Source organism: Streptomyces sp. XY431 (assembly GCF_001279805.1).
GTDB classification, from domain to species: Bacteria; Actinomycetota; Actinomycetes; order Streptomycetales; family Streptomycetaceae; genus Kitasatospora; species Kitasatospora purpeofusca.
Genome location: NZ_LGDO01000001.1, coordinates 115344 through 172746 on the forward strand (window position 1 = coordinate 115344; position 57403 = coordinate 172746).

The 57403-nt window shown below is 73.1% G+C and carries 47 protein-coding genes, 3 tRNA genes and 1 pseudogene (2 of these 51 only partly in view); 21 read left to right on the forward strand and 30 right to left on the reverse strand.

Going from position 1 to position 57403, the window contains the following annotated elements; genetic code table 11:
* Both ADK60_RS00485 and ADK60_RS00490 read right to left on the reverse strand, forming a co-directional pair.
* On the reverse strand, window positions 1–367 hold the beginning of the coding sequence (locus ADK60_RS00485) for a BRO-N domain-containing protein (protein ID WP_053642262.1). It extends 470 nt beyond the left edge of the window; the window shows 367 of its 837 coding nt (coding positions 1–367); the start codon lies at window positions 365–367; its stop codon lies beyond the left edge, outside the window.
* Between the two features lie 150 nt (window positions 368–517).
* Window positions 518–1339, reverse strand: coding sequence for a maleylpyruvate isomerase family mycothiol-dependent enzyme (locus ADK60_RS00490; protein WP_045938861.1), 822 nt, complete (start codon window positions 1337–1339; stop codon window positions 518–520).
* A 175-nt stretch (window positions 1340–1514) separates the two neighbouring features.
* Here ADK60_RS00490 and ADK60_RS00495 point away from each other — a divergent pair, with 175 nt between their 5' ends.
* From ADK60_RS00495 to ADK60_RS00505, 3 genes are all read left to right on the forward strand, one after another.
* Entirely contained in the window at window positions 1515–2312 is a 798-nt protein-coding gene (locus ADK60_RS00495; RefSeq protein WP_030392477.1) for a carbon-nitrogen family hydrolase, read from the forward strand.
* Between the two features lie 199 nt (window positions 2313–2511).
* Window positions 2512–3618: a GntR family transcriptional regulator gene (locus ADK60_RS46045; protein ID WP_063782992.1), complete on the forward strand. Its 1107-nt coding sequence runs from the start codon at window positions 2512–2514 to the stop codon at window positions 3616–3618.
* A 120-nt stretch (window positions 3619–3738) separates the two neighbouring features.
* Window positions 3739–4386 (forward strand): putative DNA-mimic protein, encoded by a 648-nt coding sequence (locus tag ADK60_RS00505; RefSeq protein ID WP_030392479.1) that lies wholly within the window; start codon window positions 3739–3741, stop codon window positions 4384–4386.
* A gap of 65 nt (window positions 4387–4451) precedes the next feature.
* Here the strand turns inward: ADK60_RS00505 and ADK60_RS00510 are convergent, their stop codons facing one another.
* Complete coding sequence (locus tag ADK60_RS00510; protein ID WP_053642264.1) at window positions 4452–5237, reverse strand: SLATT domain-containing protein; 786 nt, start codon at window positions 5235–5237, stop codon at window positions 4452–4454.
* Between the two features lie 471 nt (window positions 5238–5708).
* Between ADK60_RS00510 and purD the strand changes: the two genes are divergently transcribed.
* From purD to ADK60_RS00530, 4 genes are all read left to right on the forward strand, one after another.
* Entirely contained in the window at window positions 5709–6956 is a 1248-nt protein-coding gene (purD, locus tag ADK60_RS00515) for a phosphoribosylamine--glycine ligase (protein ID WP_045938859.1), read from the forward strand.
* Between the two features lie 676 nt (window positions 6957–7632).
* Entirely contained in the window at window positions 7633–9210 is a 1578-nt protein-coding gene (locus ADK60_RS00520; RefSeq protein WP_053642266.1) for a M48 family metalloprotease, read from the forward strand.
* Between the two features lie 234 nt (window positions 9211–9444).
* Window positions 9445–10986: a N,N-dimethylformamidase beta subunit family domain-containing protein gene (locus ADK60_RS00525; protein ID WP_053642269.1), complete on the forward strand. Its 1542-nt coding sequence runs from the start codon at window positions 9445–9447 to the stop codon at window positions 10984–10986.
* Window positions 10987–11103: 117 nt separating this feature from the next.
* Complete coding sequence (locus ADK60_RS00530) at window positions 11104–12003, forward strand: phosphoribosylaminoimidazolesuccinocarboxamide synthase (RefSeq protein ID WP_053642270.1); 900 nt, start codon at window positions 11104–11106, stop codon at window positions 12001–12003.
* Window positions 12004–12031: 28 nt separating this feature from the next.
* Here ADK60_RS00530 and ADK60_RS00535 read toward each other — a convergent pair whose 3' ends face one another.
* From ADK60_RS00535 to ADK60_RS00565, 7 genes are all read right to left on the reverse strand, one after another.
* Entirely contained in the window at window positions 12032–12652 is a 621-nt protein-coding gene (locus ADK60_RS00535) for a response regulator transcription factor (protein WP_053642272.1), read from the reverse strand.
* 26 nt (window positions 12653–12678) lie between these two features.
* Window positions 12679–13905 carry a sensor histidine kinase gene (locus ADK60_RS00540; protein WP_053642274.1) on the reverse strand — a complete coding sequence of 409 codons (1227 nt, stop codon included), beginning with the start codon at window positions 13903–13905 and terminating at the stop codon, window positions 12679–12681.
* Between the two features lie 98 nt (window positions 13906–14003).
* Window positions 14004–14858, reverse strand: coding sequence for an ABC transporter permease (locus ADK60_RS00545; RefSeq protein ID WP_053642276.1), 855 nt, complete (start codon window positions 14856–14858; stop codon window positions 14004–14006).
* Window positions 14855–15859: an ABC transporter ATP-binding protein gene (locus ADK60_RS00550; RefSeq protein ID WP_053642278.1), complete on the reverse strand. Its 1005-nt coding sequence runs from the start codon at window positions 15857–15859 to the stop codon at window positions 14855–14857. Before ADK60_RS00550 ends, ADK60_RS00545 begins: the two co-directional genes overlap by 4 nt.
* 163 nt (window positions 15860–16022) lie before the next feature.
* Window positions 16023–16098, reverse strand: a tRNA-Gly gene (locus tag ADK60_RS00555).
* Window positions 16099–16132: 34 nt separating this feature from the next.
* A tRNA-Gly gene (locus tag ADK60_RS00560) sits at window positions 16133–16205 on the reverse strand.
* A 127-nt stretch (window positions 16206–16332) separates the two neighbouring features.
* Window positions 16333–16650 (reverse strand): histone-like nucleoid-structuring protein Lsr2, encoded by a 318-nt coding sequence (locus ADK60_RS00565; RefSeq protein WP_030304494.1) that lies wholly within the window; start codon window positions 16648–16650, stop codon window positions 16333–16335.
* Window positions 16651–17110: 460 nt separating this feature from the next.
* Here ADK60_RS00565 and purS point away from each other — a divergent pair, with 460 nt between their 5' ends.
* The 4 genes from purS (at window position 17111) to ADK60_RS00585 (ending at window position 21211) form a co-directional block, all read left to right on the forward strand.
* Window positions 17111–17371, forward strand: a complete 261-nt coding sequence (purS, locus tag ADK60_RS00570) for a phosphoribosylformylglycinamidine synthase subunit PurS (RefSeq protein ID WP_078879748.1) — start codon at window positions 17111–17113, stop codon at window positions 17369–17371.
* On the forward strand, window positions 17368–18045 hold the full coding sequence (gene purQ, locus ADK60_RS00575; RefSeq protein WP_045938851.1) for a phosphoribosylformylglycinamidine synthase subunit PurQ: 678 nt from the start codon (window positions 17368–17370) through the stop codon (window positions 18043–18045). Before purS ends, purQ begins: the two co-directional genes overlap by 4 nt.
* A complete protein-coding gene (gene purL / locus ADK60_RS00580) occupies window positions 18045–20300 on the forward strand; it encodes a phosphoribosylformylglycinamidine synthase subunit PurL (protein ID WP_053642280.1) in 2256 nt (751 codons plus the stop codon). The genes purQ and purL overlap by 1 nt, the downstream gene beginning before the upstream one ends.
* 68 nt (window positions 20301–20368) lie before the next feature.
* Window positions 20369–21211, forward strand: coding sequence for a sterol carrier family protein (locus ADK60_RS00585; protein ID WP_053642282.1), 843 nt, complete (start codon window positions 20369–20371; stop codon window positions 21209–21211).
* A 56-nt stretch (window positions 21212–21267) separates the two neighbouring features.
* Here ADK60_RS00585 and ADK60_RS00590 read toward each other — a convergent pair whose 3' ends face one another.
* From ADK60_RS00590 to fbaA, 3 genes are all read right to left on the reverse strand, one after another.
* A complete protein-coding gene (locus tag ADK60_RS00590) occupies window positions 21268–22119 on the reverse strand; it encodes a DUF3152 domain-containing protein (protein WP_053642284.1) in 852 nt (283 codons plus the stop codon).
* Between the two features lie 351 nt (window positions 22120–22470).
* Window positions 22471–22884 (reverse strand): DUF3151 domain-containing protein, encoded by a 414-nt coding sequence (locus ADK60_RS00595; RefSeq protein ID WP_030392493.1) that lies wholly within the window; start codon window positions 22882–22884, stop codon window positions 22471–22473.
* Window positions 22885–22940: 56 nt separating this feature from the next.
* Window positions 22941–23969 (reverse strand): class II fructose-bisphosphate aldolase, encoded by a 1029-nt coding sequence (gene fbaA / locus ADK60_RS00600; protein ID WP_286163107.1) that lies wholly within the window; start codon window positions 23967–23969, stop codon window positions 22941–22943.
* Between the two features lie 364 nt (window positions 23970–24333).
* On the opposite strand from fbaA, the gene ADK60_RS00605 reads away from it, so the two are divergent.
* Entirely contained in the window at window positions 24334–25053 is a 720-nt protein-coding gene (locus ADK60_RS00605; RefSeq protein WP_053642286.1) for a DedA family protein, read from the forward strand.
* A 92-nt stretch (window positions 25054–25145) separates the two neighbouring features.
* Here ADK60_RS00605 and pyrE read toward each other — a convergent pair whose 3' ends face one another.
* The 8 genes from pyrE to ADK60_RS00645 all read right to left on the reverse strand — a co-directional run bounded on the left by pyrE (window position 25146) and on the right by ADK60_RS00645 (window position 35586).
* On the reverse strand, window positions 25146–25682 hold the full coding sequence (pyrE, locus tag ADK60_RS00610) for an orotate phosphoribosyltransferase (RefSeq protein WP_053642288.1): 537 nt from the start codon (window positions 25680–25682) through the stop codon (window positions 25146–25148).
* Window positions 25683–25735: 53 nt separating this feature from the next.
* Window positions 25736–26869, reverse strand: coding sequence for an SRPBCC family protein (locus ADK60_RS00615; protein ID WP_159400246.1), 1134 nt, complete (start codon window positions 26867–26869; stop codon window positions 25736–25738).
* Between the two features lie 129 nt (window positions 26870–26998).
* Window positions 26999–28648, reverse strand: a complete 1650-nt coding sequence (locus tag ADK60_RS00620; protein WP_353651714.1) for a spermine/spermidine synthase domain-containing protein — start codon at window positions 28646–28648, stop codon at window positions 26999–27001.
* 142 nt (window positions 28649–28790) lie between these two features.
* Window positions 28791–29318 (reverse strand): DUF2617 family protein, encoded by a 528-nt coding sequence (locus ADK60_RS00625; RefSeq protein WP_053642292.1) that lies wholly within the window; start codon window positions 29316–29318, stop codon window positions 28791–28793.
* 444 nt (window positions 29319–29762) lie between these two features.
* Window positions 29763–30953: a pyridoxal phosphate-dependent aminotransferase gene (locus ADK60_RS00630; RefSeq protein WP_053642295.1), complete on the reverse strand. Its 1191-nt coding sequence runs from the start codon at window positions 30951–30953 to the stop codon at window positions 29763–29765.
* Between the two features lie 142 nt (window positions 30954–31095).
* Window positions 31096–31659, reverse strand: a complete 564-nt coding sequence (locus ADK60_RS00635; RefSeq protein WP_030392501.1) for a type III secretion system chaperone family protein — start codon at window positions 31657–31659, stop codon at window positions 31096–31098.
* 181 nt (window positions 31660–31840) lie between these two features.
* Entirely contained in the window at window positions 31841–34447 is a 2607-nt protein-coding gene (gene clpB, locus ADK60_RS00640) for an ATP-dependent chaperone ClpB (protein WP_053642297.1), read from the reverse strand.
* 71 nt (window positions 34448–34518) lie between these two features.
* On the reverse strand, window positions 34519–35586 hold the full coding sequence (locus ADK60_RS00645) for a LysR family transcriptional regulator (RefSeq protein WP_079007933.1): 1068 nt from the start codon (window positions 35584–35586) through the stop codon (window positions 34519–34521).
* Window positions 35587–35657: 71 nt separating this feature from the next.
* On the opposite strand from ADK60_RS00645, the gene ADK60_RS00650 reads away from it, so the two are divergent.
* The 3 genes from ADK60_RS00650 to ADK60_RS00660 all read left to right on the forward strand — a co-directional run bounded on the left by ADK60_RS00650 (window position 35658) and on the right by ADK60_RS00660 (window position 39399).
* Entirely contained in the window at window positions 35658–36782 is a 1125-nt protein-coding gene (locus ADK60_RS00650) for a TDT family transporter (RefSeq protein WP_079007934.1), read from the forward strand.
* A gap of 582 nt (window positions 36783–37364) precedes the next feature.
* On the forward strand, window positions 37365–38387 hold the full coding sequence (locus tag ADK60_RS00655; protein WP_053642299.1) for a LuxR C-terminal-related transcriptional regulator: 1023 nt from the start codon (window positions 37365–37367) through the stop codon (window positions 38385–38387).
* Complete coding sequence (locus tag ADK60_RS00660; protein ID WP_053642301.1) at window positions 38374–39399, forward strand: helix-turn-helix transcriptional regulator; 1026 nt, start codon at window positions 38374–38376, stop codon at window positions 39397–39399. The genes ADK60_RS00655 and ADK60_RS00660 overlap by 14 nt, the downstream gene beginning before the upstream one ends.
* A gap of 7 nt (window positions 39400–39406) precedes the next feature.
* Here the strand turns inward: ADK60_RS00660 and ADK60_RS00665 are convergent, their stop codons facing one another.
* From ADK60_RS00665 to dnaK, 6 genes are all read right to left on the reverse strand, one after another.
* Complete coding sequence (locus tag ADK60_RS00665; protein ID WP_051740548.1) at window positions 39407–40033, reverse strand: TIR domain-containing protein; 627 nt, start codon at window positions 40031–40033, stop codon at window positions 39407–39409.
* A 562-nt stretch (window positions 40034–40595) separates the two neighbouring features.
* The gene (locus tag ADK60_RS00670) at window positions 40596–41627 is read right to left on the reverse strand and encodes a TrmB family transcriptional regulator (RefSeq protein ID WP_052708899.1); all 1032 of its coding nucleotides are present in this window, start codon (window positions 41625–41627) and stop codon (window positions 40596–40598) included.
* Between the two features lie 201 nt (window positions 41628–41828).
* Window positions 41829–42341 carry a heat shock protein transcriptional repressor HspR gene (locus ADK60_RS00675; RefSeq protein WP_078896297.1) on the reverse strand — a complete coding sequence of 171 codons (513 nt, stop codon included), beginning with the start codon at window positions 42339–42341 and terminating at the stop codon, window positions 41829–41831.
* Between the two features lie 7 nt (window positions 42342–42348).
* Entirely contained in the window at window positions 42349–43503 is a 1155-nt protein-coding gene (gene dnaJ, locus ADK60_RS00680) for a molecular chaperone DnaJ (protein ID WP_045938832.1), read from the reverse strand.
* A gap of 158 nt (window positions 43504–43661) precedes the next feature.
* Window positions 43662–44297: a nucleotide exchange factor GrpE gene (gene grpE, locus ADK60_RS00685; protein ID WP_053642303.1), complete on the reverse strand. Its 636-nt coding sequence runs from the start codon at window positions 44295–44297 to the stop codon at window positions 43662–43664.
* Complete coding sequence (gene dnaK / locus ADK60_RS00690) at window positions 44294–46141, reverse strand: molecular chaperone DnaK (protein WP_045938830.1); 1848 nt, start codon at window positions 46139–46141, stop codon at window positions 44294–44296. The genes grpE and dnaK overlap by 4 nt, the downstream gene beginning before the upstream one ends.
* 333 nt (window positions 46142–46474) lie before the next feature.
* On the opposite strand from dnaK, the gene ADK60_RS00695 reads away from it, so the two are divergent.
* From ADK60_RS00695 to ADK60_RS00710, 4 genes and pseudogenes are all read left to right on the forward strand, one after another.
* The gene (locus ADK60_RS00695) at window positions 46475–48697 is read left to right on the forward strand and encodes a (Fe-S)-binding protein (RefSeq protein WP_045938829.1); all 2223 of its coding nucleotides are present in this window, start codon (window positions 46475–46477) and stop codon (window positions 48695–48697) included.
* A gap of 351 nt (window positions 48698–49048) precedes the next feature.
* Window positions 49049–50122: pseudogene (gene manB, locus ADK60_RS00700) on the forward strand (mannose-1-phosphate guanylyltransferase); the annotation flags it as partial.
* 175 nt (window positions 50123–50297) lie between these two features.
* Window positions 50298–51347, forward strand: a complete 1050-nt coding sequence (locus ADK60_RS00705; RefSeq protein WP_053642305.1) for a Yip1 family protein — start codon at window positions 50298–50300, stop codon at window positions 51345–51347.
* 150 nt (window positions 51348–51497) lie between these two features.
* On the forward strand, window positions 51498–52388 hold the full coding sequence (locus tag ADK60_RS00710) for an alanyl-tRNA editing protein (protein WP_053642307.1): 891 nt from the start codon (window positions 51498–51500) through the stop codon (window positions 52386–52388).
* Between the two features lie 85 nt (window positions 52389–52473).
* On the opposite strand, the gene dcd is transcribed toward ADK60_RS00710, so the two are convergent.
* Both dcd and ADK60_RS00720 read right to left on the reverse strand, forming a co-directional pair.
* Complete coding sequence (gene dcd, locus ADK60_RS00715; protein WP_045938825.1) at window positions 52474–53049, reverse strand: dCTP deaminase; 576 nt, start codon at window positions 53047–53049, stop codon at window positions 52474–52476.
* An 82-nt stretch (window positions 53050–53131) separates the two neighbouring features.
* Entirely contained in the window at window positions 53132–53368 is a 237-nt protein-coding gene (locus ADK60_RS00720) for a hypothetical protein (RefSeq protein ID WP_045938839.1), read from the reverse strand.
* Between the two features lie 260 nt (window positions 53369–53628).
* On the opposite strand from ADK60_RS00720, the gene ADK60_RS00725 reads away from it, so the two are divergent.
* Both ADK60_RS00725 and ADK60_RS00730 read left to right on the forward strand, forming a co-directional pair.
* Window positions 53629–53702 (forward strand) — tRNA-Gly (locus ADK60_RS00725).
* 225 nt (window positions 53703–53927) lie between these two features.
* On the forward strand, window positions 53928–56153 hold the full coding sequence (locus ADK60_RS00730; protein WP_053642309.1) for an ATP-binding protein: 2226 nt from the start codon (window positions 53928–53930) through the stop codon (window positions 56151–56153).
* Here ADK60_RS00730 and ADK60_RS00735 read toward each other — a convergent pair.
* Window positions 56080–57403: the 3' portion of a CDP-glycerol glycerophosphotransferase family protein gene (locus tag ADK60_RS00735; RefSeq protein WP_107094450.1), read on the reverse strand. 473 nt of this gene lie beyond the right edge of the window; only the last 1324 of its 1797 coding nucleotides appear in the window; the start codon falls outside the window, past its right edge; the stop codon is at window positions 56080–56082. The genes ADK60_RS00730 and ADK60_RS00735 overlap by 74 nt on opposite strands.

Consider the following 57403-nt stretch of genomic DNA (forward strand, 5'->3'; position numbering starts at 1 on the left):
GGGTGACCCACTCCTGGAACGACTGGCCGGCTGCCCTGTTCGACCGCATGATCAGCATGTAGAGGCCGGCCTCGCTGATCACGTTCAAGCGTGGATTTCCGCGACTGTGCAGTTTCTGACCTGCGGAAACGTCGTATGCCTGACTCTTAGTCAGGCATACGAGCCGCATGTCCACAGTCCGTGTCTCTTTGCCGTCCAGGGTCTTGCTCGCACGGCTCGCGCTGCCACGGCCCAGCACCGTGCACACGTCCGCCGTGACGAACCACGGCTCGCCGTCGATCATCACGACCCTGATCGGCTGACCCGTGACCGGGAAGCTCGACCGGACCAGCTCCATCCGCCCCTGCACCGTCTGTTCGTCGTCCATCTGGACGCCCCTCCTTCTTCCGGGTGACGCTGCCCGGAACAACGACGGCGAACAGGGGGGGGGTACTGGTTCCAATGTGCCGTACGGGAGCACGAGGCGCACTCGCCCGGCGTGCACGATGCGTGTACGCCGGGCGAGTGAACGGAGGGGCTACGGGGTGACGGAGAAGTTGGCCAGGACCCGGTCGGCGAGCTCCCGGTCGCCCTCGACGATCACCGAGCCGGGGCGGCCGCGGCCGCAGGCGAGGCGGACGTAGGTCTCCCAGTCGAGGGTGAGCTGGACGTCGGGGGCCAGGCTGATGGACTCGTCCACGCTGCCGCGGCCGGAGGAGTCGACCCGGACGGTGCGCAGGAACTCGACCGGGCCGGTGACGTCGACGACCACGGTGCTGCCGGCCGGGGCGCCGGCCCGGTTGGCGACGGCCTTCGGCAGGCCCTGGAGCAGGACGTCACGGGCGACCAGCGCGGCCGGGGAGTCGAGGTTGCCCGGCGTGCCGAGGGCGCGGCGGAGGTCCTGCTCGTGCACCCAGACGTCGAAGGCGCGCAGCCGGAGCAGCTCGTGGTACGGGATGTCGCGGCTCTGCGGGCCGGCCGGCCAGCGGACCGGCTCGTTCGGGAGCTGCTTGGCGTTCCGCAGTGCCCGGGAGCGGCGGATGATCGTGTAGTCCAGCTCGCCGGTCATCTCCAGCGCGGTGTGGCAGCGGCGCTTGTCGACGGGCAGTTCGAGGTAGCGGGCGGCGTCGGTGGTGACGTGCAGCAGGTCGCGGGGCAGTGAGTGGATCGGGCGCGGGTCGCCGAGGAGTTCGGACTCGACGGCGATCACGTGCGAGACGATGTCCCGGACCGACCAGCCGGGGCACTCGGTGGCCCGGTTCCAGGAGCCCTCCGGCAGGGGTGCCACCAGTTCGGATATCGCCTCGATGGACTGCGTCCACGCGTCGGTGTACGCCTGCACGGTCTGGTTGTCCGTCACGGGAATCTCCGGCCCTCCGTCAGCTGCCTTGCCACGCGTGTCCGCGCGCTCCGGGACCGGTCGGGAAGGTCCGGGTCCCGGGCGCACACGCTAACCGCACGTTACGCTGCCGGGTGAGAGCAGGGCAGCGCTTTCGGGTGACGATCGTAGGACTCTTGCCGTGGACGGTGGTACTGTGCGCGCTTCATTGATCCAACTCGCGGTCTCCGACACGGAGCCCCCGGCCGAACGGCGGGCCCGTGCGGCCGCCCTGGTACGGGCCCAGCGGGGATCCGACCTGGTGGTCCTGCCCGAGCTGTGGGCGCTCGGCGGCTTCGCCTACGACCTCTGGTCGGACGGCGCCGAGGCGCTGGACGGGCCGACCTCGGACGCGATGGCGGCGGCGGCGAAGGCGGCGGGCGTCTGGCTGCACGCCGGTTCGATCGTCGAGCGCGATCCGGACGGGCCGATCTACAACACCTCACTGCTGTTCGCCCCGGACGGCGAGCTGGTGCACACCTACCGCAAGATCCACCGCTTCGGCTTCGACAGCGGTGAGGCGGTGGTGATGGGCGCCGGTCAGGAGATCGTCACCGCGGCCACCGACGTCGGCACGCTGGGCCTGGCGACCTGTTACGACCTGCGCTTCCCGGAGCTGTTCCGGGCGCTGCTGGACGCCGGTGCGCAGGTGCTGGTGGTCCCGGCGGCCTGGCCGGCGCGGCGGCGGGAGCACTGGACGCTGCTGAACCGGGCGCGCGCGGTGGAGGAGCAGGCGTACGTCCTGGCCTGCAACACGGCGGGCACGCACGGCGGGGTCGAGCAGGCCGGCCACAGCATCGCGGTGGACCCGTGGGGCCGGGTGCTGGCCGAGGCGGGGCCCGGGGAGGAGGTGCTGACCGTGGAGTTCGACCCGGCCGAGGTGGCCAAGGCGCGGGCGGAGTTCCCGGTGCACCGGGACCGGCTGCTCGGCATCCCGGCACCGGTCCAGCGCTGACGACACCCCCCCCGGGAGGAGTCGGAGCAGGTCAGGAGCGAGGACAGGACTTCAGGAGGCAGGGGCGCGGACGGGCGCATGTGGGGGGCTTGTACACGGCCGTGTCCTTTTTGAGAAGATGAGCCCTCGTCGTGTTACCAGCCGTTCTTCCGCCGGTCTGTCCCGTCCGGCCGCCAGCCCGCCCGAGGAGGTCGCGCGCATGTTCGGCACCGGTGCGGGCGGCACCCGTCCAGTGATCCAGCGCAACAGCCTGCGCGAGCAGATCGCGGGCGCGCTGCGCGAGGAGATGATGGCCGGCCGGCTCGCGGCCGGGCGGAACTTCACCGTCAAGGAGATCGCCGAGCTCTACGGGGTCTCGGCGACCCCGGCCCGCGAGGCGCTGGTCGACCTCGCCGCGCAGGGGCTGCTCCGGGCCGAGCACCACCGGGGCTTCACCGTTCCCGAGTTCGGCTGGGACGACTTCCGGGAGATCTTCGAGTCCCGGGTGCTGATCACCGACAGTTACTTCCGCCGACTGGCCGTGAACCCCGGCCCGCCGGACGACAGCCGGCTGCCCTCGCTGCGCCGCCGGGCGGACGCCGCGGTGCGGGCGGCCCGGTCGGGCAACCTGGACGTGATGGTGGGCTGCGACCGCCGGTTCTGGCAGGAGGTCGCCGGCCTGCTGGGCAACCGCCGGATCGCCGACTACCTGGACTGGCTGCGGGTGCAGTCGTGGATGTTCGCCGCGCGGTACCTGCGGTCGATGCCGCAGCTGGACGGGGTCTGCTGGGACAGCCACCTCGACCTGGTGGACGCGATCGAGGCGCGCGACGTGTCGCGTGTGCACCGGATCGTCTGCGAGTACAACCTCTTCACCGTCGGACTGCTGGCCGAGCTGGCCGGGCAGCCGGTGGAGACGGTGGGGGTGCTGCCGCTGCTGACCGGGCGCCCGGTCGCCGCACCGGGCGGCCCCGGGGGGCAGGACGGCCCGGTGGCGCCCCGGACCGGTGAGGACGCGGAGGCGGGGAGCGCGCCGCGGCCGGAGAGTGCCGCGCAGAGTCCGCGGACCGAGGGCGGCAGCGGGCCGGAGCAGCCGGCGCCGGGTACCGCGCACCTCCCGGCGGAGCCGGGCCGGGAGGACGGCGGTGCCCGGGGCCGGGAGCGCGACCTCGGCCGCGAGCTGGGCCGTGAACTGGGCCTGGGCCTCGGCCTGGTGCCGCAGCCGAGGTCGGTCCCGTACGGACGGTTCGGCCGCCGGCTGCCCGAACCGCCGTCCGGCCAACTGCCCGAGGGGCGGCCCGATCCGCATCGCGCGCCGGGCCGGTAGGGTGGGCGGTCGTTCGTCCCGGCCGCTCCTCGTACCGACCGTCCGGGTACCGACCCCCGCCCATCCGCCGTCCGCCGCCGCGCGGCCGGTTCCCGCCGCCCGGAGAGGAAGAGCCGGCCCATGGCCTGCGACCTCTGGCTCGTCCCGCTGGTGGACGTACTGAGCCACAGCCCCGACAACCCGTTCCGGGACGACCTCGCGCTCTACAACCGGGTGCTGGCCGACAACGGCCTCCCCGAGATGCCGGTCTACCGGTACGTGCCGGGACTCAGCGGGGCGGTCGAGCCGATAGCCGCCTTCGACTACGACTCGCTGCACTTCCTGCGCCGGGCCTACCTGCTGGGCCTCACCGGCCTGGACATCACGCCGGTGGACGCGCTGGGCGGGGACTACGAGCAGCTGCTGGAGATGTTCGAGAGCAGCGCCGAGCAGTCGCACCTGGTCTGGCACTTCGACCACGCCGGCGCCTATGTGCCGATCGAGTTCGCCGCCCCGCTGGTGGAGGAGTCGCTGCTGGCCTCGGGCGGGCCGCTCGGCTCCAGCCACGGGCTGCTGCGCGAGCTCCAGGCGGTGGCCCCGGCGCTGGGCATCGACCCGCTCGACCCGCCGGCGCCGACCAGGCCGCTCGGTCCGACCGGCCTGGAGCAGCCGTTCGGACCGCCGCTGGACGACCTGCACCCGTTCGCCCGGGAGCGGCACGCCTGGGCGGGCCTGTACGCGGCGGCGACCCGGAGCCTGCACCAGGGCTCGATGGTCGTCTTCGCCTGAGCCGCAGGCCACGACCGCCGACCGGCTACGGTCGGCCGCCGCCCGCGCCCGGACCGCCCGCCCCGCTACCGCAGCGGCCCCTCCGGCGGCCGCTGGCGCGGCATGGTGGGCCTGGCTCCCGGCGGCGGCAGCACCCGGACCTGGGCCCCGACACCCGGCTCGGTACGCCCGCCCCAGCTGCCGGAGGCCTGGGTGGGCAGCCGGGTCATCCCGGCCCGGAATTCCAGCATCCACTCCGAGGTCTCCGTGCGGACCATGTCCGAGACGTCCTCGCAGAACCGCCGCAGCACCCCGAGGCACCGCTCGGCGGCCTCGCCCGCGGTCCCCTCGGTGGGGCCGAGCACCTCCCGGACGCACTCCGACGCCCAGTCGAACTGGAAGGCCTCCAGCCGCCGCTGCAGCGCCTGGGCGGTGGACACGTCGCGCATCCAGCCGGAGGTCAGTCCGAACGCCCGGTCCGCGCCGTAGCAGGCGCCGGCCAGCGCCAGCCCGACGTAGCCCCAGTCGGCGGCGTGGGCGACCGTGCCGGTGAGGTCGACCAGCGGGGCGGTGACCCCGCCGACCGCGAAGCCGGTCGTGCCGAAGCGCAGCAGCCGGGCCCAGCGGCGCTTCCAGATCCGGTCCCGGCGGTACCAGTCGATCGCCTCGACCGCCCGCTCCTCGGACCAGCGGTACAGCTCCTCCAGCCGCTCGGCGGGCTCCCCCCAGTCCCCGAGCGGGAACTGGCGGGCGCTCAGGTCGGACCGGTGGCGGGTCGACGAGCGGTGCGCGAGGGCCGCGGCGGGCGGATCCTCCTCGCCGATCTCCTTGCCCCAGGCACTCTCCTCGGGCTGCATTTCCGGCTGGCTCACCTGTGGGGCTCCCTGTGGCGGGCGGACGGCTGGTCTGGCTGGTCCCGACTCCGCGCGGACTGACGTGTCGTCGGCCTGACGGCCGGTGAAACGCCGGACAACGCGCCGAACACGCCGCCGTTCCGGGGCGGGTGCGGGTGTCCCGGGGCGGTACCGCCGACGGCCGCCGGCGGTGGTCCAACAGCACTTCTTACCGCCAAATGGCTGATCATGGGGGCGCTTCACCAATGATCGTTATCGGATTCGGCCACCGGATCCCGAGGTGGGAGGGTTGCGGCGGTCGGCGGGATTTCACCCGTCCGAGGGAGTCGTCGGCGACCCGCTGTCCTGACCCGGGCACCGCGGGGCGACTCCGGTACCCCCGGGACTGGATGATCCTCCGAGGCCGTGCGTGTACCCGACCCCCTCGATTGTCTCTTCCTACGGGACCGGAGAGCGGCCGGAACCGGCCACCGACTACCCTTACCCAGCGTGAAGGTCCTCGTCATCGGCGGCGGCGCCCGCGAACACGCCCTGTGCCGCTCTCTGTCCCAAGATCCCGCCGTGACCGAGCTGCACTGTGCCCCGGGCAACGCCGGGATCGCGCAGGTGGCGACGGTCCACCCGGTCGACCAGCTCGACGGCGCGCAGGTCACCGCGCTCGCCGGGCGGCTCGGCGCCGAACTGGTCGTGGTCGGCCCGGAGGCCCCGCTGGTCGCGGGCGTCGCCGACGCCGTGCGCGCGGCCGGCATCCCGGTGTTCGGCCCGTCCGCGGAGGCCGCCCTGCTGGAGGGCTCCAAGGCCTTCGCCAAGGACGTGATGGCCGGCGCCGGCGTACCCACCGCCCGCTCCTACGTCTGCACCACCGCCGCCGAGGCCGCCGAGGCACTGGACGCCTTCGGCCCGCCCTACGTGGTCAAGGACGACGGCCTGGCCGCCGGCAAGGGCGTCGTGGTCACCTCCGACCGCGCGGAGGCGCTGGCCCACGCCGAGGCCTGCGAGAGGGTGGTGATCGAGGAGTACCTGGACGGCCCCGAGGTCTCGCTGTTCGCGATCACCGACGGCACCACCGTCCTCCCGCTCCAGCCCGCCCAGGACTTCAAGCGCGCCCTGGACGGCGACCAGGGCCCCAACACCGGCGGCATGGGCGCCTACTCGCCGCTGCCCTGGGCCCCCGAGGGCCTGGTCGAGGACGTCCTGGCGACCGTACTGCAGCCGACCGTGGACGAACTGCGCCGCCGCGGCACCCCGTTCTCCGGCCTGCTCTACGCCGGTCTGGCGCTGACCTCGCGCGGCACCCGGGTGATCGAGTTCAACGCCCGCTTCGGCGACCCGGAGACCCAGGTCGTGCTGGCCCGGCTGCGCACCCCGCTGGCGGGTGTGCTGCACGCCTCGGCCACCGGCACCCTGGACCAGCTGGAGCCGCTGCGCTGGGACGAGGGCGCCGCGGTCACCGTGGTGATCGCCGCCGAGGGCTACCCGGCGGCGCCGCGCACCGGAGACCCGATCGAGGGCCTGGCCGAGGCCGAGGCCGCCGACGGCACCGCGTACGTGCTGCACGCCGGGACGAAGGCGGACGGCGACGGCCGGGTGCTGAGCGCCGGGGGCCGGGTGCTGTCCGTCACCGCGACCGGTGGCGACCTCGTCGAGGCGCGCGAGCGGGCGTACCGCTCGGTCGGGCGGATCTCGCTGGCCGGCGGCCAGCACCGCGGGGACATCGCCCTGAAGGCCGCGCAGTAGCGGCCGCCCGCCCCCGTTCCGTCCCCGGGCCCCCGGCACGCCTCCGCGCGCCGGGGGCCCGGGCGTTCCGGGCCGCGCCCTCCCGGCCCGTCGGCGGCCGTCGGCGCCGCCCCGCGGGCCCGCCCGGCGCGAGCCCCGGCGCGGACGCCGGGGGAGCCCCCGCGCCCTCCCCCGCACCTCGTGGACAACCCCCATGGCCGCAGCGCACCCCGGCGTTTCCGGGCCGGGTGGGACGGGAGCGACACCCGGTGCCGCCACACCGTTCGGTCCCCGGAATCCAGCCCATCGAGTGACAGCGACCGCATCCGGCTGACGTAACCGGCCGCCCGGCCTTATGGTGCGCTGGACCACGGCACCACAGGTCGGGCCGCTTCCGGCCGCCGCCGGGTAACGGTGGTCGTGCGGGGGGATGCTGGACGGCGTCCGGCCGGACCGGACCCGCCGGGCGCTTCCCGGGGGCGGTCGTCCGGTTTTCGGGCGGTGTCACCGGGACGAGTGGAAACCGGGTCGATCCGGAACGCCCACCCGGACCCGGGCGTCGAAAATGTCGGAAGCGCCACGCAGCATGTACTACCGGGGCTCGGACACCACCGATTCCCGGTCGGAACTGATCGTTTCGAATCGGCTCAGGGCCCCTCACGGGTGCCCCAGGGCTCCGAAGGGGGTGCCGCACCGTATGGCCGCTGTCGACACCGCGCGCGCTCACGCCCAGGCGGTCCTGCGGATCCGGGGTCTCGCCCTGGCCGCCGCCGCGCTGCCCGCCGCCACCGCGGTGGTGCTGCTCGCCGGCCGGTTCACCGGGCGGATCGGTGCCCCGGGCGCCCCCGACGGGGCGGGCTGGGACATCGCCCGCTGGACGGTCTGCGCGGTGGCCGCGCTGACCCTCCTGGTGGCCGGGCTGGCCGCCCGCGCCTACCGCCGGGCCGTCCCGCCGCAGACCCCGGCCGTGCCGCTGGACCGCGCCCAGGCCCCCGAGCTGTACCGGCTGATCGACGAACTGGCGGACCGGCTGGAGGTCCCCGCGCCGTCCGCCGTGGCGCTCACCCCGGACTGCGACAGCTGGCTGGAGGACGTGCCGACGCCGAGGCCCCGCCGCTCCCGGGCGGCCGGCCACGAACCGACCGCCCCGGTGCTGGTCATCGGCTCGCCGTTCCTCTGGTGGATGCGGGCCGGTGAGCTGCGGGCCCTGCTCGCCCCGGTGGTGGCCGGCACCGCGGCCGCCGCGGACCCGGAGATCGCCGCCGCCCGGCACTTCCTGCGCGCGCTGGACGCCAGCCTGGACGCCGGCCCCGCCGACGGACCGGCCGGACTCCCCGGGGACTGCGCACCGCGCCCGCCCCGCCGGGGCCCGGTCGCCCTGGCCGACCGCCTCACCGACCGGATCACCCGCCGGCTGCTGGGCGCCTGCCGCGAGCACGCCGCCGAGCTGGAGCGCTCCGTCGCCGGCTGGGCCTCCGAGCAGGCCCGCGGCGTCGACTACGGCCTGCGGATCGCCGCCCAGGAGCAGGTCGGCCTCGCCTACGCGGGCTGGGACCGGCTGCTCACCCGGGTCGCGCTGCCCGCCTGGCGGCTCGGCCGGCACCCCGCGCACCTGAACGCCGGGGTGGTGGCCGCGCTCACCGAGCTGTCCCGGCGCGACCGGCTGGCCGACGGCTACAGCAGCCGGCTCGGCGACCGCCCGGCCTGCGACCTGCTGGAGGAGCCGGGCGAGGTGGACGCCGCGGTCTCCCGGCTCGCCGCCGAGCTGTTCTTCGGGGCGCCCGCCTCCGGTGCCTGGCGCGAGCTGGAGTGGGTCGACTACCCGGCCGAGGTGGTGGACGCCGGCTGGCGGGCCCGCGCCGCCGCCCTGCAGTCGGCGCTGGACCTGCTCGCCCCGCAGGCCCGTCCCGTCGCCCCGACGCTGACCCGGCTGCTGGGCCGGCTGGCCGACGGCGACGGCGAGCGGCTGGCCGCCGCGCTCGCCGCCCAGCTGGCGCGCACCACCGCGCCCGCGCCGCTGCTCGAACCGGTCAGGTCCGGGCGGGACGTCCTGGTCGACCACGTCACCGCGATGGTCTGCTGCGCCGCCGTGGACACCGCGGGCGCCGTCCCCGGTCTCGACTGGCTGGACGGCCCGGTGCTGCTGCTCGGCGGGGTCCGCCGCACCGACCTGGCCGAGCCGGTCGCCCAGGCCGTCGAACAGGGCCAGGACGGGCCGCTGCGGGCCTGGCTGGACGCCGCGGACGTCCGGCTGGAGAAGCCGGTCCGGCTCTGACCCCGCCCCGGCCGGCCCCTCGGGGGCGCGGGCTCCGGTGCTGAGCGCCCCCGGCCGGACCGGTCGCCCCGGGTCTTCGCAGGCCGGAGGCCGTCCGTCCGACGGCCCGGAAGATTCCCGCCACTAGTTGCTACCGTGGGGTGACGCAGCGCCAGCGCGGTGTGGTGTATTAGACCGCACGCACATCCGGGAGGCACGTGCCAACCGGCGAAGGTGCACCTGGGAGGGGCGCGCGTGGGGACCGAACTCAACCGCCGCTGGGAGTCCGGGACGCACGCGCACAGCGTCTCCGACCCCTTCGGCCAGGGCCCGCTGCCCTGGCTGCGCAGCCCGGACCAGTACGTCGCCGGTGCCGAGGGCCACGAAGTGCCCTGGTACGTCTCGGTGGACGCGCCCGGGCAGCGCCCGCTGTCCGCCGGGGTGCGGGGCAGACCGGCGGTCGGCAGCCCGCTCGGCGCCAACGACGAGGAACTGCAGATCAAGGGCTTCGCCTCGGCCGGGGTGGTCCGCCCCGGCGGCTCGGTGGACCTGCGGGTCACCGTCAATCCGCCCCGCGAGTTCACCGTCGACGTCTTCCGGATCGGCCACTACGCGGGCGACGGCGCCCACCACATGACGTCCAGTCCGCTGATCGCCGGGATGTCCCAGCCGGCCCCGATGGTGGTCGGCCGGACCGTCTCCTGCCACCACTGGTGGCACACCTGGCGGCTGCAGATCCCGCAGCACTGGCGGCCCGGCGCCTACGTCGCCGTGCTCACCACCGCCGACATGCTGCACCGCAGCCACATCCCCTTCACGGTGCGGGACTTCGAGGACCAGAACCGCTCCGCCGAGCTGCTGCTGGTGCTCCCCGACGTGACCTGGCAGGCGTACAACCTCTTCCCCGAGGACGGCCGCAGCGGCGCCAGCCTCTACCACGCCTGGGACGGCGGCCGGCTGGTCGGCGAGCCCGAGGCGGCCGTCACCGTCTCCTTCGACCGGCCGCACGCCACGGCCGGGCTGCCGCTGCACGTCGGCCACGCCTACGACTTCATCCGCTGGGCCGAGCGCTACGGCTACGACCTCTCCTACGCCACCGCCACCGACCTGCACGCCGGCCTGGTCGACGCCTCCCGGCACCGGGCGCTGGTCTTCCCCGGCCACGACGAGTACTGGTCCGAGCCGATGCGCCGCGCCGCCGAACGGGCCCGGGACGGCGGCACCTCGCTGGTCTTCCTCTCCGCCAACACCATGTACTGGCGGGTCGAGCTGAGCCCCGGTCCCTCCGGCGAGCCCAACCGGATGCTCAACTGCCGCAAGCGCCAGAAGGTCGGCCCGGGCAGCCCGGCGGCCGGGGTGCCCGGCGCCGCCAGCGCGCTGTGGCGCGACGCCGGCGAGCCCGAGCAGCACCTGCTCGGACTGCAGTACTCCGGCCGGGTCGCCGCGCCGGTCCCGCTGGTCGCCCGGCACACCGCGCACTGGCTCTGGGACGGCACCGGTGTCCAGGAGGGCGAGGAGCTGCCCGGGCTGGTGGCGGGCGAGGCGGACCGCTACTACCCCAGGGTCGCCCTGCCCGAGCACAGCGAGCGGGTGCTGCTCGCCCACTCCCCGTACCGGGACCTGGCCGGCCGCACCCGGCACCAGGAGACCTCGCTCTACCGGGCCCCCAGCGGCGCCTACGTCTTCGCCTCCGGCACCTTCGCCTGGTCGCCCGCGCTGGACCGCCCGGGGCTCACGGACGAGCGGATCCAGCGGGCCACCGCGAACCTGCTGGACCGGCTCTGCAAGAACGGCTGACCGCTGCGGCCCGGGTCCGGCCCCCGGGCCGGACCGGGGGCCATGACAGACTCGACCCCAGTGACCTCCCCTTTCGCGCCCCACGCCCGCGAACGACCCCTGAGGACTGAGACGATCTTGAGCGGATTTGTCACCAAGCCCGAGCCGGTCCAGGTGCCCGGCCTGGTCCACCTGCACACCGGCAAGGTGCGCGACCTGTACCGCGCCGAGTCGGGTGAGCTGGTGATGGTCGCCAGCGACCGCACCTCGGCCTACGACTGGGTGCTGCCCAACGAGATCCCGGACAAGGGCCGCATCCTCACCCAGCTCTCGCTGTGGTGGTTCGAGCGGATCGCCGACATCGTGCCCAACCACGTGGTCTCCACCAAGGTCCCGGCCGGCGCCCCCGCCGACTGGAAGGGCCGCACCCTGGTCTGCCGCAGCCTGGACATGGTGCCGGTCGAGTGCGTCGCCCGCGGCTACCTGGCCGGCTCCGGCCTGGAGGAGTACCGGGTCTCCCGCACCGTCTGCGGCATCGCGCTGCCCGATGGCCTGGACGACGGCTCCGAGCTGCCCGCCCCGATCTACACCCCCGCCCTCAAGGCCGAGGTCGGCGAGCACGACGAGAACGTCTCCTACGAGGAGACCGCCCGCCGGGTCGGCGCCGAGCTGGCCAACCAGCTCCGCCGGACCACCCTGGACGTCTACTCCCGGGCCCGGGACATCGCCCGCGGCCGGGGCATCCTGCTGGCCGACACCAAGTTCGAGTTCGGCCTGCTGGACGGCGAGCTGGTGATCGGCGACGAGGTGCTCACCCCGGACTCCTCGCGCTTCTGGCCGGCCGACGAGTGGGAGCCGGGCCACCCCCAGCCCTCCTTCGACAAGCAGATCATCCGCGACTGGCTGACCTCCCCGGCCTCCGGCTGGGACCGGAAGAGCGAGCAGCCGCCGCCGGAGCTGCCGGCCGAGGTCGTCGACCGGGTCCGTGCCAAGTACGTCGAGGCGTACGAGCGGATCACCGGCCTGACCTGGGTCTGAGACCGGGCGGGCGCCCGCGGGCCGGCGGTCAGATCCAGCCGTGCTCGCGGGCGATCCGCACCGCCGCGTGCCGGTTCTCCGCGCCCAGCTTGGCGACGGCCGAGGACAGGTAGTTGCGCACGGTGCCCTGGGAGAGCGAGGCGCGTTCCGCGATCCCGGCGATCGAGGTGCCGTCGGCGGCCAGCTCCAGCACATCGGTCTCGCGCGGGGTCAGCGGTGTCTCCCCGGCGGAGATCGCGTCCGCCGCGAGCTCCGGATCCACGTACCGGCCGCCGGCCCGGACGGTCCGGATGATCCCGGCCAGGTCCGCCGCGGAGACGGTCTTCGGCAGGAAGCCCCGGACGCCGACCTCCAGCGCCCGCTTCAGATAGCCGGGGCGGCCGTGACCGGTGACGATCATGCAGCGGCAGTCCGGCAGCAGCGCCCGCAGCCGGGTGGCCACCTCGATGCCGTCCAGACCGGGCATCTGGAGGTCCAGCACCGCGATGTCCGGCTGGTGCGCCTCGGCCATCGCCAGCGCCTCCGGGCCGGAGGCCGCCTGTGCCACCACGGCGATGTCCTCCTCCAGGGAGAGCAGCGCGGCGAGCGCGCCGCGGATCAGGTGCTCGTCGTCGGCGAGCAGGACGCGGACGGGCGCGGGGTCGGTCATCGGCGGGCCTTCCGTACGGCGGGGGGTCAGAGCGGGACGCTGGCGAGCAGCCGGAAGAGCCCCGGCCCGGCGTCCGGGACGGTCAGCTCGCCGTTGTGGGCGGCGAGCCGTTCCCGCAGGCCGCTCAGGCCGGTCCCGCCGCCCTGGGAGGGCAGCGGCACGGCCGGCACCCCGTCATTCTCCAGCTCCAGCAGGGCCCGGCCGCCCTCGCGGCGGAGCCTGATCGAGCAGTGGCCCGCCTCGCTGTGCCGCAGCACGTTGGTGGTGGCCTCGCGGATCACCCAGCCGAGCACCGACTGGACCGCCTCCGGAAGCTCCTCGGTGTGCTCACCGAGGTCGATCTCGCAGACCACGTCGGCGGAGCGGAGCACCGCGCGGGCGCCGACCGCCTCCGCGTGCAGGGCCGCCGTCCGGTAGCCGCGGACCACGTCGCGGACCTCGCGCTGGGACTCCTGGGCGATCTGCTGCACCTCGGCCATCTGCTCGGCGGCCTCCGGGCGGCCGCGCCGGGCCAGCTGGACGGCCAGCTCGCTCTTGAGCGCGATGGTGGTGAGGTTGCGGCCCATCACGTCGTGCAGGTCTCGGGAGAACCGCAGCCGCTCCTCGGCGACGGCCAGCCGGGCCTGGGCCTCGCGGGCGGTGTCCAGCTCCTGGACCACGGACTGGAGCCAGGCGAAGCTGCGGCAGCTGCAGCCGATGAGGACCATCACCAGGCCGCTGCCGACCAGGACCCCGAGGGACGTCCCCGGGGCGGCACCGGTGAGCAGCATCGCGGGGAGGACCGCGACCAGAGCGCCGGCCCCGGCAAGGGCGGCCCGTCGCGGGGGCAGTCCGACCGAGGCCGGGCCGAAGGCGGAGAAGAGCATGGTGCTGACGACCGGGAGGGTGAAGACCACCTCCTCCCCGCCGGGGACCGGCTCGACCCGCGGGCCGAGCAGCAGCACCGCCCAGGACCCGGCCACCGCGACGACGCCGTTGACGGCGAGCCAGCGCAGATGGTCGGTGGGCCGGTTCAGGTAGTGGTCCAGCGAGGTGCGGTAGGCGCGCAGGGTGACCAGGGTGAGGGCGAGGCCGACCACCAGGGACACCCGGGCGGCCGGGTGGGCCCCGGACCCCGGGTCGGCCGAGTTGATCAGCAGGGTGACCGGCAGCGGGGCCAGCGCCATCAGATAGAGCGACCAGCGGAGGTAGAGCTCGGAGCGCTGGGGCTTGGAACGGCCCCGCCACACGCGCACCGGATTCACGACACCCATCTCGTCCGCTCCCCGTTCCGCCATGATCGTGCTGCGGCCTTCATATCAGAGGTCGAACGGGGAGCGGGCCTTCGGATCGGTACCGGCCGGACGGGCACTCAGCGGCGCGGCTCCCAGCGGAAGTACCGGACGGCGCCCCAGACCGCGAGGGCGAGCCAGACGCTCCCGGTGACCAGGTGCGGAGCCGCGGTGGCCCAGGTGCCGGCGAAACCGGTCGGGGCGGCCGAGCCGTCGGTGCCGAACCAGCCGACCCGGACCAGCTGGAAGGCCGGGGTGGCGGGCAGCAGACGGCAGATGTCGGCGAGGCGCTCGGGCATGACCTCCAGCGGGACGAACAGCCCGGAGCCGAACTGCGTGATCAGCAGGACCGGCATGGTGGTGATGCCGGCGCTCTCCACGGTCCGGGTGAAGGCGCTGGAGACGGCGGCCAGTGCCATCAGCGTCGCGACCGCCAGGGCAAGGCCGGCGACCAGCAGCAGCGGGTTGACCGGTGCGGTGAGGTCCAGGGCGGTGGCGCCGACGACACCGATCACCCCGCACATCAGCAGGGCCAGGCCGACCGAGGGGACGGCGGTGCCGACCAGGATCTCGATGTCCCTGGCCTCCCCGGTGCGCAGCCGCTTGAGCACCAGCTCGCCGCGGCGGGCCACATAGGCGGCGGTCAGGTTGTAGTAGACGACGAAGGCCAGCACCATGCCGACCGCGCCGTTGACCAGCAGCGAGTCGACGTCCAGGCCGGGGCTGCTCTCCGCCTGCTGGTCGAGGACGTTCTTGAGCCCGCCGACCAGCAGCACCGGCAGCAGTACGGCGGTGAACAGGGCGGTCCGGTTGCGGAGCAGCAGGACCCCCTCGGCCCGGCCGAGGGCGAGCAGTCGGCGGACGACGGTGCTCCGCGGGCCGACGCCGGAGGACCGGGTGCTCTGCGGACCGGAGGTGGTGGTGGCGGTGGTCATCGGGCGAGTCCGATCAGCTTGCGGCGGGCGGGGGGAGCGGCCGGGGTGTCGGCCGGGGGCCGGTGGCCGGCCTCGGAGGCGATGGCGAGGAAGGCCTCCTCCAGCGAGGCGCTGCGGGCGTCGAGGGCGCCGAGCGCGATCCCGTGCCGGTCGGCCCAGCCGAGCAGCTCGGTCAGGGTGGCCTGGAGGGCGGGCGTCTTGACGGTGACCTTCCGGCCGTCGACGGTGACCGTGGCGCCGGCCAGCGGCGGGAGGGAGGTGCCGGTGAACGCGGGGAGCTCGAAGCCGATCCGGGACGGGCGCCCGGCGATCACCTCGGCCACCGTGCCGGCCGCGACGATCTGCCCGTCGTGCATGATCGCCAGCCGGTCGGCGAGCTCCTCGGCCTCCTCCAGGTAGTGCGTGGTGAGCAGCACCGTGGTGCCCTCGGCGCGCAGCTCGCGGACCAGCTGCCAGACGGCGGCGCGGGCCTCCGGGTCGAGGCCGGTGCTCGGCTCGTCCAGGAACAGCACCTCGGGCCGTCCGAGCAGGGCCATCGCCAGGTCGAGGCGGCGGCGCTCGCCGCCGGAGAGCTGCTTGACCCGGACGCCGCGGCGGTGGCCGAGGCCGACCAGCTCCAGTGCCTCGTCCAGGGGGCGGGCGTGGCTGGTGATGCCGGCCCAGGCGCGGCCGGTCTCGCCGACGGTGAGGTCGCCCGGGAAGCCGCCCTCCTGGAGCATGATGCCGATCCGGGGGCGGACGGCGGCCCGCTCCTGGTGCGGGTCGTGCCCGAGCACCCGGACCCGGCCCTCGGTCGGGGCGGCGAGGCCCTCGATGAGTTCCATGGTGGAGGTCTTGCCGGCCCCGTTGGTGCCCAGCAGGGCGAACAGCTCGCCGCGGCCGACGGTGAGGTCGACGCCGCGGACCGCGTGGTAGCGGTCACTGCCGGCGCCGTAGTGGCGGTGCAGGTCGGTGACCTCGATCACGTGGTCGCCGGCGGCGTGGGGCTGGCTCGTTTCCATGCCTCAAGCCTTCCGCCGACCGGGCCGCGCGGGCAGTGCGCGGTCTCACCGGAACCCGGTGCGGATCCACGGGTGGGCGATGACAAATGTCATGGGTGCCGTCGCGATTCCACCGGAGCGGGAAACGCCGAAGGGCCCTCTCTTCCGAGAGGACCCTTCGTACTGGAGCGGACGACGAGATTCGAACTCGCGACCCTCACCTTGGCAAGGTGATGCTCTACCAACTGAGCCACGTCCGCAGGATGGAACTATTGAGTTGTGCTCGCTACTGCGAGCGGACGACGAGATTCGAACTCGCGACCCTCACCTTGGCAAGGTGATGCTCTACCAACTGAGCCACGTCCGCCTGGTGCCTGGGGCACCTGCCGCCTCTCCGGATCTCTCCGTTGCGGCGACGAGGAATACTCTACAGCATCTTTCGGGGTGGTCGCCCCACCCTTCGATCGAGGGTGGGACGACCGGGGCCGGGGCGGTCAGTTCGCCTCGGCGAAGGCCTCGTAGACGTGCTTCGGGATGCGGCCGCGGGCGGGCAGCTCCATGCCGCGGGACTGGGCCCAGGCGCGCACGGCGGCCGGGTCGGGGGTGAGGGCGGTGCGGCGGAAGGACTTTCCGGTACGGCTCTGGCGGCGGCCGGCCGCGACGAACGGGGCGAGGGCCTCCCGCAGCTTTTCCGCGTTGTCCACGGACAAATCGATCTCGTACGACTTCCCGTCGACGCCGAAGTGGACGGTTTCTGCGGCTGCGCCGCCGTCCAGGTCGTCGGAGAGCGTGACAACTACACGCTGAGCCATGGGTGTCAATCCTCTCGGGCAATTCGGCCGACAAGGGCGCGGGTGCGCCCCGGGGCCTGATGTGCACCCTTCGCGCAAGCGCATACGGGCAGGCCGGATGGCCGTGCCGGATACGCAGCACTCACCGCGGCAGGTGGCCCTATTCTGCACCCGAAGCGGGGAGAAATCGAAGAGTCCGGCTTTCTTTTCCGGATATTCACGTGTCTTCGCCGGGTGCCGGATACCGGTGCACTCGACTGGCCGATCTGTCCGGAGTGCCGGTATTCGGGTGCTCTTCGGTGGTTCTCGCGGGGGTTCCGGAATCCGGCGAAAAGGGGCACCCGGCGGGGGGTGGCGGGCGGGTGGAGCCCTTGTGGCGTAAGGGTCGTCGGTCTACGCGCGTCACCATCCCCGGCCAGCAAACACGCTCGAAACCCCCGGTAGTCTGGAGTTCCCCCGCCTCACGAAGACACCACCGGGAGTGCCAGTGGCACGCGTCGTAGTCGACGTCATGCTCAAGCCGGAGATCCTCGACCCCCAGGGACAGGCGGTGCAGCGCGCGCTGCCCCGTCTCGGATTCACCGGGATCTCCGACGTCCGCCAGGGCAAGCGTTTCGAGCTGGAGCTGGAGGGCCCGGTCGACGACGCCGCGCTCGCCCGTATCCGCGAAGCCGCCGAGACCTTTCTCGCCAACACCGTGATCGAGGACTTCACCGTCCGCGTCGAGGAGGACGGCAAGTGACCACCCGCGTCGGCGTCGTCACTTTCCCCGGCTCCCTCGACGACCGCGACGCCCGGCGCGCGGTCCGCCTGGCCGGCGCCGAGCCGGTCGCCCTCTGGCACCGTGACAAGGATCTCCACCAGGTCGACGCCGTCGTCCTGCCGGGCGGATTCAGTTACGGCGACTATCTGCGCTGCGGTGCGATCTCCCGGTTCTCGCCGGTGATGGAGACCGTCATCGAGCAGGCCCGGCAGGGAATGCCCGTTCTCGGTATCTGCAACGGCTTCCAGGTGCTGTGCGAATCCCACCTGCTGCCCGGCGCGCTCACCCGCAACGACTCGCTGCACTTCGTCTGCCGCGACCAGAAGCTGCGGATCGAGAACAACGGCACCGCCTGGACCCGGGATTACACCCCCGGGCAGGAAATCGTCGTGCCGCTGAAGAACGGCGAGGGCCGCTTCGTCGCCGACGAGCGGGTCCTGGACGAGTTGGAGGCCGAGGGCCGGGTGGTCGCCCGTTACCTCGACGTCAACCCCAACGGTTCGTACCGTGACATCGCCGGCATCACCAACGCCGCCGGCAATGTCGTCGGTCTGATGCCGCACCCCGAGCACGCCGTGGAGCCGCTCACCGGTCCCACCACCGAGGGCCTGGGCTTCTTCACTTCCGTACTGAAGCAGCTGGTGAACGCCTGATGAGCCTCGACACCGTCAAGAACGCCGAGCAGACCCCGGACGCCGCCCAGCCCTGGGCCGAGCTCGGCCTCAAGCAGGACGAGTACGCCCGGATCCGGGAGATCCTCGGCCGCCGCCCGACCGGCGCGGAACTCGCCATGTACTCGGTCATGTGGTCGGAGCACTGTTCGTACAAGAGCTCCAAGGTCCACCTGAAGCAGTTCGGCGACAAGAAGCCCGAGACGGACGCCATGCTCGTCGGCATCGGCGAGAACGCCGGTGTGGTCGACGTCGGCCAGGGTTACGCGGTCACCTTCAAGGTCGAGTCGCACAACCACCCGTCGTACATCGAGCCCTACCAGGGCGCGGCCACCGGCATCGGCGGCATCGTCCGCGACATCCTGGCGATGGGCGCCCGCCCGGTCGCCGTGATGGACCCGCTGCGGTTCGGCGCGGCCGACCACCCGGACACCCGGCGCGTGCTGCCCGGGATCGTCGCGGGCATCGGCGGCTACGGCAACTGCCTGGGCCTGCCGAACATCGGCGGCGAGGTCGTCTTCGACTCCTGCTACCAGGGCAACCCGCTGGTCAACGCGCTCTGCGTGGGTGTCATGAAGCACGAGGACATCCACCTCGCGCAGGCCTCCGGCGCCGGCAACAAGGTCGTCCTGTACGGCGCCCGCACCGGTGGCGACGGCATCGGCGGCGTCTCGGTGCTCGCCTCCGAGACCTTCGACGACACCAAGCCGGCCAAGCGCCCGGCGGTCCAGGTCGGCGACCCGTTCCAGGAGAAGCTCCTGATCGAGTGCACCCTGGAGATCTTCCGGGAGAAGCTGGTCAAGGGCATCCAGGACCTCGGCGGCGCCGGGCTGTCCTGCGCCACCTCCGAGCTGGCCTCGGCCGGCTCCGGCGGCATGCGGATCGACCTCGACACGGTGCACCTGCGCGACCACACGCTCTCGCCCGAGGAGATCCTCATGAGCGAGTCGCAGGAGCGCATGTGCGCGATCGTCGAGCCGGACAAGATCGACCGCTTCCTGGAGATCTGCGAGAAGTGGGACGTCATCGCCAACGTCATCGGTGAGGTCACCGACGGCGAGCGGCTGGAGATCTTCTGGCACGGCGAGCTCGTGGTGGACGTGCCCCCGCGTACCGTCGCCCACGAGGGCCCGACCTACCAGCGCCCTTACGCCCGCCCGAGCTGGCAGGACGCGCTGCAGGCCGACGCCCCGACGGCCGAGCGGCTGGCCCGCCCGACCACCGGCGAGGGCCTCAGGGCCGACCTGCTGAAGCTCGCCTCGCACCCGAACCAGGCCTCCAAGTCCTGGATCACGGACCAGTACGACCGGTACGTGCTCGGCAACACCGTGCTCTCGCACGGCGAGGACTCGGGCATGATCCGGATCGACGACGAGACCAACCTCGGCGTCTCGGTCGCCACCGACGGCAACGGCCGCTACACCAAGCTGGACCCGTACACCGGTGCCCAGCTGGCCCTCGCCGAGGCGTACCGCAACGTCGCGGCCGGCGGTGCCAAGCCGCTCGCCGTCTCGGACTGCCTCAACTTCGGCTCCCCCGAGGACCCGGACGTGATGTGGCAGTTCGCCGAGGCCACCCGCGGTCTCGCCGACGCCTGCCTGACCCTGGGCACCCCGGTGACCGGCGGCAACGTCTCGCTGTACAACCAGACCGGCGAGGTCGCCATCCACCCGACCCCCGTGGTCGCGGTGCTCGGCGTCATCGACGACGTCACCCGCCGCACTCCGATGGCGTTCGCCGAGGAGGGGCAGCTGCTCTACCTGCTCGGCGACACCGAGGACGAGCTGGGCGGCTCGGCCTGGTCGCAGGCGGTCCACGACCACCTGGGCGGCCTGCCGCCCAAGGTCGACCTGGAGCGCGAGCGGCTGCTCGGCGAGATCCTGATCGCCGGCTCCCGGGACGGCATGGTCGACGCCGCGCACGACCTCTCCGACGGCGGCCTGGGCCAGGCGCTGGTGGAGAGCTGCCTCAAGGGCGGCCGGGGTGCCCGGATCGTCGTGCCCGAGGGCATGGACCCGTTCGTGTTCCTGTTCTCCGAGTCGGCCGGCCGCGCCGTCGTGGCCGTGCCGCGCAGCGAGGAGCTCCGGTTCAACGACATGTGCACCGCGCGGGGCCTGCCGGCCGTCCGCATCGGTGTGGTGGACGGCGACTCCCTGGACGTCCAGGGGCAGTTCACCGTCCCGCTGGCGGAGCTGAAGGACGCCCACACCGGCGTCATCGAGGCCCTGCTGGCCTGAGTCGGTCCCCTCTTCCACGGGCGGACGGTTCGCGAGAACCGTCCGCCCGTGGGCGTATGTTGGGGGCCATGCCTCCCAAGTCCCGTACCTACCAGCCCGCCAGGGTGGCCGCCGCGCTCGCGGCGCAGACCGGCGCGCTGCGCGACGCCGTCCGGCGGCTGTGCGAACGCCCCGACGCCGAGGAGTGGCTGGCCCGGCCGACCAGGCTGGGGGAGTGGCGGGTGCGCGAACTGCTGGCACACCTGGCCGTCCAGATCGAGTGGCTGCCGGCGCACCTCGACGATCCGGCGGAGGGCCGGCCGCCGCTGGACCTGCCGCGGTGGGTGGAGCGGGTCGGTGCCCTCGCCCCGCTGCTCGACGACCAGGCCAGGGCGCGGGCGGCGGACGGGTTCGACGGTGACCCGGCCTCGGTGGCGGCGGCCTTCGACGGTGCCGCCGACGCGCTGCTCGGCGTCCTGGCCCGGCCGGAGGCGGCCGATCCGGCCCGACGCTTCGAGATCCGGCTCGGCTCGATGGCGCTCACCGAGTTCCTGGTGACCCGGCTGGTCGAGACCGTCGTGCACGCCGACGACCTGGCCGACGCGCTCGGCCCCGACGTGCTCGGCCCCGACACCTTCCCGCACGACCGGCAGGCGGTGGCCGCCGTCACCAGGATGCTCGCCGACGCCTTCGCCGAGCTGGTGCCCGGTGGCGCGGTGGAACTCCGGGTGCCCCCGTACGCGGTGGTGCAGGCCGTCGAGGGGCCGAGGCACACCCGGGGCACCCCGCCGAACGTGGTCGAGACCGATCCGCTGACCTGGATCCGGCTGGCCACCGGCCGTGCCGACTGGGCGGACGCGGTCGACTCCGCCGCGCTGTCGGCCAGTGGCGAGCGCAGCGATCTGCGGGCCCACCTGCCGTTGCTGGGCTGAGAGCGGCTCCGGCTCCGGCCGGGCCGCCCGCTCCGGCCGGGCGTTCCCGCCGGGCCTCAGGGGACCGAGGGACCGCTCAGATAGCCGCCGTCGGCGCTGTACGGCCAGGCGTTGGCCGTACAGCCCTTGAGACCGTAGATCTGCTGCATCATCGCGGGCGCCGGCTTGCCGGGGCCGGGGCAGCCCTCGTGGCCGTGGCCGATCCGGTGGCCGACCTCGTGGTTGATCACCAGGGCCCGGTACTCGTCGATCGGACCGCTGAACTGGGGCGAGCCGATGGTCCAGCGCTTGACGTTGACCACCACCTGGTTGCCGACGTTGCAGTTCACCTCGCCGTGGGTGTCCAGACCGGCCGCGCCGCAGATCCGGTCCACAGTGGCGGCGGAGGCGATCTTCACGGTGAAGTCGTAGGCACCGGTGGAAACCAGCTGGAAGCCGTTCTTGCGGTCGTTGGTCCAGCCGCGCTTGTCGGCGAGGATGCCCTGGATCTGGGTGGCGGAGGCCGTCGGGTCGATGCCGATGCCGTCCTCGACCTCGACCCGGTAGCGGCGGACGGTGCCCCGGCCGACCGGGTCGGCGGAGCCCTGGGCGACGGTGAAGGTGCCGGCGCCCTTGGCCGGCGGGGTCTCCGGGCCGCCCGGCTGCGGGGCGGCGGTGGGTGCGGGCGGTGCGGTGGGCGTGACCGGAGCGCTGGGCGCGGCCGGTGCCGGGGCGGCGGAGGCCGGGGGCCCGGACTGCGGCGCCGAGGGCACCGGGCCGGCGGGAGCGGCCGGGGCGGCGGCGGTGCCGTCCGGCGGGGCGACCCTGGCCTGGGCGGTCCGGTCGGCGCCGGGCAGCGCGTCGGGGCGGTTCAGGACGAACAGGGTGCCGCCGAGGATCAGCACCGCGGCGACCAGCGCGGTGAGCATGCCGGGCCCGAGCCGGCGGCGGGGCGGGCGTCGACGGCGGGAGCCCGCCCCGCCGCGGGGCCGACCGCCGGATCCGCCCGCGCGGCGCGCTGGGCGTCCCCCGGGGTGTGCGGCGGTACGGGAACGGCGGGCGGGACTGCTTGCGGGCACGCTGGGGCTTTCTGTCGACCCGTGGGGCCGCGAAACCTCGAACTGACGTGCGCGCCCCCCTGGCCCGCCCACCCTGGCATGGCGGACCGGTGAATGTCCATGTACGAGGTAGGCACAGAACGGACAAAAACCGCCCCCGGTGCCCTGTCGGGCACCGGGGGCGGCGGGTCGCGGGCGGGCCGGGCACCGGCCGTCCGGGTGTCAGCCCAGGGTCGCGGCGGCGGTCGGCGAGCTGTCCCGGAGGAACTGCGCGCAGCGCTCCGCCTCCTCCTTCTCCTCGATCGCGGCGGCGGCCCGGCCGAGCGCGTGCAGCGCCCGCAGGAAGCCGCGGTTCGGCTCGTGCTCCCACGGCACCGGGCCGTGGCCCTTCCAGCCGCTGCGGCGCAGCGCGTCCAGGCCGCGGTGGTAGCCGGTGCGGGCGTAGGCGTAGGACTCCACGACCCGGCCGGCCGCGAAGGCGTCGTCGGCGAGCTGGGCCCAGGCCAACGAGGAGGTCGGGAACTTCGCCGCCACCTCGGCCGGGGAGGCGCCGCCGGCCAGCAGCTCCAGCGGGCCGGGTTCGGCGGGCAGGTGCGTCGGGGCGGGACCCCCGAGGAGGTTCTCGTGAATGCTCATGCCCCCCAGTGAACCACCGGGGGGCATGGACGCAGGACCACTGGGGGCAGGGGCCGCTACTTCAGGCGGTTGCCCGCCGAACGCAGCTGCTGGGCGGCCTCCAGCACGCGCGAGGCCATGCCGGCCTCGGCGAGCTTGCCCCAGGTGCGCGGGTCGTAGGTGTTCTTCCGGCCGACCTCGCCGTCGACCTTCAGCACACCGTCGTAGTTCTGGAACATGTGCGCCACGACGGGGCGGGTGAAGGCGTACTGGGTGTCGGTGTCCAGGTTCATCTTCACGACGCCGTTCTCCAGCGCGGTGGCGATCTCCTCGGCGGTCGAGCCGGAGCCGCCGTGGAAGACGAAGTCGAACGGGTCGTTCTTGCTGTACTGCTTGCCGATCGCGTCCTGGAGCTCGCGCAGCAGCTCCGGCTTCAGCACGACGTTGCCCGGCTTGTAGACGCCGTGCACATTGCCGAAGGAGGCGGCCAGCAGGTAGCGGCCCTTCTCGCCCAGGCCCAGGGCCTCGGCGGTGCGGACGGCGTCGTTGACGGTGGTGTACAGCTCGTCGTTGATCTCGTGGGTGACGCCGTCCTCCTCGCCACCGGTCGGGGTGATCTCGACCTCGAGGATGATCTTGGCGGCGGCGGCCTGGGCGAGCAGCTCCTGGGCGATGGCCAGGTTGTCGCTCAGGGTCTCGGCGGAGCCGTCCCACATGTGCGACTGGAAGAGCGGGTTCTGGCCCTTGGCCACGCGCTCGGCGGAGATCGCCAGCAGCGGGCGGACGTAGCCGTCCAGCTTGTCCTTCGGGCAGTGGTCGGTGTGCAGCGCGACGGTGATGTCGTACTTGGCGGCGACGATGTGCGCGAACTCGGCGAGCGCGACGGCGCCGGTCACCATGTCCTTGTTGTGCTGGCCGCCCAGGAACTCCGCGCCGCCGGTCGAGATCTGGATGATGCCGTCGCTCTCGGCCTCGGCGAAGCCGCGCAGCGCGGCGTGCAGGGTCTGCGAGGAGGTCACGTTGATCGCCGGGTAGGCGAACTTGCCCGCCTTGGCCCGGTCCAGCATCTCGTTGTAGATCTCGGGAGTTGCGATGGGCATGCGAATCCGCTCCTGTCGGTGTGCGGCGTACGGACGGTGCTGTCCGACGCTGTGTACGCCTGGTGACGACTCCGGGGTACCGGGGCCGGTGCGCGGCTCTGCGGTGCGGCTTGACCGGTACCGAGGTTAGAGGCAGCGGCCGCGGAGGGGCGATGAGGGTGTTCGCCACCGCGGGCCGGTCGCCGGTGCCATCTTCCCAGAATGCCCACCGCCTCCACCATGCGGCCCGCCAGTCGGGACGGCCGCCCCGGCGGCCCGCCCTTCCCGAGGCCGTGTCCCGGGTGCGGCGGTGACGTGCGACGAAAGGATGAGCACCCACCGACCCCCTGGGGCGAGGCTCGAACAAAGACGGGCCCGCTATCCTGCGGCCGTGGACTACAACCAGCTGGCCGTCAATCTGCTCGACGCCAAATCACTGATCTCGTCCCTCGGTGCGATCGGGCTGATCGCGATCATCTTCGCGGAGACCGGCCTGCTGGTCGGGTTCTTCTTCCCGGGTGACTCGCTGCTCATCATCGCGGGTGTCGCCGCCTCGAGCGCCGCCTCGTCGGTCCTCGGCGAGGGCCACCGACTGCCGATCGCGACCCTGCTGATCGGGGCGCCGATCGCGGCGATCGCCGGAGCCCAGCTCGGGCACCAGATCGGGGTGAAGGTCGGACCGAAGATGTTCGACAAGCCCGATTCGAAGATCTTCAAGCGCGAGTACGTGCAGAAGGCCGAGGAGTACTTCAACCGCTTCGGCCCCGGCAAGGCCGTCGTGCTCGCCCGTTTCATGCCGATCGTCCGGACCTTCCTCAACCCGGTCGCGGGCACGCTGGAGATGCCGGCCAGGACCTTCTTCCTCTGGAACGTCGTCGGCGGCGTGCTGTGGACCGAGTCGATGCTGCTGATCGGCTACTTCTTCGGTGACGCGCTCGCCCCGGTGATCGACAAGTACCTGATCCCGGCCGTGCTGCTGATCGTGCTGCTCTCCATCTCGCCGATGCTGGTCGAGGTGCTCCGCGAGCGCCGGAAGAAGAAGGCCGCCGGCCCCGAGGCCGAGAACGCCGACACCGTCCAGGCCGGCGGCGGCCGGCACCGGCGCGACTGAGCCTTCCACCGAGCACAACGGCCGGGGCCCGGTGCTGTTTCACGTGAAACAGCACCGGGCCCCGGCCGTTCGGTGGTGCGGGGAGTCGGGGCTCAGAGGCCCAGGTCGTCCAGGGTGTACGCGGTGACGTAGGGCAGGCCCTCGGCCTCGACCGCGGCGGCGCCGCCACGCTCGACGATCACCGCGACGCCGACCACCTCGGCGCCCGCCTCGCGCAGGGCCTCGACGGCGGTCAGCACCGAGCCACCGGTGGTGGAGGTGTCCTCGACGGCCAGCACCCGGCGGCCCTTGACCTCCGGGCCCTCGATCCGGCGCTGCAGGCCGTGCGCCTTGCCGGCCTTGCGGACCACGAAGGCGTCCAGCTCACGGCCGCGCGCGGCGGCCGCGTGCAGCATCGCGGCGGCGACCGGGTCGGCGCCCAGGGTCAGCCCGCCCACGGCGTCGTACTCCAGGTGCGCGGTGGCGTCCAGCATCACCCGGCCGACCAGCGGAGCGGCCTGGCCGTCCAGCGTGATCCGGCGCAGGTCGACGTAGTAGTCGGCCTCCTTGCCGGAGGAAAGGGTCACCTTGCCGTGGACGACGGCCTTGTTCTTGATCTGTGCCAGCAGGGCGTCGCGGTCGTTGCTCATGGACGTTCAGTCTAGGGCCTGCCCCGGCCCGGGGCCGGTCGGCGGGTGGCCGGTCAGCGGCGGCGGCGCAGCGCCCTGACCAGTACGACGGTGCCGCCCAGCAGGGCCACCCCGCCGCCGATCATCCACGGCACCGTGCTGCGGCCGCCCGCTCCGGGCACCACGATGCCGCCGGCGTCGCCGCCCCAGCGGGAGGCCGCCCGGGCGCGGGCGCTGCGGGCCGGCAGGGCGGGGGCGTACGGGCCGCGCGGCGGGGCGTGGTCGACCTCCTCGGCGGAGCGGCCGACGATGCTGCGGCGGACCGGGCCGCCGAGCACCGGCTCCGGCTCGTAGCCGAAGGGCGGCTCGGCGGGGAGCTCGGCGGAGACCTCGCGCTCGATCCCGGCGGCGGGAGCGTCGGCCCCGGCCTCGCCGGCGGCCGGCTCGTCGACGTCGTCGGCCTCGTCCGGGTCGCCGAGCGGGAGGCCGAAGCGCTCCGCGTCGGCGTCGGAGAAGGCGATGAGGTCGGAGAGGTCGTCGTCGAGGTCGTCGCCGGGCTCGTCCTCGCGGTCCTCGTCGAGGGCCTCGTGGCGGTTCTCCAGGAACACCACCCTCGCGGAGTCCTCGGTGTCGCCGGACTCCTCGGCGTGCTGGGTCTCCTCGGCGTCCTCGGTCACCTCGGCGGCGTCCGCGTCGGTCCCGGTGACGACCTCCGCCTCGCCCTCGCCCTCGCCCTCGGTGTCCGCCCCGGTCGCGGTGGTGCCCTCCGGCGAGGTCAGGGCGGTGGCGAAACGGTCCAGCAGCCGACGGCCGGCCGCGTCGAGCGTCTCGCCGTCGAACTCGGTCAGCCGCCCGGTGGCACTCAGGTCACCGGTGAAGCGCACCACCGCGGTGCCCTCCTCGGCGCCCTCGGCGACGCTGATCCGGACGGTGGCGGTCGCCTCGCCGCTGCCGCGCGCCTCCTGGCCCTCGGCGAACGCGGTCAGCACGCCCTCGCGGCCCTCGATCAGTGAGAGCACGCCCTTGTAGGTGATGGTGGAGGTGCCGATCCGCAGCTTCAGCCGCCCCCCGATCTCCTCCGCCGGGCCACTGCCGACGGCGGCCGGTTCGGTGCTCAGCCCCGGCACGGAACGCGCCAGCAGCGCCGGATCCTGCAGGGCCTGCCGGACCTGCCCGGCCGGCATCGGGACGACAACCTCATGCTCCATGTCACGGAGCCTACCGACCGAACCCGCGCCCGGCCCCGCCCTGTCCCCTACCTGTCGCTGTGGCTCGTGCGCTCGCCGCCCGGCCGCCGGCCCCCGACCGGCGGGGGCCGGCGGGGCGGCGGATCCGGGTCAGTGCGGGCCGAGCAGGGTGAGGGCGGCGGGCGGGCGGAGCGGCCGCAGGGCGGTGAGCCGGGCGGCGGAGGCGCGCAGGCCGTCCGAGGTGAGGGCGCGGGGCGGCGGGGCGTCGGGGGAGAGGGTGAGCGGCGGCTGGGCGGCCGCGGCGAGCAGGAAGCTCTGGCTGCTCTCCGGCCCGGGGCGGCAACTGGCCGTCGCGCTGCCCGCGACGGCGTACGGGACGGTCCGCAGCCCGGCCGCCCGCAGCCCGGACTCCACCTGCCACAGCCCCTGCCGCCCGTGCTGCTCCTCGCCGCCGCGCACGGCGAGCCGGCCGCCCGGGGCGAGCAGCCGGGTGGTGAGGCCGTAGAACTCCTGGGAGTGGAACTTCACCGGCCCGCCGTCGGCGGGGGCGGGCAGGTCGGCGAGGACCACGTCGAAGGACTGGCCGGGCGAGGGCCGGACACCGCGCAGCCAGTCCAGCGGGTCGGCCTCGGCGGTGCGCACCCGGGGGTCGTCCAGGGACCGGTCGGAGAGCGCGGCGAGCCCCGGGTCGGTGCGGGCGAGCCGGGGGAGCACCGGGTCCGGGTCGACCACCAGCACCGAGCGGACGCCGCTGTGCCGCAGCACCTCCCGGAGCGCGAGCCCGTCCCCGCCGCCGAGCAGCAGCACCCGTCCGTCCGGTCCGGCGGCCATGGCCGGGTGGACGAGGGCCTCGTCGCCCCGGTAGGCGTCCGGTCCGCAGACCGCGAGCCGGCCGTCGACGTACAGCCGCAGCGGGCCCTCGGCCGGGCCGGTGAGCACGACCTCCTGGTCGCGGCTCTGGCTGACGGAGCGGATCTGCCCGCCGTACAGGGCCTGCCGGGCCGCCCGCTCGACCGCGCCGGACCACAGGGCGGCCGAGGCGAGCAGGGCGAGGACGAGTGCGCAGCCGCCCAGGAGCAGCCGCCGGGCCCGGGGGTCGGGTTCCTCGCGGAAGAGCCAGAGCACCAGGCCGCCCCCGGCGACGGCGTTGACCGCACCGGTGACCAGCGCGCCGCTGCCGGGGCCGAGGACGGGCAGGATGAGGAACGGGAAGGCGAGGCCGCCGATCAGCGCGCCCACGTAGTCGGCGGCGAAGAGGTCGGCGGCGGCGCGGCCGGCGTCCTCGCGGCGGATCCGCTGGATCAGGGTCATCAGCAGCGGGATCTCGGCGCCGATGAGGACGCCGATGAGGCAGGTCAGGCCGACCATCGCGGCCTGGTAGCGGCCGATCCAGGCCCAGCAGGAGTAGAGCGCCAGCACCGACAGGCCGCCGGTGAGGGCGAGGGCGCACTCGACCAGGGCGAAGGCGGTGGCGGGCCGGCGGGTGAAGCGTTTGGCGAGCAGCGAGCCGAGGCCCATCGCGAACACCATGACGGAGAGCACGACCGAGGTTTGGGTGACCGAGTCCCCGAGCAGATAGTCGCCGAGGGCCACGAGTTCCAGCTCGTAGACGAGTCCGCAGGCCGCGCAGACGAACGCGGCGAGCAGCACCACCAGCCGGGCGAGCTTGGGGCGGGCACGCAAGCGGGACCGACGGCGGGCGGGCAGGGAGGTCAGGCTCCGCCCGGGCCGGGGTGGGCTGCCTTCGTCGAGGTCGAGGCCCGGCTGTGCGGGGGGCGGACCGACCGGATGATTGATCACGAACAAACGCTAGGCGACGTTCGGGACGGACGGCTGCGCCCATTCGACGGACAGGGTGGTATCGCAGGTTGACGAATCGTTCCTGCGTACGAATGAAGGCGCACGGCCGGGGCTATGGACGGCTCGGCGGGGTCGGTGTCGCTCATCGCGCGACCACCAGCGAGGAGCGGGTGCAGACCAGCCGGCCTTCCTGCGGATAGGCGTGCCAGGTGCGCCAGAGCAGGCGGTCCACCCCGCCCTGGGTGACCAGCGCGGTGAAGGCGCTGGGGTCGCCGGGGAAGACGCCGGCCAGGCCGCGCGGGTGGCCCTCGACCAGGGCGAGCAACTCCTGCGCGCGGGCGGCGAAGTCGTGCGGCGGGAGGGCCTCGATCCGGGCCGCGAACTCGTACTCCCAGCCGTCGACCTGCTTGGCCACCCGGGCCGGCAGCGGCGTCCGGCGGCCGGGCAGGCAGGCGACGGTCTCCAGGCAGTGGCCGGGTCCGGCGGCGATCACCACCTGGTGGGAGGCGCCCAGCAGGCGCAGCTGGAGGGTGCCGGACGGGCCGGGGTGGCCGGGGCCGTCGAGTCTCAGGTCGCGGACCGCGAGGGCGGGCAGCGGCTCGCCGCCCAGGCACCAGGCCAGGTCACCCGCGCGGGTGTCCGTGTAGGAGGTCTGCAAAGTGGTGAGCATGCTCGGCTCCGCGTTTCAGCTCCGTGCGCGCCCTCCGAGCAGCAGCGAGTGGGCCCGGGTCAAGGCGGGGCTGTTCGTGGCTGTGCGGTCCAGGGCGCGGCCGACCGTGGAAGGAAGGATTCCGGCTGGAGATTCAGCAGCAGAGAAGCACGAATACGCCGGGTCCGTCGGTGATTTACCCAACTTTGTCAAGCATTCACCGTTTCGAGCACATCGGCTTAGCTGCTCTGATCGACCCGGTGTGCGACTGTGCACCGCGCGCGCCTTTCGCCCCGGCCCGCACGCCGTGTGCGCGGCTCGCACGCCGTTCGCACTACGCGTGCGCCCTCGCCCCGGATGCGCCGGGCGCACGGCACCGGACCCCGGCGAAACCCTGCCGCGCAGGCACGAAGGATTGCCCGACAGGCAGCAAAGCCGCTGCCCATCGGGAGAATTGACGAATCGTCAGGACGTGCGAGAGGTCCGGTCGACGGGACGGAGCCGGGTCAGTCGGTCGACCGCCTCCTCCAGGACGTCCACCCGCTTGCAGAAGGTGAAGCGGACCAGCGGGCGGCCGGCGTCGGCGTCGTCGTAGAAGACGGCGTTGGGGATGGCCACGACTCCGCAGCGTTCGGGCAGGGTGCGGCAGAACTCGATGCCGTCCTGCTCGCCCAGCGGGGTGATGTCGGTGGTGACGAAGTAGGTGCCCCCGGGGCGGAAGACCCGGAATCCGGCCGCGGCGAGGCCGTCCGCGAGCAGGTCGCGCTTGTGCAGCAGATCGGCGCGGAAGCCGTCGAAGTAGCTGTCGGGGAGGGCGAGGGCCTCGGCGACGGCGTACTGGAACGGTCCGGCGCTGACATAGGTGAGGTACTGCTTGGCGGTGCGGACGGCGGCGACCAGCTCGGGCGTGCCGGTCACCCAGCCGACCTTCCAGCCGGTGAAGGAGAAGGTCTTGCCGGCCGAGGAGATCGAGACGGTGCGCTCGCGCATGCCGGGCAGGGCGGCGATCGGGTGGTGGGCGCCCTCGAACACCAGGTGCTCGTAGACCTCGTCGGTGACCACCAGGAGATCGCGCTCGACGGCGAGTTCGGCGATGGCGGTGAGCTCGTCGGGGGAGAGGACCAGACCGGTCGGGTTGTGCGGCGAGTTGAGCAGCAGCAGCCGGGTACGGGGGGTGACCAGCGAGCGCAGCCGGTCCAGGTCGGGGCGGAAGTCGGGGGCACGCAGGGTGAGCGGGACCCGGGTCGCGCCGGCCATCGCGATGCAGGCGCTGTAGGAGTCGTAGAACGGTTCGAGGGCGATGACCTCGTCACCGGGCTCCAGCAGGGCGAGCAGGGTGGCGGCGATGGCCTCGGTGGCGCCGGCGGTGACCAGCACCTCGGTGTCCGGGTCGTAGTCGAGGCCGTAGCGGCGCCGCTGGTGCGCCGAGATCGCGGTCCGCAGCTCGGGGACGCCCGGGCCGGGCGGGTACTGGTTGCCGCGCCCCTCGCGCAGGGCCCGGACGGCGGCCTCGCGGACCTCCTCCGGGCCGTCGGTGTCGGGGAACCCCTGGCCGAGGTTGATCGAGCCGGTGGCGGTGGCCAGTGCGGACATCTCCGCGAAGATCGTCGTACCGAGCCCGTCCAGACGACGGTTCAGCAGCGGCCTCGCACCCATCACGGCTCCTCGCACCTCGGCGGCGGCCGGGCCAGTCCTGGGGCCCGGTCGGGCCCATCCTGGGGCCCGAGGGGCCCCGGGGACAAGGACGGCCCGCCACCGGGCGTCGGTGGCGGGCCGTGCACGGGGGTTCCCCGCGGGCTCAGTTCTCGTCGGCGCCGTCGGACGGCTTGTCCTCGCCGCCCTCGCCCTCGATCTCGTCCTGAAGGCCCAGGCGCTCGACGATCCACTGCTCGAAGCCGACCGCGGCCTGGGTCCAGTTGGCGGTGGTGGTGACGAAGTAGTCCAGGTTGACGCCGGTGCCGACGATCATCTGGGCCTCACCGATCAGCCGCACCACGCCGTCCTCGTGGGTGTGGGTGTAGACCTTGGGCCACAGGGTCTCCCGGTTCCACTCGTCGATCAGGTCGAGGATCTCGCCCTTCTTCTCCAGCGGGTACGCGCGGTCGTAGAACGCCCGAACCGCGAAGAGCTCCTTCTGCTCGCCGCGGAACATGTAGTAGACGCGGAAGCCCTCCCAGGGAGCGGTGAGGTCACCCTCCTCGTCGACCACGTGCTTGAGCTGCATCTGGTCGAGCAGCTGGCCCACCAGGGCCTGGTCCGGGACGATGATCGGCGGCGGGCCGGCCGGTCGGCCGCCCTGACCGCCGGGCTGACCGCCCTGCGGCGCGCCGAAGGACGGGATGGACGACGGGTCGATGCTCATGGGGTCCTCTTCCTCAGTGCACATGGTGGTCGGCAATGAGAGGCCGCCCTTCCGAGTCCATCCTGCCTCATCCGGGGCCCACCTCACAGAGGTGCCGGCAAGCCGGGGTGGCATGGCCGGATCACGGTGCGCCCCCGGGTGATCCGGGGGCGCGGCGGGCCCGGCAGGCCCGTCCCGGAGGTCATTTCTCCAGTGGTCCGCGGGCACGGACGGTGAGGCGGTCGCCGGTCTCGTCCCGCTCGACCAGCACCGTGTCGCCGTCGTGCACCTCGCCCGCCAGGATCGCCCGGGCCAGCTGGTCGCCGATCGCGGACTGCACCAGCCGGCGCAGCGGCCGGGCGCCGTACGCCGGGTCGTAGCCGGTGAGCGCCAGCCAGTCCCGGGCGGCGGGGGAGACCTCCAGGTCGAGCCGGCGGTCGCGCAGCCGGTCGGCGAGCCGGGCCACCTGGAGGTCGACGATCCGGGTCAGCTCGGCGGTGCCGAGCGGGTCGAAGACCACGATGTCGTCCAGCCGGTTGAGGAACTCCGGCTTGAAGGCGGCCCGCACCGACTCCAGGACGAGGTCCTTCTTCCGCTCGTCCGGGGTGGTCGGGTCCACCAGGAACTGGCTGCCCAGGTTGGAGGTGAGGATCAGGATCGCGTTGCGGAAGTCCACCGTGCGGCCCTGGCCGTCGGTGAGCCGGCCGTCGTCGAGCACCTGGAGCAGCACGTCGAAGACCTCGGGGTGGGCCTTCTCCACCTCGTCCAGCAGCACCACGCTGTACGGGCGGCGGCGGACCGCCTCGGTGAGCTGGCCGCCCTCCTCGTAGCCGACGTACCCGGGCGGGGCGCCGACCAGGCGGGAGACGGAGTGCTTCTCGCCGTACTCGCTCATGTCGATGCGGACCATCGCCCGCTGGTCGTCGAAGAGGAAGTCGGCCAGGGCCTTGGCGAGTTCGGTCTTGCCGACGCCGGTGGGGCCGAGGAAGAGGAAGGAGCCGGTCGGGCGGTCCGGGTCGGCGATGCCGGAGCGGGTGCGCCGCACGGCGTCCGACACGGCCTGCACGGCCTCCGGCTGGCCGATCAGGCGTCGGCCCAACTCCTCCTCCATGCGCAGGAGTTTGGAGCTCTCGCCCTCCATCAGCCGGCCGGCCGGGATGCCCGTCCAGGACGCCACCACATCGGCCACGTCGTCCGGGCCGACCTCCTCCTTGACCATGGAGGCGGAGGTGTCCTCGCCGGCGGCGCGCTCCTGGGCGTCCGCGAGCTCCTTCTCGGCGGCCGGGATCTCGGCGTACATCAGCTTCGACGCGCGCTCGAAGTCGCCGTCCCGCTGGGCGCGTTCGAGCGCACCGTGCAGATCGTCCAGCCGCTCCTTGAGCTCGCCGACCCGGTTCAGGCTCTTCTTCTCCTGCTCCCACCGGGCCGTGAGCACGCTCAACTGCTCGTTCTTGTCGGCGAGATCGCGGCGGAGCTTGGCCAGCCGGTCGACCGAGGCCGGGTCCGACTCCTTCTCCAGGGCCAGCTCCTCCATCCGCAACCGGTCGACGGCGCGCTGGAGTTCGTCGATCTCGACCGGCGAGGAGTCGATCTCCATCCGCAGCCGGGAGGCCGCCTCGTCTACCAGGTCGATCGCCTTGTCCGGCAGGAAGCGGGAGGTGATGTACCGGTGCGAGAGGGTGGCCGCGGCGACCAGCGCGGCGTCCGAGATCTGCACCTTGTGGTGCGCCTCGTAGCGGCCCTTGAGGCCGCGCAGGATGGCGATCGAGTCCTCGACGTTCGGCTCGCCGACCAGCACCTGCTGGAAGCGGCGCTCCAGGGCCGGGTCCTTCTCGATCCGCTCGCGGTACTCGTCCAGGGTGGTGGCGCCGACCATCCGCAGCTCGCCGCGGGCCAGCATCGGCTTGAGCATGTTGCCGGCGTCCATCGCGGAGTCGCCGCCGGCGCCCGCGCCGACCATGGTGTGCAGCTCGTCGATGAAGGTGACGACCTGGCCGTTGCTCTGCTTGATGTCGTTGAGGACGGCCTTCAGCCGCTCCTCGAACTCGCCCCGGTACTTGGCGCCGGCCACCATCGCGCTGAGGTCCAGGGCGACCAGCCGCTTGCCGCGCAGCGACTCCGGCACGTCGCCGGCCACGATGCGCTGGGCCAGGCCCTCGACCACGGCCGTCTTGCCGACGCCGGGCTCGCCGATCAGCACCGGGTTGTTCTTGGTTCGGCGGGAGAGCACCTGGACCACCCGGCGGATCTCCTGGTCCCGGCCGATCACCGGGTCGAGCTTGCCGTCCCGGGCGGCCTGGGTGAGGTCGGTGCCGTACTTCTCCAGGGCCTTGTAGGTGCCCTCGGGGTCCGGCGAGGTGACCCGGGCGCTGCCGCGGACGTCCTTGAACGCGGCCAGCAGCGCCTTGGCGGTGGCGCCCTGCCGCACCAGCTGCTCGGCGACCGCCCCGCCCTCGGCGGCCAGGCCGACCAGCAGGTGCTCGGTGGAGACGTACTGGTCGTCGAGGTCGTCGGCGCGCTTGCCGGCCTCGGTCAGCACGGCCATCGTGTCGCGGGCCAGCTGTGGCGCGGCGACGGTGGAGCCCGAGGCGCTGGGCAGCCCGGCCAGCTGCCGGCGGGCGTCGGCGTCGATCGCGGACACGTCCGCGCCGACCGCCTCCAGCAGCGGCCTGGCGATGCCCTCGGGCTGTTCCAGCAGGGCGATCAGGATGTGCACCGGCTTGACGTCCGGGTTGCCGGCCGCACCCGCCTGCCGGATCGCGGCGGACAGGGCATCCTGCGTCTTGGTGGTGAACTTGCTGGCGTCCACTGCTGGGGGGTCCTCCCTCGTCGAGCTGATGTCTGCTCTCTACAGCATGCACTAAGTTGAGTCTATTCCGCTCAACTTTTGCGTGAACGATCGGGGCGGGCCCGCAGAACGGGCCGCTCGCTCCGCGCGGCCGCCCCGGTGGCGCCGGCGGCCGCGCCCGTCCCGGTGGCCGGCCGGGCCGCCGTCCTCGGCGGGAGGGTCCGGGCCTGGGCCATCCTCGCCTGGTGCGTGCCCGCCGTCCGCCGGGTCAGCGCCAGCAGGTCCCGGGCCGGGCCGGTCGGCCGCTGCCCGGACGGCCAGACCGCCCGCAGCGGTCGCCGCAGGTCCAGCTCCTCCGCCAGCCGCACCGCCACCAGCCGCCGGGTCGCCAGCTCCTCCACCACCGCCAGCTCGCTCAGGCAGACCGGCCCGGCGCCGGTCATCGCCGCCGCCTTGAGCGCCGTCGACGAGGCCAGCTCCAGCCGCGGCGGCGCGGCGCCGCCGTACGGGGCCAGTGCCATCTCCAGCACCTCCCTGGTCCCCGAGCCCGGCTCGCGCAGCACCAGCGGGGTCGCCGAGAGCTCCGCCCCGGACAGCGGCGAACGCCGCCGCGCCCACGGATGGTCCGGCGCCACCACGACCACCAGCCGGTCCGCCGCCACCACCGCGCCGGCCAGGCCGGCCGGCGGCAGCGGCCCCTCGACGAAGCCCAGGTCGGCGTCCCCGGACAGCACGTGCCCGGCCACGTCCGCCGAGTTGGCGGTGCGCAGCGTCACGGCCGTCCCCGGGTTGGTCGCGTGCAGCGCCAGCAGCCAGCCCGGCATCAGGTACTCGGCGACGGTCAGGCTGGCCACCACGGTCAGCCGGGCGTCCCGGCGCTCGCGCAGCGCGTCGATCCCGGCGTCCAGCGCCTGCGCCGCCTCCACCACCTGCCGGGCCCACTCGACCACCAGCCGGCCCGCCTCGGTGGGCCGGGAGCCGCGCGGGGAGCGCTCCAGCAGCGGGACGCCGATCTGCCGCTCCATGCCCTTGATCCGGGCGCTGGCGGTCGGCTGGCTCACCCCGATCTCGGCGGCCGCCCGGCCGACACTGCCGAGCCGGGCCACCGCGAGCAGCAGCTCCAGGGCACCGATTTCGGGGACGCGCGGGGAGAGGGGCATAGATTCAGGCTATGCCCTCATAGAGCGGGCGGCGCTACCGGCGGCCGCCGTCCCGGGGGACGGTTGATGGCATGGTCACCCTGCTCAGCGCCGCTCCCCCCTTGTCCGCCCGGGCCCGCCTCTCCGCGCGGGCCCGCCGCCTCGACCTCTCCCAGCTCACCCCGAACTGGTACGCGGTGGTCATGGGGACGGCGATCGTGGCGAACGGCGCGGCCGCCCTCCCGGTCCGGTGGCGCGGCCTGCTGGGGTTCGCCGAGGTGGTGTGGGCGCTCGGACTGGCCGCTCTGCTGCTGCTCGGCACCGCCCGCGCGGTCCACCTCACCCGGCACCGCGAGGCCGCCAGGGAGCACCTGCTGGAGAACCCGGCCACCGCCGTCTTCTACGGCTGTCCGCCGATGGCGCTGCTCTCGGTCGGCCTCGGCACCCTGACCGTCGGCTCCCGGGTCATCGGCACCGGCCCGGCCGTCGCGATCGACCTGGTGCTGTGGACGGCGGGCACGGTGTACGCGCTGGCCGTCGCGGTCGGCATCCCCTATCTGATGATCACCCGGCACAAGGTCTCCCCGCTCGGGGCCAACCCGACCTGGCTGCTGCCCGTGGTCGCCCCGCTGGTCGCCTCCGCCGCCGGCCCGGCGCTCGTCCCGCACCTGCCCGCCGGCGGCGCCCGGGAGACCCTGCTGTACGGCTGCGCGACGCTGTTCGGGATCGGCCTGCTGGCCACCCTGGCCCTGCTGCCGGTGGTGCTCACCGGCCTGGTGCACAGCAAGCTGTCCGCCCTGGCGCTCACCCCGACCCTGTTCCTGGTGCTCGGCCCGCTCGGCCAGTCCACCACCGCCGTCCACCAGCTCGCCGACGCCGCCGGCCCGGTCCTCCCCCGGCTGGCCCCGGTCGCGCTCCCGCTCGCCGAGCTGTACGGCGTGGCCGTGCTCGGCGTCGCGATGCTGTGGCTGCTGCTCGCCCTCGCCGCCAATCTGCGCGCCCGGCGGGCCGGGATGGGGTTCGGGATGACCTGGTGGGCGTTCACCTTCCCGATCGGCACCTGCGTCACCGGGGCGGCCGCGCTGGCCCGGCACACCGGCTTCGCCGGGTTCACCGGGCTCGCCGTCGGCCTGTTCGCGCTGCTGCTGGTGGGCTGGGCGCTCGCGGCCGGCGGCACGGCCGCCGCGCTGGCCGGCGGACGGCTGCTGGCCCGCTGAGGCCCGCCGGGACCGGCGCCGGCCGCCCCCGCGTCCGGTTTTCCGGACTCCGCGCGTCCGTCACCGAACGGACGGACGGTCGGAAAACTTCCGCCGTACCGCACTGACCTGGGCTTTCGCAGGAATCGGCAGCGGCGCGCGGCGGTCCGGACCGGTCCGGTGCTGCAGGTTTCTGCAATTGCGAGAACATGCAGCAGGGCGGCACTTGTTCACCGGCCGTCACGCTGTGAGGGTGGAGTCACGCCAGGTCGTCCGGGCAACCGCAGCCCGATGACGGTGACTTGCTCTTCATTACTGGATGCGACCGGCACGTCCGCACGTGCCTGCATATCGGGGGGGAGAGCGCCGGCCGGGACGCCATGTGTGGTGATGGCCCCCGGGACCGGAGCCGGCGAGGCGTTGCTGCTCCGCCTCGCCGGAAGCACTGGGACCACGGCGTAGACCGACGGCTCCCCGGACCCGTGTGCGACGGCACCCGAGGTCCGGGGGCCCGTCGGTCCCCAGTAGCGTGAGGGCCGCCGGCCACCGCGCGGCGCGCGAGGAGCACCACACCCCGAGAGAACCCGGCAGGGAGCGTTCGACGTGACGTTCGGAGCGACGGCGGATCCGAAGGACACCCCGGGCGACGAGGGCGCGACCGGCGCCGCCGCGGTCACCGGCGAACCCGACGAGACCGCCCGCGGCCTCTACCTGGCGATCCTCGCCGACGGCGGCCGCATCCGCTTCGCCGACGTCCCCGAGGCCGACCGCGAGGCCGTCCGCCGGCTGGTCTCCATCGGCCTGCTGATGCCCAACCCGATGGACGCCTGCTACACCGCCGTGAGCCCCCGCTCGGTCAGCGACCGCCTCGGCGCCGAACTCCGCAGCGAGGCCACCCGGTTGCTGGTCCGCGCCGAGAACCTCCCCGGCGCCCTGGACGCCCTCACCCGCGCCTACGACGCGATGCCCCGCCCGCCCGAGCGCTCCGGCGGGGCCGTCTACATCGAGGGCCACATCCACATCCGGCACCGGATCTCGCAGCTGGTCTCCGACTGCCGTACCGAGGTCCTCACCGCCCAGCCGGGGCCCCGCCCGGCCGATGCGCTCAAGATCGCGATCCAGCAGGACGTCCAACTGCTCCGGCGCGGCTGCTCGCTGCGCACCATCTACCAGCCGGTCGCGATGTCCGAACCGCCCGCCCTCGCCTACGCCGAGGAGGTCACCCGGCGCGGCTCGCTGATCCGGATCCTGGACGAGCCCATCCAGCGGCTGATGATCTTCGACCGCTCGGTCGCCGTGATCTCCGCCTCGGACGACCACAGCACTGCCGCGTTCATCACCGACCCGGCCGGGATCGCCTTCATCGTCAACGCCTTCGAGCGCGACTGGTGCCGCGCCGACGCCATCGGCCGCTCCACCGCGCCCGGCCGGAGCGCCGCCCAGGGCGCCCCCGAACGGGTCGGCCGCCTGCTCGCCCGCGGTCTCACCCAACGCGCCGTCGCCACCCGCCTCGGCCTCAGCGAACGCACCGTCGCCGCCCACATCTCCCGGCTGCGCGACCGCTACGGCGCCCAGACCCTCTTCCAGCTCGGCTGGCTGATGCGGGGCGGCCGTGACGACGGATGACCCGGCCGCCCCGGCCCTGCGCACCCCCTCGGAGATGCTGAGCGCGGCGCTGCCGGACGAGGCCGCGCAGGAGCTGTACCTGTCCGTGCTGCACGAGAGTGGCCGGATCCGGGCCGCCGACGTCGACGCCCGGGACGCCGTTCCGCTGGAACGCCTGGTCGAGCTGGGGTTGCTGGTGCCGCAGGTGCTGGACGCCTCCTACAGCGCGGTCGACCCGCGGGCGGTCGTGGACCGCATCGGTGCGGGGGTCCGCTCGACGGGAGCCCGGCTGATGGCCGAGGCGGAACGGCTGCCGGAGCTGATGGGCGGTCTCACCCGGGCCTACGACGCGGCGCCGTGCCGGAGCGACCGGCCGGTCGGCGTCCGCTACCTGACGGACATGGAGGAGATCCGGCACGAGATCGAACGGTTCTCCCAGGAGTACCGGAACGAGGGTCTGACCGCCCAGCCAGGCGGCGCCCGGCCGGTCGCCCTGCTGCCCGACTCGCTCGACCGCGCCCGCCGCTACCTCGAGCGCGGTGGTTCGATGCGGACCCTGTACGAACCGGCGGCCCGCCTGGACGGCCCGACGGTCGACTACGCGGCCGAGGCCACCCGGCTCGGCTGCGCGGTACGGGTGCCGGCCGTGCCGTTCAAGCGGATGCTGGTCTTCGACCGGCTGGTGGCGGTCATCCCCGCGGCGGCGGACAACTCCAGTGCGGCCGTCGTGGAGGATCCCGCCACGGTGGCGTTCCTGGTCGACGTGTTCGAGCAGCACTGGCAGCAGGCCGAGGGCGTCAACTGGGCCGCGCTCTCGGCTGGTTCGGCCGAGAGCGCGAACTCGGCGCAGGACCAGGTCGGCCGCCTGCTCGCCCAGGGCCTCACCCAGCGGGCGATCGCCTCGCGGCTGGGACTGAGCGAGCGGACGGTGGCGGCGCACATCGCCCGGCTGCGGGAGCTGTACGACGCCGAGACGCTGTTCCAGCTCGGCTGGCAGATGCGGGGAGCCCGGACGGGGGAGTCCGGTGCCTGACCCGCGGTCAGCCGGTGGCCGCGCCGGTGGGCCAGTAGCCGGTCGGGCCGACGGCCGGGGGCTGCTGCCGGGGGACGGTGAACTGCTCGCCGGGGGCGGTCCAGAAGCCCTCGCGCAGGGAGAGCGCCATGCCGGCCCAGTCGAGGGCGGTCTCCACCGTGTGGTGGAGCGCCTCCTGGGACCAGGTGTCGTCGAAGACCAGCGGCAGGACGGGGGCGACCTGCTCGATGGTGGCGATCAGCGGGTTGTGGGTGATGGCTTCGTCCACCAGCAGGACGATCGGCTTGCGCAGCGCGGACGCCCAGCCCAGCTCCAGGCTGACGCCGGCGGAGAGCGGCGCGCCGACGTAGGCGAAGACCAGGTCCGCGGACTGCAGCGCGCGGAAGTCCGACGGCACCCGCGGCTCGGGGGCGCGGCCGGCCACGGTCCAGGCGTCGCTGTGGTGGGCGCTGTAGACGGCGGCGCCACTGCGAAGAAGGGTGGTGCGGAGGGTCGTCAGCCGCGTCCGGCTGGCGAGCGTCACCACACTGTCCGCCGGCCCGGTCAGCCGCATCAGCGGCGCGGCCAGGAAGACTCGTGCACGCCGACCCTCGTGGGCCTGGCTGTCGTGGTGACGCAGGTAGGGCTCAGTCATGTCGACTCCGGGGAGTGGCTGATCGGGTTCACCAGGTCCGGCAGGGTTGGGTCAGGGGTTCCGATCGGCGTGGCTGCGGTCTCCGCTCGAGGTGCGGGGCCGAATGGTGAATTGAAGGTACATCGGCAAGTGTGGTGAGCTTGCCGGGACCATCGGGAGCGAACTGATCGTCCATCGTTCGGGGCGGCCGAGTCCACTGCTTGGAGGTGTCATCTGACTGCCTGGCATGGAGATGACGCACTTCTGTGAAGGGGGGATGTGGCGCGCGCGTTCGAGCTGGGGCATTATGTGGTCGATTGCTCAGCTGTTCCCATTGCTCGATACCCTGCGACTACTCAGGAAGGCGTGATCGCATGCTTCGCCTGCGCCGGCACGTTCGCATTGTGGCGGCTTCGATCGCTGCCGTTGTAGCAGTATTGACCGCGAGCAGCCAGATTGTCTCGGCAGCTTCCGGCCACCGGCCCGCGTCGCACAGCCCCGCGTCCTCGGAGCTGCGGACGGTTGCACTGACGGACAGCGACAGCAACTGGACCTGAGCCGCTCCGTCGGAGGGCTCGTCGGGTCAGTCGGTCGCCTCGTCCAGCCCGTCCGGTCGGCTCTCGGGGTGACCGTGCTGGGGGTTCCGGGCCAGCACGTATCCGAGCTGGAACAGTGAATCGACCTTGTAGTCCTCACGCATGTCCGCTATGTGACGTGCCAGGGTGCGTTCGCTGATACCGAGGCTTCTGGCTATGACGCGATGACTGGTGCCCTTCAGCAGCAGATCGATGATCGTCTGTCGCAGGCGTGAGATGACTTCCTGGGGTACCGCCCGGGCGCCGTCGAATTCGAGTGCGCGGTTCCAGTTGCGCTCGAAGATCTCGGAGACCAGGTAGCTGATGATCGCCCTGTCGTGAATGAACGCGGCCACATTCAGGTCGTCGGCGACAGGAATGATGGCGGTACGCCGATCGACGACGATGAGTCGCGTGTACGGCTCGTCCAGCGTGCGGACCTGCCCGCCCGCGTCCGTGATCGCCAGGACGTAGTCCCTGGTGGCCGGGTGGTAGCGGGTGCTCGGGTGGTAGATCGTCCGGAACGTGGCGCCTCTCTGGAGGAGGGCCAGATCCCGGTCCCGACTGCTGGCAAGGGCCTCCGGCGGGCGAGGACCGCCCGGCTGCGCGGCCAGGAACTCCTCGGTGCAGCTGGTGGTCAGCTGGCCCAGCCGTTGGTTGATCAGCACTTTTCCGCGCACGTACTCGATGCTGCCGCCGGTCTGCTTCGGCGTGTGGAAAGCCTCGGTCAGGTCCTTCAGGTCGATCGGCAGTGCCTCGGCCCGGGAGAGCAGGTCGAGGGCCTTGCGCTGCCAGGAAGCGATGAGCCCGGACGAAAGCTGCTGGGGGTCCACGGCCACGAGGACGTTCGGATCGTCCGTGTCCGGTACCAGCAGGCCGATGTCGAGAAGCTCCTGAAGGTACTCGGCGTCGGTGGCATCCCGGTTTTCGGGCAGCAGGCGACCGTGGGTGTGCAGGATGTCGAGATACAGCTTGCGGGCATTATCCGAAAGGACGCCGAGACCGCCTGAGGTGAGTCCGGGATCGGCCGTCTCGCTCATCTGCGGCTCCCTGGTGTCGGATAGGGCTGTGTGAAGCCGGGGCTCCGACTTCGACGGGGATCTTGGACAGAGCCTTCGAGGGCCGGCATCGGTGTTTTCGATCTGCTGTTGCCCGCATCGAGCACTCTCTCACCAAACGCCGCGCCGCCGGCACCCCCCGACCAGAGGGAAACCGGCGGCGGGCGGCCGTCGTGCGAGGGGTCAGCGCTTGGGGCGCCAGACCACGAGGGCGCTGGAGTGCGGGGTGGGCGGCTGGTAGGGGACCAGGTCGCGGCGGTAGGAGGCGTGGATGGTGGCCTCGCGCTGCTGGAGCGCGGTGGCCGCGCCCTCCAGGGCGTCGGCCAGTTCGGCGATGCGGGACTGGAGGGCGGTGACCTGGTTCTCCAGCTCGATGATCCGCTTGATGCCGGCCAGGTTGATGCCCTCGTCCTGGGAGAGCCGCTGGACCTCGCGCAACTGCTGGATGTCGCGCGCGGAGTAGCGGCGGCCCCGGCCGGCGGTGCGGTCGGGGCAGACCAGGCCGAGCCGGTCGTACTGGCGGAGGGTCTGCGGGTGCAGACCGGAGAGCTCGGCGGCCACCGAGATCACGTAGACCGGGGTCTCCTCGGTGAGCACGTACTGGGGCTGCGGGGCGCTCCGGCGCGTGGTGCGGCGGGCGCCGCCACCGGGCAGGCCGTCACCGAGGCCGGGTCCGATGGGTTCGTCGGGGATCATCTGGTCGTCACGCTCCCTTCGCCGCTCTGAACAGGGCGGCTCGTGGGTCGTCGGAGGCGGTCGCCTCGCGGTACTGCTCCAGTGCGGTCAGCGCGTCGCCGGTGACGGTCTGGGGCACCACGACCTCCACGGTGACCAGCAGGTCGCCGCGGGTGCCGTCCTTGCGGGTGGCGCCCTTGCCGCGGGCCCGCAGGGTCAGGCCGTTGGCACTGCCCGGGGGCAGCTTGAGCTTCACCGACGGGCCGTTCAGGGTCGGCACCTCGATGGTGCCGCCGAGGGCGGCCTCGGGGAAGGTGACCGGGACGGTCACGGTCAGGTTGTCGGCCTTGCGCCCGAAGACGGGGTGCGAATCGACGTGCACGGTGACGTAGAGGTCGCCGGGCTGGCCGCCGCGCTCGCCCTGGGCGCCCTTGCCCTTGAGCCGGATCCGCTGGGCGTCCTGGACGCCGGCCGGGATCCGGACCTGCATGGTGCGGGCGGAGCTGGCCCGGCCGCTGCCGTGGCAGTCGGTGCACGGGTCGTCGACGATCATGCCGCGGCCGCGGCAGTCCCGGCAGGGCTCGGAGAGCGCGAAGGCGCCCTGGCCCCGGCTCACGGTGCCGGAGCCGACGCAGGTCGGGCAGACCCGCGGGGTGGTGCCGGACTTGGCGCCGGTGCCGTTGCAGAGGCGGCAGGGGGCCTGGCTGGTCATCCGCAGCGGGACGGTCGCGCCGTCGACGGCCTCCTCGAAGGAGAGCGTCACCTCGGTCTCGACGTCGGAGCCGCGCCGCGGCTGGGCCTGCCGGCCGCCCCGGTTGAAGAGGCCGCCGAAGACGTCGCCGATCCCGCCGCTGCCGCCGCCGCCCTGGCTGCCGCTGAACAGGTCGCCGAAGTCGAAGCTGTAGCTGCCGGTGCCACCGGGGCCGCCGGCCCGGAAGCCGCCGTTGGCGAAGAGGCTGCGGGCCTCGTCGTACTCCTTGCGGCGCTTCTCGTCGGAGAGGACGTCGTACGCCTCGGAGATGTCCTTGAACCGCTCCTCGGCCTTGGTGTCGCCCTTGTTGGCGTCGGGGTGGAACTCGCGCGCCAGCTTGCGGTAGGTCTTCTTGATCTCTGTGGCGCTGGCGTCCTTCGGCACGCCGAGGACCTTGTAGTAGTCCTTCTCCACGTAGTCCTTGCCGCTCATGGCCGGCGCCACCTCCCGAGGTCCATCGTCACAGTGCTGTCAACGGTCGGAACCCGGCCAGTGGTGCCGGGGAACCTCGACAGCGCGCTGCGGAGCCGTCCGCCGTACTGGCCGGCGTACGACTCCGCAGCGCAAGGGTTGTCAGCTGTCACCGGTGGTCAGCTGTCCGAGCCACCGTCGGCCTGGTCCTTCTTCTCCCCGCCCTTGGCGGTGTCGGCGTCCGGGCCGGGCGTGGTCTGGGTGCCCGGCTGGGGCTCCGCGACCGCGACCATCGCCGGGCGGATGATCCGCTCGCCGATCCGGTAGCCGGGCTGGAGGATCTGGACGCAGGTGTCCTCGGTGACCTCCGAGGAGTAGCTGTGCATCAGCGCCTCGTGCATGGTCGGGTCGAAGGGCTCGCCCTCCTTGCCGAACTGCTGCAGGCCCAGCTTGGCGACGACCGTCTCCAGCGACTCGGCGACGGACTTGAAGCCGCCCGTCACCTCGCCGTGGTCGCGGGCCCGGCCGATGTCGTCCAGGACCGGGATCAGCGACTCCAGGATGTTGGAGACGGCGATCTCGCGGACCGTCAGCCGATCGCGCTCGACCCGCTTGCGGTAGTTCTGGTACTCGGCCTGGAGGCGCTGGAGATCGGCGGTGCGCTCGGCGAGCTGCTTGGCCGCAGCGTCCCCCGAGGTGGTGCCCGCGTCGGTGCCCTCGGCACCGGCCGCGGCGGCCTCCTCGGCGGCCTTGATCACGGCCTCCTCGGCGGCGGAGTCGTCGCCGGGCTCGGCACCCTGCGGCTTCTCCGTCATGCCGCACCACCCTTGGGCTTCTCGTCGTCCACGATCTCGGCGTCGACGACGTCGTCGTCCTTGGCACCGGCGTCACCGGCGTCGCCGGCCGCGCCCGCCGCACCGGCGGCGTCGGCGTTGGCGTAGAGCGCCTGGCCGAGCTTCTGGGCGGTGGTGGAGACCTTCTCCGAGGCCTCGCGGATCGCCGCGATGTCCTCGCCCTTCAGGGCCTCCTTGAGCTCGCCGATGGCGGTCTCGACCTCGGTCTTGACGTCGGCCGGGAGCTTGTCGGAGTTGTCGGCGATGAACTTCTCGGTGGAGTACACGAGCTGCTCGGCCTGGTTGCGGGTCTCCACGGCCTCGCGGCGCTTGTGGTCCTCCTCCGCGTACTGCTCGGCCTCGCGCATCATGCGCTCGATGTCGTCCTTCGGCAGCGCGGAGCCGCCGGTGACGGTCATCTTCTGCTCCTTGCCGGTGCCGAGGTCCTTCGCGCCGACGTGCATGATGCCGTTGGCGTCGATGTCGAAGGTGACCTCGATCTGGGGCAGGCCGCGGGGGGCCGGCGGCAGGCCGGTCAGCTCGAACATGCCGAGCTTCTTGTTGTACGCCGCGATCTCGCGCTCGCCCTGGTAGACCTGGATCTGCACGGACGGCTGGTTGTCCTCGGCCGTGGTGAAGATCTCGGAGCGCTTGGTCGGGATCGTGGTGTTGCGCTCGATCAGCTTGGTCATGATGCCGCCCTTGGTCTCGATGCCGAGGGACAGCGGGGTGACGTCGAGCAGCAGGACGTCCTTGACCTCGCCCTTGAGGACACCGGCCTGGAGCGAGGCGCCGATGGCGACGACCTCGTCCGGGTTGACGCCCTTGTTGGCGTCCTTGCCGCCGGTCAGCTCGCGGACGAGCTCGGCGACGGCCGGCATCCGGGTCGAGCCGCCGACGAGGACGACGTGGTCGATCTCGGAGAGGGCGATGCCCGCGTCCTTGATGACGTTGTGGAACGGGACCTTGCAGCGCTCCAGCAGGTCCGAGGTGAGCTGCTGGAACTGGGCCCGGGTGAGCTTCTCGTCCAGGTGCAGCGGGCCCTCGGCGGAGGCCGTGATGTAGGGCAGGTTGATCGAGGTCTCGGAGGACGAGGACAGCTCGATCTTGGCCTTCTCGGAGGCCTCGCGCAGACGCTGCAGGGCCATCTTGTCCTTGGACAGGTCGACACCGTGGCCGGCCTGGAAGACCTTGACCAGGTGGTCGACGACCTTCTGGTCCCAGTCGTCGCCACCGAGGTGGTTGTCACCGTTGGTGGCCTTCACCTCGACGACCCCGTCGCCGATCTCCAGCAGCGAGACGTCGAAGGTGCCGCCGCCGAGGTCGAAGACCAGGATGGTCTGGTCGTCCTTGTCCAGGCCGTAGGCCAGGGCGGCCGCGGTCGGCTCGTTGACGATGCGCAGGACGTTGAGGCCCGCGATCTCACCGGCCTCCTTGGTCGCCTGGCGCTCGGAGTCGGAGAAGTACGCCGGGACGGTGATGACGGCGTCGGTGACCGTCTCGCCCAGGTAGGACTCGGCGTCGCGCTTCAGCTTCTGCAGGATGAAGGCGCTGATCTGCTGCGGGTTGAAGTCCTTGCCGTCCAGCCCGATCTTCCAGCTGGTGCCCATGTGGCGCTTGACCGAGCGAATGGTGCGGTCCACGTTGGTGACCGCCTGGCGCTTGGCCACCTCGCCGACGAGCACCTCGCCGTTCTTGGCGAAGGCGACGACGGACGGCGTGGTCCGCGCGCCCTCGGCGTTCGTGATGACGGTGGGCTCGCCACCCTCCAGAACGCTGACGACCGAGTTCGTCGTGCCGAGGTCGATGCCGACCGCGCGTGCCATCGTAAATACCTCCACGGAAGAGTTGAGCTTTACGGGCTCAAGGATGCATGACAGGCCGGGGCACGTCAACAGCTATGAGTCCGCCTCGCTCAACTTTGGTGAGCCGAGGGCTGAGCCGACCGCTGCCGCGGCACGGCCGGGATGCCGCCGGGACACGGCCGGGGGTGCCCCGAGCGTGCGCTCACGTGACTGCCGCCATACCTTGAGCATCTTCAGGAGTAGTGGTGCCCGGCGGTAATGTCCGGGCCGTCGGCCCAGGAAGTTACCGACGAGTACACTGCCCCGGAGACACTGCACACCCGCAACAAGCAAGCCGCAGGAGACGGAGAGCCGATGCAGCTAGCAGCGATCGTCATCTCGCTGGTCACGTTCGTGGTCGGCACCGCGCTCGCCGCTCGTGCGGCGCTTTACATCTACCGGGTGGTGCGGACCGGCCAGCCGGACGCCACCCGCTTCGGGCAGCCCGCCCAGCGAGTGAAGACCGTGGCCGTCGAGTTCGTCGGCCACACCAGGATGAACCGCTGGGGGATCGTCGGCGTCGCCCACTGGTTCGTCGCGGTCGGCTTCTTCACCCTGGGCCTGACCCTGCTCACCGCGTTCTTCCAGCTGTTCGACGCCGAGTTCGTGCTGCCGGTGCTCGGCGGCTGGCTGCCGTACGAGCTGTTCACCGAGCTGGTCGGCACCTTCACCACGCTGGGCATCGCCGCCCTGATCGTGATCCGCCTGCTGAGCCTGCCCGGCCGGGCGGGCCGCAAGTCCCGCTTCGCCGGCTCGATCGCCTGGCAGGCCTTCTACGTCGAGTACACGATCCTCGGCATCGGCCTGTGCATCATGATCCTGCGCGGCCTGGAGGGCGCGCTGGAGGGCGTCGGCTCCTACGAGGCCAAGTACCTGATCTCCTACCCGCTGGTGGCGGCCTTCCGCGGCCTGTCCCACGGGACCCTGGAGAACCTGGTCTACATCTTCGCGATGCTGAAGATCTGCACCTCCTTCGCCTGGGCGATCACCATCGGCATCAACCCCTCGATGGGCGTCGCCTGGCACCGCTTCCTGGCCTTCTTCAACATCTACTTCAAGCGCGCGGAGGACGGCTCCACCGCGCTCGGCGAACTGCGCCCGATGACCAGCGGCGGCGCGCCGATCGACTTCGAGGACCCGGCCGACGACGCCGTCTTCGGCGTCTCCCAGGTCGAGCACTTCTCCTGGAAGGGCATCCTCGACTTCTCCACCTGCACCGAGTGCGGCCGCTGCCAGTCGCAGTGCCCGGCCTGGAACACCGGCAAGCCGCTCTCGCCGAAGCTGCTGATCATGAGCCTGCGCGAGCACGCCTTCGCCAAGGCCCCGTACCTCCTGGCCGGCGGCGGCAAGGACATGGAGGGCGAGGAGAAGGCCACCGCCGAGCAGCTGGCGGACGTCCCGGCGGCCGCCCTGGCCGAGGCCGAGCGCCCGCTGATCGGCACCGCCGAGGAGAACGGCGTCATCGACCCGGACGTGCTGTGGTCCTGCACCACCTGCGGCGCCTGCGTCGAGCAGTGCCCCGTCGACATCGAGCACATCGACCACATCGTCGACATGCGCCGCTACCAGGTCATGATCGAGTCCTCGTTCCCCACCGAGGCCGGCACCATGCTCAAGAACCTGGAGAACAAGGGCAACCCCTGGGGCATGGCCACCAAGGCGCGCCTCGACTGGGTCAAGGAGCTCAAGAAGGAGACCGGCATCGAGGTGCCGGTGATCGGTGAGGACATCGACCCCGCCGAGGTCGAGTACCTGTACTGGGTGGGCTGCGCCGGTGCCCTGGAGGACCGGGCGAAGAAGACCACCAAGGCCTTCGCCGAGCTGCTGCACACCGCGGGCGTGAAGTTCGCGATCCTCGGCAAGGAGGAGTCCTGCACCGGTGACTCCGCCCGCCGCCTGGGCAACGAGTTCCTCTTCCAGATGCTCGGCGCGCAGAACGTCGAGACCCTGAACGCCGCGCTGGAGGACGCCCCGGTCAAGCGGATCGTGGCGACCTGCCCGCACTGCTTCAACACCATCGCCAACGAGTACCCGCAGCTGGGCGGCCACTTCGAGGTCATCCACCACACCCAGCTGCTGCAGCACCTCATCGACGAGGGCAAGCTCGTGCCGGTCAACCCGGTCGAGGGCCTGATCACGTACCACGACCCCTGCTACCTGGGCCGGCACAACAAGGTCTACAGCCCGCCGCGCGAGATCATGGACAAGGTCCCCGGTCTGCGCCAGCAGGAGATGCACCGCCACAAGGAGCGCGGCTTCTGCTGCGGCGCCGGCGGCGCGCGGATGTGGATGGAGGAGCGCATCGGCAAGCGGATCAACACCGAGCGCGTGGACGAGGCGCTGTCCCTCAACCCGGACATCGTCTCCACCGCCTGCCCGTTCTGCCTGGTGATGCTCTCCGACTCGGTGAACGGCAAGAAGAACGAGGGCGCGGCCAAGGAGCACCTGAAGGTCGTCGACGTCGCCCAGCTGCTGCTCGACTCGGTCAAGGCGGTCCCGCCGGCCGAGGCCGAGGAGCCGCAGACGGTCGACGCCTGAGCGGCGTCCCGCCCGAGGGGCCGTGAACCGGCCCGGTTGTTCGACAGTTCTGCAACAACCGCCCGGCCCGGGGGGTGCCACCGGCATCCGCCCGGGCCGGGCTTTTCCGGTGACCGCCCGGGGCTTTTCCGGTGACCGCTCCGGGTTCTCCCAGCCGCCGCCCGGTCCCGTCCCGGGCACCGAGGTCAGGACCACCGGGCGGCGCTCCTGTCAGAAGGAAATACAGTAGGCGCCGGACCGGCCGTGCGCCGGTCGATCCGTTCCGGCCCCCGGAACGGCGTACACCACACCGACGGAGGTATCGGCCCGCCGGGCCGGGCCGCACAGAGCACAAGGGGAACAGCGCAGACCATGACCGAGGCGATCATGCTGGTCGGTGGTAAGGGCACGCGACTGCGTCCGCTGACCACCCACACCCCCAAGCCCATGCTGCCGGTGGCAGGCGTCCCGTTCATCGCGCACCAGCTGGCGCGCGCGGCGGCGGCCGGGGTCACCCGGGTGGTGCTCGCCACCTCCTACCTCGCCGAGGTCTTCGAGGACCACTTCCAGGACGGCACCCCCTACGGCATCGAGCTGGTCTACCTGACCGAGCGCGAGCCGCTCGGCACCGGCGGGGCCATCCGCAACGCGGCCACCGGGCTCACCTGCGGCCCCGACGAGCCGGTCCTGGTCTTCAACGGCGACATCCTCTCCGGCGTCGACATCGCCGCCCTGCGCGACGGCCACGTGGCCGCCGGGGCCGATGTCACCCTGCACCTCGCCCGGGTCGAGGACCCGCGCGCCTTCGGCCTCGTCCCGACCGACGAGCACGGCCGGGTGCTGGAGTTCCTGGAGAAGCCGGAGACGCCGGAGCAGATCGTCACCGACCAGATCAACGCCGGCTGCTACGTCTTCACCCGCTCCGTGATCGACCGCATCCCGACCGGCCGCGAGGTCTCCGTCGAGCGCGAGACCTTCCCCGAGCTGCTGGCCACCGGGGCGCTGCTGCGCGGCGTCGTCGACACCTCGTACTGGCTCGACCTCGGCACCCCGGCCGCCTTCGTCCGCGGCTCGGCCGACCTCGTGCTCGGCAAGGTCGACTCGCCCGCCGTGCCCGGCCCGACCGGCGACGCCCTGCTGCTGCCCGGCTCGACCGTCCGGCACGGCGCGGTGCTCAGCGGCGGCACCGTGGTCGCCGAGGGCGCGGTGGTCGAGGCCGGCGCCATCGTCGAGGGCAGCGTGATCCTGCCCGGTGCCGTCATCGGCGCCGACACCCTGGTCAAGGACTCGATCGTGGGCGCCTTCGCGACCATCGGCGACCGCACCGCGCTGGACGGCGCGGTGATCGGTGACGGCGCGATCGTGGAGTCCGACAACGAGCTGCCGAACGGCATCCGGATCGCCTGCGGCACCCTGCTGCCGGTCGGCGCCGTCCGCACCTCGGCCGGCCCGGGCGGGTGCCCGGCCGGTACCAGCGCCGCGGCCTCCGTGCACGGGCCGAAGGTGGCCGTGGGGCAGTAGCGCCCCGCCGTGACCCCGCGGCAGTAACAGGCTCGCTGCAAACCGGAACCGGTCCGGTGCCCGGCCACCGGGGCGCCCGCCGGGCGGGTACCTTCGGAACGTGGCTGGCAATCGATACGACAGCGGTCAGGGCGCCGACCCCCGTGGCGGGTGGTCGGCGCCCCCGCAGCAGCAGGCGGCGCCCGGGGGGTACGGGCCGACGGACGGGCCGGAGTACTTCACCGGCCCGCAGCAGGGCCCCGGCGGCCCGTCCGCCCCGCAGGGCCCGACGGACCCGTACGGTCCCGGTCCCCGCTCCCCGTACGCCTCGCAGCAGGACCCGTACGGCGGGCAGCGGGACCCGTACGCAGGGCAGCAGCCCTACCCGGGGCAGCCGGGGCAGCCCTACGGCGGGCCGCAGCGGGACCCGTACGCGGCCGACCAGCCCGGGCACACCCGGGCCTTCCCGGTCGGCGCCGACCCGTACGCGGGCGACCCGTCCTCCTATGCTCCGGAGCAGCCGCCGTACCCCGACGGCTACGGGCAGCAGGGCCGGGCCCAGGGTTACGGCGACGACAACGTCGCCGTCTACCGGGCCGGCGGCCAGTCCGCGCCCCAGGCCACCGGGCCGAGGCCGAGCTGGCGCGAACTGCTGACCGGACTCTTCCGCACCCCCACCGCGATCTTCGACCGCACCCGCGACCACCAGGTCTGGCTGCCCGCCGTCACGGTCTCCCTGCTGTACGGCGCCCTCGCCGTGCTCGGCCTCGGCATGACCCGCGACGACGTGGTCAACTCGACCTTCACCGTGGCGCTCACCGCACTGCTGGCGGCGGCGATCGGCTTCACCCTGGCCGGCGCCATGCTCGGCGGGGTCACGTACGCGCTGGCCCGGCAGTTCGGCGGCGACGGCCCGTGGCAGTCCACGGTCGGCCTGGCCGTGCTGATCGGCTGGGTCACGGACGCGCCCCGGCTGCTGCTGGCGCTGGTACTGCCGGCCGACAACCTGCTGGTCCAGGCGGTCGGCTGGGCCACCTGGCTGCTCTGCGCCTTCCTGCTGACCAGCATGGTCCGCCGGGTGCACGACCTGCCCTGGGGCAAGGCGGCCGGTGCGGCGGCGCTGCAGCTGCTGGCGCTGCTGGTGCTGATCAAGCTGCCGACCCTCGGCTGACCCCGTCCCCCTCCCGGGCGCGCCCCCGGACCTCGGGGACAATGGAGCACGGGCCTCGCCTCGCGGGGCCCGTTGCCGTTGCCCGGGCCGTCCCGTCCGGGCCGCGCTGTTCGTCCTGTCCAGTCCACCCTCACCCGCACGGAGCCAGGCATGACCCTCCCCACCACGCACGTCAGCTTCCCGGCCGGGGCGGTGACCGGCGAGTCGACGGTGCTCGCGGTGCACCCGCTGGACGGCGGCCGGTACGCCGTGGTCACCGGGGCGACGCCGTTCCACCCGCTCGACCACACCTGGCCCGACCAGCCCGCCGACCTCGGCACGCTCACCGTGGACGGCGTCGGGCTTCCCGTCGTCGACTGCCTCACCGGTGCGGTCGGCCCGGACGGCGGCCCGGTGCTGGTCGGCGCCGACATCCCGGTCCGGCGCGGCGACGAGGAGTGGTCCTGGCTGGTCCTGCACGTCCTCGCGACCGACCCGGGTGACATCGTCGGCCGGATTGCCGCCCTTGCCGTCGACGCCGGCCGGCGCGGGGCGCTCAGCGCCTCCCACAGCGGCTGCCACCTGCTCGCCCTCGCCCTCAACGAGGCGCTCGCACCGCGCTGGCGCAAGGACCCGGGCCGCACCGACGCCTTCGGCCACCCGGACTTCGACAGCCTCGCCATGGCGAGCTCGGTGATGGACACCGAGGCGAGCACCGACACCTACCGGCTCGGCAAGTCGCTGCGCAAGAAGGGCTTCACCGCCGAGGCCACCGAGGAGTTCCCGGCCCTCGCCGACGCCCTCCCCGAGCTGACCGAGGCCGTCAACCGCCGGCTGGCCGGCTGGGTCGCCGCCGACGCCCCGGTGCGCATCGACGTCCCCGGTCCGGAGCTGACCGCCCGCCGCGAGTGGCACTGCGAGCTGCCCGAGGGCGCGGCGCGGATCTTCTGCGGCGGCACCCATCTGCACCACCTGGGCGAGCTGGCCGAGCTCCGCACCGAGCTGCGGCTCTCCGAGGACGGCAGCGAGCTGGTCGCCGTCACCCGCCCGAAGCGGGCCTGACACGGCGGCGGGCGGCCACCCCGTCCAGGGTGGCCGCCCGCGTCCTGCTCGCCGCTCGTGTCGCTTGCGTTGCTCGTGTTGCTGCTCAGACCTTGGAGCGGTGGAAGTTCAGGAAGGAACGGGACGGCGTCGGGCCGCGCTGCCCCTGGTAGCGCGAGCCGTAGCGCTCCGAGCCGTACGGGTGCTCCGAGGGCGAGGAGAGCCGGAACAGGCAGAGCTGCCCGATCTTCATCCCCGGGTAGAGCTTGATCGGCAGGGTCGCGACGTTCGACAGCTCCAGCGTGACGTGCCCGCTGAACCCGGGGTCGATGAAGCCCGCCGTGGAGTGCGTCAGCAGACCGAGCCGGCCCAGGCTGGACTTGCCCTCCAGCCGCGAGGCGACGTCGTCGGGCAGCGTGATGACCTCGAAGGTCGACGCCAGCACGAACTCGCCCGGGTGCAGGATGAACGCGTCCTCGCCCTCCGGCTCGACCAGCCGGGTCAGGTCCGGCTGCTCCTCGGAGGGGTCGATGTGCGGGTAGCGGTGGTTCTCGAAGACCCTGAAGAAGCGGTCCAGTCGCACGTCGATGCTCGACGGCTGGACCATCGCGGGGTCGAACGGATCGATCACCACCCGGCCGTTGTCGATCTCGGCCCGGATGTCCTTGTCAGAGAGCAGCACGCTTCGAGGTTACGTGCACGATGCGGCCCCGGACGAATCGCCCGGGGCCGCACCCGTCACATCTCTCCCCTGACCGCCCTCGTCAGGCGAGGAACTCCGCGGCCTCCAGCCGCAGCGCCCGGGCCAGTTGCGGCTCGGACAGCTCCCGTACGTCGGCCAGCACCGAACTCCTCAGCCGCCCGCACTGCGGGCACCGGATCAGCCGCCCCGGCCCCAGCCGGCCGGGCCCGAGATTCTGCATCGGGAACGTGGTGGTGCTGAACAGGTGCCCCTCGGCACAACGAACGACGGCGCGCTGCTCCATCGATCCCCTTCCCATCCTTACCCCGGTACTCACCCGTACTCGTCGCCCCGAACGGCGGAGCCCCCGGGACCAGCGTCACATTAGGGGAAGTTCCGGACATTCCACACCAAGGCTCGCCGCCCGCACCCACCCGCCGGGGCAGTCTCACGCGGCCCACACAGTACGCCTCCGCCCCCACCCCGCGCGGCTCCGCCACGACCTCCGGCCACCTGTGCAACGACCGGGACGGATGGGGTACAGTGAAGGCAGATCGAGCGTCTCTGACGACTCGTCAGGCGGGCGTAGTTTAATGGTAGAACATGAGCTTCCCAAGCTTATAGCGCGAGTTCGATTCTCGTCGCCCGCTCCATAGGTAAAGCCGCAGGTCACTGACCTGCGGCTTTCGTGTTGTCCGGGCCGGTTCGACCCCGTCTCCGGCCCGGCGCACGACGGGGCCGGAGGAGTGGGCCGCAGCCGATCCGGGAGGCCCGTGCAGAGCGCCGCCGGGGTGGTGGGGGAGGCCCGGATCCGCTCCGCTGCGGTGGCAGTTGAAGGTCCTTCGGCGGTGTGCGTCGGCAGGCTACCGTTGGGCCGGATGCAACAGGTCGGGGCATTGGAGAACCTCTGCCTCACGGAGGACCGGGGGGTGGGTGCGGTGGATCCGTTGTCGTTGTCGATGGTGACGGCTTTCCTGGGCGCGGCCGGTGCGGGGATGGCCAACGAGGCGGGGAAGCGGGCCTGGGAGACGGTGGGCGGGCTGGTGGCCCGGGTGGTGGGGCGTGAGGTGCCGGCGCCGGTGGGGCAGGCCGAGCGGGAGTCGGTGGCGGGGCTGCTCGTGGCGGAGGCGCAGCGCAGCCCCGAGCAGGCGAGGGCGCTCGCCGCTGTGATGAGTGGGCGAGGCGCCGGTGGGGCGGCGGCGCACGGGGTGCCGCGGCTGCTGCCGGCCTCGGCGCGCTTCTTCACCGACCGGAAGGGCCCGCTGGCGCTGCTGGACCGGGAGGCGGACCGCAAGCCCGACGGTCTGCCGAAGGTGGCCGTGCTGCACGGTCCGGCGGGAATCGGTACCAGTGCGCTGGCCTTCCACTGGGGCGGCCGCGAGGCGGGCCGGTTCCCGGACGGGACCTTGTACATGGACCTCCGGGGCGGTTCGGTGAGCACCGCCCCGACGGCCGCGACGGTCCTGCGGCATTTCCTGCTGCGCCTGGGGGTGCCGGCGGAGTACGTGCCGCCCGCCGTGGAGGACCGGGTCGACCGCTTCCGCTCCCTGCTGTCCGGCCGGCGGCTGCTGGTGGTGCTCGACCACGCGCAGTCGGCGGCCCAGGTCGGTCCGCTGATCACGGCGGCGCCCGGCGTGTTCACCCTGATCGTCGCCCGTCGTCCGCTCACCGGGTTGGACGCGGTCACCGTCTCCGTCGGTCCGCTGTCCGACAAGGACGCCAAGCGGCTGCTGGCCGAGCTGGCGGGACGGTCCGCCATGGTGACGGCCCGCGCCACGCTTCCCTCGGTGCTGGAGCGGTGCGCCGGCTCCCCGTTCGCGCTGCGAGCCATGGCTCCGTACTTGGCGACGGGGGAGGTCGGCGGCGGTGATCCGGCCGATCCCCTGCCGGCAGGGAGTCCCCTGCCGCCGGTGCGGGCCGTCGCCGAGGAGGCCTACCGGCGGCTCGGGGCGGAGGCGGCGCGGGTCTACCGGCTCGGGTCGCTGCGGCCGTGGCCCTCGCTGGGCGCGGCCGTGGTGGCGGTGACGGCCGAGGTCCCGGAGGACGACGCGGAGCGGGCGCTGGCCGAACTGGCGGAGCTCCAGTTGCTGGAGAGCACCGGCGACGGTCGCTACCGGTACCGGCCGGCGGTGCGTGCGCACGCGGAGGAGGCCGCGGCCCGCGAGGACGGCCTGGCGGGGTGCGCCGCGGCCGTGGCCCGCGCCGCGGACTGGTACCTGCGGTTCGCCGTCCGCGCCGACTACGCGGCGCTGAAGGAACGTTGGCACCTCGGCCCGCTGTACGCCGAGCTGGGTCCGGGGCCGTACGAGGACGAGGGCGCGGCGGTCGCCGCGCTGGTCGCCGAGGCGGGCAACCTGGTGGAAGCCGTGCTCGCCGCCGAGGAGTTCGGCCGCTCCGACACCGTCTGCCAGACCGTCGAGGCGCTCTGGGCCGTGCAGTTGAAGGCCGGCTGCCACGATGTGCTGCTGCCCGCGCTGCGGGCCGGGGCCCGTACGGCCGGTCGGCACTGCCCGGGGACCCGGACGGCCGGCCGGATGCACATCCAACTCGCCTTCGCCCTGATGGAGTTGCGGCAGGACGAGGAGGCGGAGCGCGAGCTGCTGACGGCCGCGGAGGACGAGGCCCGGGCCGGGCACGCGCGTGGCCGGGCGACGGCGGTCGAGTCGCTGGGACTGCTGCGGCTGCGGCAGTGGCGGTTCGGGCCTGCCCTGGAGTGCTTCGAGGAGGCGGACGGGCTGCTGGACCGGATCGGCCCGGCCGACGACGGCGCCGCCGATGTACCGCGGGCCCGCGCGCTGCTGCACCGGCACCGCGGGCGGGCGCTGAGGGGCCTCGGCCGGTTCGACGAGGCGGAGCAACGGCTCGCCAGGGCAAGGGAGTTCTTCCGCGACAGCGGAGAGCGCTACAACACCGCCCGGGTGCTGACGGATCTCGCCGAGCTCCACCTCGACACGGCCGACCGCACCGGGGCGCTGCCACTGATCGACGAGGCTGCCGCGCTGCTGGGCCGGGAGAACGCCACGGTCCATCTCACCTACCTGGCCGGGCTGCGCGCCCAGTGCCTCCCCGATCACCTTCCCGATCACCTTCCCGATCAACCGTGACGCGGACCCGCGCCAGGCGGGTGCCGGTCCTGACGGTCAGGGTGGTGGGCGCCGGTGCCACGGTCCCGGCGCCGGTGTGCAGCCGTGCGAGCAGCGCCGAGGCGTGCACGGCCGGGTCGCCGGCGGTGTCGGAGGTCAGCCTGCACCGCAGTCCGCCGCGGTGCAGCACCTCGCACTCGCGAGGGCCGGTGACGTAGGCGGCGAGTGAGGCAGACCGGTACCGGTCGAGCACCTCGGCCGCCCACTCCTGGGGCGAGCCGAACCGGGGGTCGTCGGGCTCGCCGTACCGGAGGACGACGTCGGCCGACTCCAGTGCACCGGGATCGAGGGTGTCCTCGTGCACGGCGAGGTGGCCCTCGCCCTCGGCGTCGTCCGGTTCGTACCGGGGCTCGGCGAAGCGCAGCACGGCGATGGTGCCGTCCGCGGTGGTGCGGGTGAGCACGCGCAGGGGCGCGGTGCGGAGCGGCGGTTCGTACGGCGGCAGCGGCAACGGGTCGAGCACGGCCGGGGCAGCCGGCTCGGTGATGCCGATCAACTCGTAGAAGAGGCTGCGCAGCAGGGCGGCGGAGCGCCCCGGTGCCGAGCTGGTCAGCTCGTTCGGCCCGTCGAGGGGGCGGTGTTCGGTGAGCAGCCTGTCCAACTGGGGCGGCAGCGCCCTGTACGGATCGAGTCGGGGCGCGGAACGGACGAACGCCGCGACGGGTGACTCCGTCCCGAGGGCCTCCGGGTCGGCGGCGCCCAGCAGTACGGGTGTGCCGCAGGCGGCGGCGTAGTAGCTGACCGAACCGAAGTCGCCCAGGACCACGTCCGCGGCGATCAGGGCCTGGCGCCAGCCTTCGAGCGGGTCGACCAGGGCGAGCCCGGCCCGACGGGCCCTGTCCAGCCAGAGGCGGATCTGGCCGGGGCCGTGGCCGTGCCAGATGTTCGGGTGGAGGACGGCCGCCACCCGGTACTCGTCGGCGGGGAGTTCGGAGGTCAGCCGGGGCAGCAGGAGCGGGAGGACGTCCTCGGGGCCGGAGTCACCGAAGAGCGAGGTCGGGTTCCAGGTGGAGTTCAGCAGGACGAGGCGCTGCCCGGGATGCACCCCGAGGGCCCGCCGGTACCGGTCCCGGTGGTGCCGGGCGGCGAGGATGCGGTCGAAGCAGGGGTCGCCGGCCAGTACGGCGGTCGGCACGGCCTCGGGGCAGGACTTGGCGAGCCGGTCGATCTGCTCGGGGTGGGAGAAGACCATGGCGTCCGCGATCGGGGCG

Excerpts from the sequence above, each read along its gene's own strand:
- ADK60_RS46045 (WP_063782992.1), top strand. The coding sequence starts at position 2,512 with ATGTTCGGCACCGGTGCGGGCGGCACCCGTCCAGTGATCCAGCGCAAC.
- ADK60_RS00505 (WP_030392479.1), top strand. The coding sequence starts at position 3,739 with ATGGCCTGCGACCTCTGGCTCGTCCCGCTGGTGGACGTACTGAGCCAC.
- ADK60_RS00520 (WP_053642266.1), top strand. The coding sequence starts at position 7,633 with ATGGCCGCTGTCGACACCGCGCGCGCTCACGCCCAGGCGGTCCTGCGG.
- ADK60_RS00535 (WP_053642272.1), bottom strand. The coding sequence starts at position 12,652 with ATGACCGACCCCGCGCCCGTCCGCGTCCTGCTCGCCGACGACGAGCAC.
- ADK60_RS00540 (WP_053642274.1), bottom strand. The coding sequence starts at position 13,905 with ATGGGTGTCGTGAATCCGGTGCGCGTGTGGCGGGGCCGTTCCAAGCCC.
- ADK60_RS00545 (WP_053642276.1), bottom strand. The coding sequence starts at position 14,858 with ATGACCACCGCCACCACCACCTCCGGTCCGCAGAGCACCCGGTCCTCC.
- ADK60_RS00550 (WP_053642278.1), bottom strand. The coding sequence starts at position 15,859 with ATGGAAACGAGCCAGCCCCACGCCGCCGGCGACCACGTGATCGAGGTC.
- ADK60_RS00565 (WP_030304494.1), bottom strand. The coding sequence starts at position 16,650 with ATGGCTCAGCGTGTAGTTGTCACGCTCTCCGACGACCTGGACGGCGGC.
- purL (WP_053642280.1), top strand. The coding sequence starts at position 18,045 with ATGAGCCTCGACACCGTCAAGAACGCCGAGCAGACCCCGGACGCCGCC.
- ADK60_RS00585 (WP_053642282.1), top strand. The coding sequence starts at position 20,369 with ATGCCTCCCAAGTCCCGTACCTACCAGCCCGCCAGGGTGGCCGCCGCG.
- ADK60_RS00590 (WP_053642284.1), bottom strand. The coding sequence starts at position 22,119 with ATGCTCACCGCGCTGGTCGCCGCGGTGCTGATCCTCGGCGGCACCCTG.
- ADK60_RS00595 (WP_030392493.1), bottom strand. The coding sequence starts at position 22,884 with ATGAGCATTCACGAGAACCTCCTCGGGGGTCCCGCCCCGACGCACCTG.
- pyrE (WP_053642288.1), bottom strand. The coding sequence starts at position 25,682 with ATGAGCAACGACCGCGACGCCCTGCTGGCACAGATCAAGAACAAGGCC.
- ADK60_RS00615 (WP_159400246.1), bottom strand. The coding sequence starts at position 26,869 with ATGGAGCATGAGGTTGTCGTCCCGATGCCGGCCGGGCAGGTCCGGCAG.
- ADK60_RS00625 (WP_053642292.1), bottom strand. The coding sequence starts at position 29,318 with ATGCTCACCACTTTGCAGACCTCCTACACGGACACCCGCGCGGGTGAC.
- ADK60_RS00630 (WP_053642295.1), bottom strand. The coding sequence starts at position 30,953 with ATGGGTGCGAGGCCGCTGCTGAACCGTCGTCTGGACGGGCTCGGTACG.
- ADK60_RS00635 (WP_030392501.1), bottom strand. The coding sequence starts at position 31,659 with ATGAGCATCGACCCGTCGTCCATCCCGTCCTTCGGCGCGCCGCAGGGC.
- ADK60_RS00645 (WP_079007933.1), bottom strand. The coding sequence starts at position 35,586 with ATGCCCCTCTCCCCGCGCGTCCCCGAAATCGGTGCCCTGGAGCTGCTG.
- ADK60_RS00650 (WP_079007934.1), top strand. The coding sequence starts at position 35,658 with ATGGTCACCCTGCTCAGCGCCGCTCCCCCCTTGTCCGCCCGGGCCCGC.
- ADK60_RS00665 (WP_051740548.1), bottom strand. The coding sequence starts at position 40,033 with ATGACTGAGCCCTACCTGCGTCACCACGACAGCCAGGCCCACGAGGGT.
- ADK60_RS00670 (WP_052708899.1), bottom strand. The coding sequence starts at position 41,627 with ATGAGCGAGACGGCCGATCCCGGACTCACCTCAGGCGGTCTCGGCGTC.
- ADK60_RS00675 (WP_078896297.1), bottom strand. The coding sequence starts at position 42,341 with ATGATCCCCGACGAACCCATCGGACCCGGCCTCGGTGACGGCCTGCCC.
- dnaJ (WP_045938832.1), bottom strand. The coding sequence starts at position 43,503 with ATGAGCGGCAAGGACTACGTGGAGAAGGACTACTACAAGGTCCTCGGC.
- grpE (WP_053642303.1), bottom strand. The coding sequence starts at position 44,297 with ATGACGGAGAAGCCGCAGGGTGCCGAGCCCGGCGACGACTCCGCCGCC.
- dnaK (WP_045938830.1), bottom strand. The coding sequence starts at position 46,141 with ATGGCACGCGCGGTCGGCATCGACCTCGGCACGACGAACTCGGTCGTC.
- ADK60_RS00695 (WP_045938829.1), top strand. The coding sequence starts at position 46,475 with ATGCAGCTAGCAGCGATCGTCATCTCGCTGGTCACGTTCGTGGTCGGC.
- ADK60_RS00710 (WP_053642307.1), top strand. The coding sequence starts at position 51,498 with ATGACCCTCCCCACCACGCACGTCAGCTTCCCGGCCGGGGCGGTGACC.
- ADK60_RS00720 (WP_045938839.1), bottom strand. The coding sequence starts at position 53,368 with ATGGGAAGGGGATCGATGGAGCAGCGCGCCGTCGTTCGTTGTGCCGAG.
- ADK60_RS00730 (WP_053642309.1), top strand. The coding sequence starts at position 53,928 with ATGCAACAGGTCGGGGCATTGGAGAACCTCTGCCTCACGGAGGACCGG.